Source organism: Marivita sp., assembly GCF_022763305.1.
GTDB lineage: Bacteria > Pseudomonadota > Alphaproteobacteria > Rhodobacterales > Rhodobacteraceae > Marivita.
Genome location: NZ_JALEGT010000034.1, coordinates 1 through 46,000, shown reverse-complemented (window position 1 = coordinate 46,000; position 46,000 = coordinate 1). Strand labels below are relative to the sequence as shown.

Below are 46,000 nucleotides of genomic sequence, written 5' to 3'. Positions count from 1 at the left end.
CAGCCCCGAACAGTTCCTGTCGATCTACGAATTCCGAAGCGCCGTCGAGCCCTTCGCGATCCGCCTCGCACATGAGCGCAAACCGGCGAATGCGGACAAGGTGGCGCAGGCGATGCTGGAGCGGGGCTGGAATGCCGTGCGCTCCAACGATCCGCATCGGCAGATCGCCGTCGATTTCGAGTTTCACGAGATGATCTACACCTGGGCGGGCAATGACACGATTCAGACAACGATGCGCACGAACTGGCACCACATCCGCCGGTCCATGGCCGTGGTCGTGCGTGGCGTCGTGTCGGCAGAGACCTCGTGGACGGAACACAGCCGGGTGATCGAGGCCCTGTTGCAGGGCGACGTGGCGCGGGCCGAAGACGAGATGAAGGCGCATATCGGCCGTGCGATGGACAAGACAGTGGCCCGTCTTTCTGAGGTGGACACGGCACCTTCGGAGAAGTCTTGACGATCATTCTGGCCCTGAGACCTGCGGCTTTGTTCAGGCGCGGAAACCGGCTCACTTTGCGCCCAGTTTTGCAATTTCAGCGCAGACGAGATGATCGCCCTCAACCGATTTGAGCGGCTTAACCGTTTAGGCGCGTGTCGGTGTGGTTTCCATGAAGGCGATGGTGTTCTCGAGCGAGGACACAACCGCCTGAGAGCCAAGCCCCATCGCATTCTGCGCCGAGGATGCCTGTCCGAAGCGGATACAATCCTCGATGGATCGGCCCAGATGCAGACCGGTGGCAAAACCCGCGTTGAAGCAATCCCCACAGCCGCAGGTGCAGACCACGTCGATCTTGTAGGATGGGATGTCGATCTTCTGACCGCGCTGATCGCGGTACATGGCGCCATCCGCGCCAAGCGTCAGGATGACGGCACCGACGCCCTGATCCAGCAGGAACGCGGCGATCTGTTCGTAATCGGTCATGCCGGAGAGGGCCATCGCCTCTTCCTCGGAGGGCATGAAGTAATCGGTATGCGCCAGAAGCGGGCGGATCAGCGGGAAATCCTCGGGGGTTGAGGCGAAGACATCCAGCGTGGTGGTGATGCCGCGCGCCTTGGCTTCGGCCAGAAGTTCGGCATTGCGCCCCTGGTCCATCGCGTCCATGAGGCCGACGCCGCCGATGTGCAGGATTTTGGTGTCCAGAACCCGGTCCACCATGTCGTCGGTGATGTAGAACCCGGCTGTGGCCCCGCGCTTGTGCAATGCGGGACGTGCCCCGTCGGGACGGGTGGTCACAACGCTGGACGAGGTGGTCATATCGGGGATGCGCTGCATCATCTCGGTATCGACGCCGAAATCGCCAAAGCGGCGGAGCACCCAATCGCCCATCAGGTCATCGCCGACACCTCCCACGGCCTGCACCTTGAGCCCATGCTTGGCCGCGACAATGGCCGCTGACCCAGCAGCGCCGGACACGGCCAACGTAAATTCATCGACGAAATATGTGCTTCCGCCGGGCGGGATTTCCGTCACCGGGCGGCACAGCGCGTCAAATGTGTGAAAGCCCATTGAGGTGTAGTCGAAGGTCATGGGTCTTGCTCCATCCTGTCCGGCGTCAGCGCAGGCGCTGTCCGGAGGCCGTATCGAAAAGGTAAATCCGCTTGGGATCAAAGCCCACAGACGCGTCAGAGTTCAAGTCCGCGCGATAGTCGCGATGGGCCTTCACCTCGATCAGCTTGTCCCCTGCCTTGAGCGTGAGATAGGTCATGTCGCCCGTCGGCTCGACCCCGTAGACGCTGCCCGTCAGATGACCGGCCTCGGCCGTCACCGCGCAATCCTCGGGGCGCACGCCCAGAGTGACCTTGCCGTCATGTTTGGCGGGCAGCCCCTCGACGCGGACACCGGGCGCTGTGAAGATGCCCTGCTCCATCACACCCGCAATCAGGTTCATGGGCGGTGCACCGATGAAATTGGCGACAAAGGTGTTTGACGGATCGTTGTAGATCTCGTCAGGCGTGCCGATCTGCTGGATCGCGCCCTTGTCCATGATCACGATCCGGTCCGCGAGAGTCATCGCCTCGATCTGGTCGTGGGTCACGTAAACGGTGGTGATCTTCAGCTCGCGCTGGATGTGCTTGATCTGTACGCGCATATGCTGGCGCAGCTTGGCGTCGAGGTTCGACAGCGGCTCGTCCATCAGGAACGCATGCGGCTGGCGGACGATGGCGCGGGCCAGAGCGGCGCGCTGGCGCTGGCCGCCAGACAGAGCGCTGGGTTTGCGGTCGAGATATTCGGTCAGTTCAACCAGTTCTGCCGCCCGTTTGATCAGCGTGTCATGCTGCTCTTTCGGCACGCCGCGCATCCGCAGCGGAAAACGGATGTTTTCGTAGATCGTCATGTTCGGATAGAGCGCGTAGCCCTGGAACACCATCGCCACGTCCCGGTCGCGGGCGTCAATGTCGTTCATCACCTCGCCGTCCATGACGATCTCGCCTTCGGATGGGTCTTCGAGGCCGGCGATCATGCGCATGGTGGTGGTCTTTCCGCAGCCCGACGGGCCGAGGAAGACAACGAATTCCTCATCCGCGATGTCAAGGTTCACGTCCCGGACACCCCAGACGGCGCCCCAGCGTTTCTGGATGTTTTTGAGTTGGATTCTTGCCATGTCTTATCCTTTGACGGCCCCCATGGTCAGGCCGCGTGAGAGGTGTTTCTGGATCAGGACGACCACGAGGAACACCGGCAGGAACGCCAGGAAGGCGACCAGCGCAATTGCATTGTAGATCACGCCATCCGACCCACCGGTGAAGTTCGCCAAAGCTACCGACATCGTATAGGCGTCAGGTGTCGAGGCGATGAGCAGCGTGAAGAGGAATTCGTTGATCGCGAAGATCATCGCGATCACGGACGCCGTGATGATCCCCGGCAGGATCGCCGGGATGATGATTTCCCAGAGAATGCGCAATTCCCCCGCCCCGTCGGTCTTGGCGGCGTCTTCCAGTTCCTTCGGGATGTCCAGCATGTAGGACCGGATGATCCAGGTCACAAAGCTCAGGTTGATCGCGGCATAGATCAGCATCAATGCCCAGATCGTGTCCAGAAGCCCGAAATTGCGGAAGAGGAAGAAGATCGGCACCGCCACGATGGCCGGGGCCATCATGCGGGTCGACAGGATGTAAAACCCGATGTCGTCCCGCCCTTTGTATTCGAAGCGCGACAGCGAATAGGCGGCGGGGATCGCCAACACGAGGTCGATGATTACCGACCCGATGATGGCCAGCACCGAATTGCGCAGGTATTTGCCCATCGGCCAGTCTTCCCAGATCATGTGCCAGGCATCGAGGCTGAACGTCGGCCAGTAGATCGGCTGCGGGGTGATGATCTCGGTCCGGGGGCGCAGGCCGATGGACAGGAACCACAGAACCGGCACGAGGCAGAACAGCGCCCATGCGCCAAGAATGGCATAGCGCAGGGCAAGGCTTTCGCCGCGGGAGCGTTTGCGTTGAGAGGCCATGGCTCAGTCCCTCGCCGAAACAAAGGCGCGTTTGACGACAAACTGCGCGATGAGGATGGTGATGATCAGCATGATCACCGACGCGGCCGAGGCATAGCCGAAGTTGAAGAACTTGAAGCCCGTCCGGTAGATGAAATAGCTGATCGTCTCGGTGCCAAAGGCCGGTCCGCCCTTGGTGATGATGAAGACGTTTGTGAACATCGTCGTGATGTCGATGGCCCGCAGGATCAGCGCGACGGCGATGATCGGCTTCATCATGGGCAGCGAGATATTCCAGAAGATCGCATACCACGACGCGCCATCGAGCCGCGCGGCCTCTTCCACCTCTTCATCCTGCGCCTGAAGACCGGCGACGAAGATGATGAAAAGAAACGGAGTCCACTGCCAGACATCGGCGATGATCAGGATCATCCGGCTGAGCCATGTGGACGACTGCCACGCGACGTTCCCGTCGAGAACCCCGACCCGTATCAGAAGGTCCGCCACCACGCGCGCGTCGAGGAAAGCCAGCTTGTAGATGAACGCCACCGCCGATGGCATGAAGAGCATCGGAATGAGGAAGATGATCCGCCAGCCCTGCACCCACGGGTCGCGATAGGCGTAGAACGCTAGCGCCAGCGCAATCACACATTGCAGGATCAGCGAGATTGATCCGATCACCAGCGTGTTCCAGAGCGCGCCCCAGAACTGGTAGTCGCCCATGAGCCGCGTGTAATTGTCGAACCCGGCCCACTGCCACGGTCCGAACTTGACGTTATAGAAACTCTGCGTGATCGCGAAAATGCCCGGGTAGAGCGTGATCAGCATCAGGTAAAGAACAGCCGGCGCGACAAGCATGTAAGGCAGCAAAGCCTTCATGCGTTTGCTGCGGCGCTTGAAACTGCGGTGCGTCGGCTGTGCCGGGGCAGCGTTTGCCGCCCCGGTTTCCGACAGTGCAGGATTGCTCATGACAATCTCGATCCTGTCCTGTTTACGGTTGGTCTAAGACCTTTAGAACGGAAGGGCTTTGCCTTCACCGACATAGAGTCCGGGCGCCGCCTGAGCGTACTGTACCGGATCATTGCCCTGATAGAAGCCGTTCGACGACATGATCTGCTTCACGGCCGCGGCCGCGTTGTCGAGCGCTTCCTTCGCGGTGATCTGGCCAACCACGGCGCGGTTGATCTCGTTGCCGATGGCCTGTTCGATCGGGAACGCCCCCGGCAGGCGCGGGCTGCACCAGGCGTGATGCAGGCTGTCGCCCCAGACCTTCGCAGGCTGCGAGACTTCGTGCAGGTTCTCGTTTTCCAGAACCGACTTGTAGCCCGGCGCCACACCGTTCGCGTTGGCTTCGTTCATTGCCATGATCGACGCGGTGGTCAGGAAGCCCAGCATCAGGAACGCCCCTTCCGGGTTCTGCGCCGACGCGGACACGCAGGAGGTCGAGCCTGCAATGTTCGGCGGGGCAAACCGACCGCCCGAGATGCGCGGTTCGTAGATGGTGACGAAATCGTCCACGATCTGCGACTGGTCTGGCCGCATCGCCTGCGTACCGCTGTCCTGCCAGCTGATATTGGTGGCCACCTGCCCGCCCAGCCAGGCGGCACGGTTTTCCGGCCAACCTGCACCGGCGTGCCCTTCGTTGGCGTTCTTGGACAGTGCCAGCAGGATCTCGAGACCCTTCATCCCGGCATCGCCGTTGAAAATCGGCTCCCAGTTTTCGTCAAAGAGCATCATCCCGGCCTGAGCCGCGATATGTTCCCACGTGTAGGTCGACCAGAAGCCCGGTGCTGCCATGATGCCAACACCCGACACGCCCGACTCCACCTGGTTCAGTTCGGCGGAGAGGCGGATCAGCTCGTCATAGGTCGGAACCGAATTCACCTTGTCGATCGGTCCACCCAGAACCTGCTCGACATAGCCCTTGCGCAGGTGAACCATCTGGATGTCGCAGTCGAACGGGATGCCGTACATCTGGCCGTTGAAATAGCCGTAGTTCAGACGGTAGGTGTCATAGAAGTCGTCAAGCGGCAGGTTCCACTTGTCCGCAAAATCCTGCAACGGATACAGGAAGCCGGGCGCCGCGAAATCCCCAAGCCATGGCGAGAAGAACTGCAGCGCGTCGAAGGACGCATTGCCCGAAATGAATTCCGCAAGCGCCTTGTCGTAGAAGCTGTCATCCGGGATCGGGACCAGCTCGACGGTGATGCCCGACAGCGCCTCGAACGGCACCAGCCCTTCGGCGGCGGATTCGGCGTCGGCCGCACCCACGGCAAACCGCACGGTTGTGCCCGCCAGCTCGGAGCGGACCTTTTCCCAATCGACGGTGCGAATCCAGTCCTTGCTGTTGTCCCAGATCGGTTTGTCATCCGACATGCCGTAAAGATCGCGGTAATCCGCCCGCACGTACTGCGAGATCGAAATGCCATCGAGCACGCTCTGCGGATCCGGCAGGTGGCTCGCCGCAAGGAGCTTGCCGCCCCAGGTCGATCCGGTTGCCGCGATTCCCATGGCAGATGCGCTCGCCATGAACGACCGTCTGGATAGTCTTCCTCTGAATTCCATCATTTTTCCTCCCTTGATGGCGTGGTGCACCGACCTTTGCGCGCCCTGAAACTCTCCCCCAGGACCCACAAATTCGCCGGAACACCTAATTCCGCCATTGAACCATTGTTCACGAAACGGGATATCGTCAAGAACTTTTCTGACCAACTTGAACACTATGCTTGACCGACAAACAAAAGTTCAGGATATTGCAGCCAAACTTCTTGGACAGGAAAAGACTCATGGCCTCCAACATCGCACTCACCGGTCTGGCCAAAGACCTCGCTGCACGGGCCGCCTCCGGCAAACCCGTTCGCATCGGCCTGATCGGGTCGGGCGAAATGGGCACGGACATCGTCACACGCGCTGCCATGATGGACGGCGTCGATGTCGCCGCGATTTCCGAACTGAATATCCCGAACGCCCACAAGGCGGTGTCCATCGCCTGCCGCGAAGAGGGTCACAGCCAGGATGCAACCACGACCGACGGGCTGAACGCGATCGTCGAATCGGGCAAGACGGCGATCACCGACAACGCTGACCTGATCCTCGAATCCGGCCTGATCGACGTGGTCATCGACGCAACCGGCATCCCTGCGGTCGGAGCCGAGATCGGCTTGCGCGCGATGGAGCGCGGCAAGCATCTGGTCATGATGAATGTCGAGGCCGACGTCACAATCGGCGCCTACCTGCGCAGCGAAGCGGAAAAGCTGGGGGTGGTCTACACGCTGGGCGCAGGGGACGAGCCGTCGTCCTGCATGGAACTGATCGAATTCGTCACCGCCATGGGCCACAAGGTGGTCTGCGCCGGGAAAGGCAAGAACAACCCGCTCAACGTGGACGCCACTCCCGACGCCTACGAAGCCGAAGCCAAACGGCGGAACATGAACCCGCGCCTTCTGGTGGAATTCGTGGACGGATCGAAGACGGCGGTCGAAATGGCCGCCATCGGCAACGCCACCGGGCTGATCCCCGATGTGGACGGCATGCACGGCCCGGCCGCCGGCCCCAAAGAGCTCGCCAAGGTGCTCATTCCCAAAAAGGACGGCGGACTGCTATCCGGCATCGGTCGGGTGGACTACTCCATCGGCAAGGGCGTGTCTCCGGGCGTCTTCTGCATCGTCGAGGCGGAACATCCGCGCATCCACGAGCGGATGAAGGACCTCAAGATGGGCGATGGCCCCTATTACGAGTTCATCCGCCCTTATCACCTGACCTCGCTCGAGGTGCCGCTGTCCTGTGCACGGGCCGTGCTTTTCGGCAAGGCGGACATGATCCCGCTCGAAAAGCCGGTGGTCGAGGTCTGCGCTCTGGCCAAGGAAGACCTGCGCCCCGGCGACACGCTGGACCAGATCGGCGAATACACCTACCGCGCCTGGGCGATGGAGGTCGGTCGCGCTCAGGACGCCCGCGCCCTGCCCGCCGGCATGCTGACCGGCGCCACGGTGACGGCGCCGATCAGGAAAGGTGAATTGATCACCGCAGCCAACGCCACCCTGCCGCAATCCCGGCTGGTCGAACTGCGCCGCCGCCAGGACATGATGCTCTACGGGAAGGACCTTCTCAATGCGTGACACCGTGACACCCAACAACACGCCCTACGCCATCGCGCGATACAGTGCGGACGAGCTGAAAGAGGCTCTCAGGAAGATGTACCTGATCCGCAAATTCGAGGAAGGTGCGGAAGACAGCTACATGCGCGGCCTGATCCACGGCACGATGCACCTGAGCATCGGCCAGGAGGCGTCCGCCGTCGGGTCCTGCATGTCCCTCACGGACGAGGACAAGATCACCTCGACGCATCGCGGGCACGGCCATTGCGTTGCCAAGGGGGCCGACCTGTCGCGCATGTTCGCCGAGTTCTTCGGCAAGGAAAGCGGCTATTGCAAGGGACGCGGCGGCTCGATGCACATCGCGGACCCGAGCAAGGGCAATCTGGGTGCAAACGGTATCGTGGGGGGCGGGCTGCCCATTGCAGTGGGCGCGGCCCTGTCGGCCAAACGGCTGGGGACCGGCGCGGTCACGATCTGTTTCTTCGGCGATGGTGCCAACAATGAAGGCGCCTTCCACGAAGCGCTGAACATGGCGGCGGTCTGGAAGCTGCCGGTGGTTTTTGTCTGCGAAAACAACAAGTACGGCATGTCCACATCGACCGAGCGCTCGACCTCGGTCAAGCGGATCGCCGAACGCGCGGCCGCCTATTCGATGCCCGGCGTGACGGTGGACGGAAACGATTTCTCTGCAGTCACCGAGGCCGTGGACGCCGCTGTCGAACGGGCCCGGAACGGCGAAGGGCCAAGCCTGGTCGAGAACCTGACCTATCGCTGGCGCGGTCACTCCAAGTCGGATCGCAATCGCTACCGCACCAAGGAAGAGATTGCCGAATGGCAGGCCCGCGATCCAATCGCCGCGATGGCCAAGCTGCTGGTGGATCACAAGATCGCCACACCCGACGAAGTGGAGGGGATTGAAGCCGATGCCGCCCGGATCATCGAAGAGGCCATCGCCTTTGCGACCGAGGGCACCAATCCGAAAATCGAGGAAGTGACGCGCGACGTCTACACGGAAGTGACTGCATCATGAACATGCACAGCAAGACCGATCTGCGCGAGCTGTCCTATGCCGAAGCCATCCGTGAGGCGATGGACCTCGCCATGGCCAGCGATGAACGTGTCATCCTGATGGGCGAGGACATCGGCGTTTACGGCGGAGCTTTTGGCGTTACCGGTGATCTCGTCGAGAAATACGGCACGGACCGCGTCATGGACACGCCGATCTCGGAACTTGGCGGTGCCGGTGTGGCCGTGGGGGCCGCAATGACCGGGCTGCGTCCGATCTTCGAATTCCAGTTCTCGGATTTCGCGACACTCGGGATGGAACAGATCGTCAACCAGGCGGCCAAGATCCGCTACATGCTGGGGGGTGCCGTTTCGGTTCCCGTGGTCATGCGCTTTCCCTCAGGCTCGGGCACCGGGGCGGCCGCCCAGCACAGCCAGAGCCTTGAGGCGTGGACAGCCCACGTGCCGGGTCTCAAGGTGGTACAGCCCGCGACGCCTGAAGACGCCAAGGGCCTGTTGCTGGCCGCGTTGGAAGATCCCGACCCCGTCATGATTTACGAGCACAAGCTGCTCTACAAGATGAAGGCGCATGTGCCCGAGGGCTACTACACGACGCCCATCGGCAAGGCGGCCGTCATGCGCGAGGGCAAGGACCTGACTATCGTCGCCACGTCGATCATGGTGCACAAGGCTCTCGACGCGGCGGCCAAACTGGCGGAGGACGGTATCGACGCCGAGGTGATCGACCTGCGCACCATTCGCCCGATGGACCGCGACACGGTTCTGGCGTCGGTGCGCAAGACCGGTAGGCTGATCTGCGTCTACGAAGCCGTGAAGACGCTGGGCGTGGGCGCCGAAGTGTCGGCCATGGTCGCGGAAAGCGATGCGTTCGATTATCTCGATGCGCCGATCATCCGATTGGGCGGTGCGGAGTGTCCGATCCCCTACAATCCGGAGCTCGAAAAGGCAGTTGTGCCGCAGGTGCCCGACATTCTCGAGGCCGCGCGCAATCTAGCAAAGGGACGCGTCTGATGCCCACCGAAGTCATCATGCCCAAGGTCGACATGGACATGGCCACGGGCAAGATCATGTCGTGGCACGTCGCCGAGGGCGACCGCGTGGCCAAGGGTGATCCGCTGTTCGACATCGAAACCGACAAGGCCGCGATGGAGGTCGAGTCGCCGGGTGATGGCATTCTTCACCACACCGCGCCCGAAGGGATGCAAATCCCCATCGGCACCCCTTGTGCCTGGCTCTATGCGGACGGCGAAGACGTCGGGCCGCAACCCGCCCCGTTCGCGGGCCAGTCCGAGGCTGATGCCAAGCCCGAGCCTGCGCAGGCACCAAGCGCAGAGGCCGAGCCGGAACTGGAGCTGGTCACAGCCGCCGAAGCTGTCGAAACCGACACCGCAACCGACAAGGTGCGTGCCACACCGCGCGCCCGGGCGCTTGCGGCGGAAGCGGGCCTGCGCATTGCCGACCTGATCGGAACCGGCCCGCGCGGACGGGTTCAGGCTTTGGATGTGGAGACCATCCTCAAACAGGGCGAGGCGCGCCCTGCCCCAACCGCTCCCGCGTCGTTCAAGGCGGAAACCGGCGATCTGGCCGTGACCCGTTCCAAGGGCGGCACCGGTACTCCCGTCGTCATGATCCACGGGTTTGCCAACGACGCCACGTCCTGGGCCGCCGTCGAAGCGCATCTCAAGCACAGACCGATCATCCGCATTGACCTGCCCGGACATGGCAAATCGCCCAAGCTGCGCATCGACAGCTTTGCCGATCTGGTCCGCGAGGTGCGCCGAACCTTCGATGGTCTGGGCCTCGAGACAGCACATCTGGTCGGTCACAGCCTTGGCGGTGCGATCAGCCTTGCATTGGCCGACACCCGCGCCAAGCGTCTGTCTTCGCTCACCCTGATTGCGCCAGCCGGTCTGGGGCCCGACATCAACGGGGCGGCGCTGTCCGGCATTTGCCGCGCGACGCGCGCCGAAAGTCTGGGCCCATGGCTGCGAAGTCTCGTGGCGGAGGAAGACCTGATCACCGACAGCTACGTGCGGCTGGCGATGGCGGGGCGCGCCGACCCGAACCTGCGCGCGGCTCAGACGCGGCTGGCTGACGTGCTCTTTCCAGACGGGGTACAGGCCTTCGACCTGCGCGCGGCGCTGGACCGGATCGACACGCCCACCCGGATCATCTGGGGCAAACAGGACGCGATCCTGCCCTGGAAACACGCCCTGCGCGCGCCGGGCACCATGGCGCTGCACCTCTTCGACGGGATCGGGCACATGCCGCAGATCGAATGCAGCGACGCTGTCGGGCGGATCATCGCGTCAAGTGTTTGATCAGATGTTCATTGTCACCCGGCAAAAACTTCGGCTATCCCTAAAAGACACGCGGCGCAGGCCGGATCAGCAGGAGGCGAACCGATGGCTAAATCGCAGGACCAGCTTCGGGTGCGCGCGGCCTGGCTCTACTACATCGAGGGGATGACCCAATCCGATGTCGGCAAAAAACTCGGCATCAACCGCATCACGGTCACGCGTCTTCTGTCGGAAGCCAAGAAACGCGGCGAGGTGGTCATTCGGATCAAATCCGAACTGACCGTACTGGTGGAACTCCAGCAAAGGCTCCAGGAATGCTTCGGCCTCGAACAGGCCATCGTCGCTCCGCTCGAAGCGATGGAAGACGATCCCACGCGTGTCATTGCGTCGGCCGCGGGCACCTATGTGTCCGAGCTCATGCGGAACGGAATGACCATCGGCGTGGGCTGGGGCAAGACGCTGCATGCGATGCTCCCCTATATCGAGGAACGCCCCCTGTCGGACGTCCGCGTCGTGTCGCTGCTGGGCGGCATTGCCCAGGCCCGACGGTTCAACCCGGCGGAATTCGCCTGGCAATTCGCGGAGTTGTTCGAGGCAGAGGGATACCTGATCTCGGCCCCGGCGGTTGTCGACTCGCCGCAGACCCGCCACGCCCTGCTCGAGAATTGCGGCCTTGATCAGATCCTGCAATTGGCCGAAGCCTGCGACGCCGCGCTTTTGTCCTGCGGCGGGATCACGTCGCTCACCACATCCTACCGGTCCGGCCACATCACGGAATCGGACCGCCAGTCGCTGATCGCGGCTGGGGCCGTTGGCGACTTCCTGTACCACTTCCTTGACCGCGACGGGAACGTCATCGACCACCCGGTGAACCAGCGCTCGATCTCCATGTCGCTGGACCGGCTCAAGCGCATCCCCAAGAAGATCCTGATGTCCGGCGGCCGCGAGAAGATCGAGATCCTGCGTGCAACGATCACGTCGCTTGTCCCGACCGTTCTCATCACGGACGAGATCACGGCACGCACGCTGCTGGAGACCGCCGAAAAACAGCCCGACCGCACGGTGGAACGGGCGGAGAGCCATTCCTGAACCGGGACATATCGCGGCGGACGGTGTGCGACACGGCGCTCCGCTTCGGCAGGCAGATGGCCTGCACCACGCCTAGATCAGCCGCCCCGCAAGTGCTAGCATGACGAACCACAGGTGGACATCATGATTGCCAATCAACGGAAATTCAGCCTTCTGCCCGACCTCAACATGCCGATCCGCGATGCGTTGCGGGGGGTGGCCTCGCTGGCGGATGCAACCGAAGACATGCTCGAACCCGCCGCCAAACTGTTGCCCGAGCCCCTGCGCAGCCGGTTTCAGCACGCCATGCAGGCGCTTGAGCAGGCGGGCAAGCGCCTGATCCATGCACCCATCGACATGGACCAGATCCGCGCGGCCGCAGAGTTTGCAACCGGCAGCACGGCGGATCCCTCCGGGGTTCCAGCCGCCGCGCGGGTGATCGTCTATGCCTGGGAGCATCTCAACGAGACCAGCGTGGAACACCGCCATCTGATCAGCGAGACCATCGTCGCCGACCGCCTGTCGCGTCTGGGACGGGACAGCGCCCTGACGGGATGTCAGAACACCGCCGCCATCGTGTTGGACCTGCGCCAGTCCTCGGCCATCGGCCTCATGCCCGGTCTTGCGCGCGGCATCACCGACGCCGAAGAGACCGAGGTCGATCTTGCCCTCGTCGCCATCGCGGTCTGGCTGGCCTCGAAACGTGCCGAGAACCTTGTGGAGGAGGAGAAATTGCTCGATCTGTCCATGGCTCTGGTCCGGGCCCTGCAGACCGAGGCCGCGAGCGCCCTTGGCAATCCCGGTGCGTTTGCCGATTTCCTTTCTGACACGTCATCGCATTTGTAGGACCCCGATCCATGCCGGTTCCCGAAACACAGAGCCCAGACCAGCCGCTGCGCAAATCCGCCCAGCGGCTGCGCTGGTTCGTGGACGCGTTCGACCAGCAGGTGCGCAACACCGAGGCCCAGACCGGCAATGCGTTCTCGGTGGATCGCGGGGCTCTGGCGCAGGTCTTTGCCGAATGGCTCAAGGCGTTCGAAGCGCAAAAACCGACACGGGATGACGACAAGCCCGCCTATGTCGGCTTCGCCGCCGGGCTGATGCTGCGGACGCTGATCAAGCACAAGCCTGTCGCGCTGATCAGCCGGCCCGACTCGGCGGACGACTCGAACCCCGCTTATTTCTGGCCTGAAGGCTATCTCTATGTCGCGTTCTGCCTGAATGTGCGGGGCCTTGTGCTCGAAACAGATTTCCACTCCGAACAGCATCCCAGCGACCGCCTGAATGAAAGCCGCACCTGGTGGAGCTTCCGCGAGAATGTGGAAAAGGACCCGTCGCTGGCGATTGCGTTTCTTGACCTCTTTGCCGGGGACGAACCGGAATGGAGCATGCCGGAACTCTTCCGCACCGGCCGCGCGGTCCGGATCGCCGAACGGTTCTACGCGCGGGAATCGCTGGAACCGGAAACGTCGTGACCCACGCATGAACCCCCGGCCACCGGCCGGAGCGGGAAGTTTTACAAACACTTCATCAAAGCTTTGAACGATTGCCACAGCCTGCGGTGATTCATTCGGATGAATGACCAACGGAGGCTGTCATGAAATTCAAATCACTCGTACTCGGACTGGGCCTTGCTGCGGCAACCGCCTTCGGTGCCACCGCAGAGACCTGGAAGCTCGCCGTGACAGATGTCGAAGGCATGGAGCGCCTGCAGCTCGAATGGGGTCCGTTCAAGACCGCGCTGGAAGACGCGACCGGGGATACATTCGAGTTCTTCCCGGTCAACTCTCGCACGGCAGCGGCAGAAGCCCTGCGCGGTGAAACCGTGGATTTCGTGGTCTCCGGCCCGGCCGAATACGTCGTCATCAACAAACTGACCAACGCAACACCCCTGATTGGCCTCGGCCGTCCGGATTACCACTGCACCATCGTCGTGCGCGCCGACAGCGGCCTCAATGTGCCGACCGATCTGAAGGGCAAGAAGGTTGCATTCGGCGACATCGGCTCGACGTCGAACATGCTCTGCCCCATGCAGCTGCTGGCCGATTACGGCGTCGATCCGGTGAACGACATCGAAAAGACCCACACCTCGCGCAACATCGCGTTCGAGGCGCTCAAGAACGGCGATATCGACGCGCTTGGCATGAACGCGGGCACCTTTGTCGGTGTGCGGAACGGTCAGGACGAACTGCCCTACGGGTTCTTCAAGATGATCGCGCGCTCGGGCGACCTGCCCAATGACATGATCATGGTCGGCGCGCATGTGCCGCAGGACGCGGCGATGAAGGTGCGCGACGCCATCCTCGACAACAAGGCGCAGATCATCGCAGGCATCACCGCACATGAAGAAAACGACAAATATGTCGGCATGGACCTCGTCGCGATCGAGGACAGCGCCTATGACTACGTGCGCTCGATGTATGCCAATGCGGGCTACCCGCAATTCGACAATTTCATCGGTGAGTGATCTTGGTCTCAAGGACCCGGCTGCACCTCGCGTGCAGCCGGTGGTACCTGGGGCGCGCAGCGTCCTGGTGTCGCCTGTCGACATCGAAGCGCGCCATGTGGCCAAGCGCTTTGGCGAGACGGCGATCTTCGAGGATGTGAGCTTCCGTCTTGCCCGCGGCGAGGCCGTCGCGCTGGTGGGGGCCAATGGCGCGGGCAAATCGACCCTGTTGCGCTGTCTCATGGGGCTGATCCCGGTCAGTTCGGGCAGCGTTCACCTTCTGGGCGAGGAAACCTCAGGTGCCAAGGGCGCCGCGTTGCGCGGACTGCGCGCACAGGTCGGCCTCGTGTCGCAGAAACACAACCTCGTGCCTCGCCTGTCGGTTCTTTCCAACGTGATCCACGGGCTTCTGGGCCAATCGCCGGGCGTGCGGCACTGGTCGCACATGCTCGCCCCCGAGGCCTCGCGCCTGGCCGCGATGCAGGCTCTGGGCAAGGTCGGGCTGGCCGACTTCGCCACCCGCCGCGCGGACCGGCTGTCGGGCGGGCAATCGCAGCGTGTCGCCATCGCCCGCGCAATTGTCAGCCGCCCCAAGGTTCTGTTCGCCGACGAGCCCTGCGCCTCGCTCGACCCGTCTGCGGGGGAAGACGTCATGGCGCTGTTCTTCCGTCTGGTGAAGGACGAAGGCGTCACGGTTGTCTTCACATCACACAATATCGAACATGCGCTGCGGTTCGGCGACCGCGTTCTGGGCTTGTCCAACGGGCAGCTGAAACTCGACGCGACCGCCGCATCACTGGCACCTTCGGATTTGCGAGGGCTCTATGACTGAACTCGCTCCGGCCCGCATCGAACGCCCTTCGGCGCTGTCGTTTCTGGGCTATGTCCTTGGCCTTGTCATCCTGTTCTGGTGTCTCGCAGGCGCTGGCTTTTCGCTCGACAAGGTGATGACGGCACCACCACGCTTTGCCGATTTCGCCACCCGGGCCTTTCCGCCCAATCTCGAACCTCAGGTCCTGGCCCGACTGGACTGGAAGATGGTCGAGACTCTTCAGATCGCAGTGGCCGGTGCGGTGATCGGCGTGATCCTGTCGGTGCCCATCGCCCTTCTGGCCGCGCGCGGGCTGATCGCGGGTCCGGCCGTCAACCAGATCGTGCGCACCATCCTCGGGTTCATTCGCGCGGTGCCCGACATTGCCTGGGCACTGGTTTTTGTCGTGGCAGTGGGTCTTGGTCCCTTTGCGGGCATGCTGGCCATCGCGGTGGACACGATCGGCTTTTGCGGCCGCTTCTTTGCCGATGACATGGAAGCGACCGACAAAGGGCCTGCGGAAAGCCTGACCGCAACCGGCGCGCGCAAGATCGACGTGGTCGCCTGCGCGACCATTCCCGCAGCCATGCCGGCCTTTGTCTCGACCGGGCTCTACGCGTTTGAAAAGGCGGTGCGGTCGTCGACCATCCTGGGCCTCGTCGGCGCGGGCGGCATCGGGATCGAGCTGAAGGTCGGGTTTGATCTCTTCGACTACCCGACCGCGATGACCGTGATCCTGATGATCGCGGTCGTGGTCATCGCCATCGAACACCTCTCGGGCTGGGCCCGCACACGCATTATCGGAGAACAAAAGTGAAGACAGACACGGCGGATCAGCACTGGAACGACCAGTGGGCCGGGATCCAAGCGGGCAGCAAATGGCTGACCCCGGAAGAGGATGTGAAAAGCTGGGCCGCAGGGCTCGCCCCCGGTGCGCGCATCCTCGATCTGGGCGCGGGCGTCGGGCGGCATGCGCTCTGGCTGGCGGCGCAGGGGTTCGACGTGGTGGCCTTGGACGCCGCGGCGGAAGGACTGGCCGAGATCGACCGTATCGGGGGTGTCGAAACCGTCAAGGCGCGCATGCACGCGCTGCCCTTCGCGGATCACAGCTTCGATCACGTCCTGAGCTGGAACGTGATCTATCATGGCGATGAAGACATCCTGCTGCGCACCATCGGCGACATCCGCCGCGTGCTGAAGCCCGGCGGCACCTATCTTGGCACCATGCTGTCAAAACGCAGGCTGCCCTGCGAAACCGCGAAATACCCCGGACGCGAGATCAGTCGAAACGCCTGGGTGTTCGACGCGCCGGGGACGGACAAGATGCATCCGCATTACTTCTGCACAGCGGCAGAACTGCTGGCGCTGTTTTCCGGCTTCGAATGCCGCTGGCTCGAAGACCGCGAACATGAGACACCCGGCTCATGGCATTGGCACCTTGTGATGGAGCGGTTGTGATACAGAGTTTCGAAGGCGCGCAGGTCTATCTGCCCGACGGCATCCAGGACACGACCGTCACCATCGCGGAGGGCAACATCGCCGAAATCGGCGGCCCCGGGCAGGGCGAGGTGATCGACGCGCGCGGTCTCATTCTGGCCCCTGCCCTGATCGACGTGCATGGCGATGCGTTCGAACGGCAGTTGATGCCCCGACCCGGCGTGTTCTTCCCGACCGAAGCCGCCGTCCTCGACACCGACCGCCAGCTCGCCACAAACGGGATCGCAACGGCCTATCACGCCCTGACGCTGGGCTGGGAACCGGGCCTGCGCGATGTGGCACGAGGACGTGAGGTCATGCAGGCGATCCGCGATCTCGCCCCCAGGCTGTTGGTCGAGAACCGCGTGCAACTGCGATGGGAAACCTTCGCGTTCGAGGCGCTCGAAACAATCGAATGGGCGCTGGACGCACCGCTGCTGCCGTCGGTTGCCTTCAACGATCACACGTCCATGACCATGCGGGCCTATGACGTGCCGATCCAGGATCGCGCGTTCGAATTCAGCCCGGATTTCACGGTGGCCGAACTCGATGATGACCGCATGCGCAAACGCACGGCGTCCAAGGCCCATCGCTCGGGCATCAGCGAGGACGATTACATTGCCCTGCTGGGGGAGATCTGGGACCGGCGCAGTGACGTGCCGAATGCCATCGAAACCGTCGCGGCGATGGCCCGTGCAAAAGGCGCGCCGATGCTCAGCCATGACGACACGCGCGCCGAAACCCGCGCCTGGTTCCGCGACCGGGGTGCCTGCGTGGCCGAATTCCCGATGGTGCTGGAAGCTGCCGAGGCTGCGCGCGCCCATGGCGACACGATCATCTTCGGCGCGCCGAATGCCGCGCGCGGGGGCAGCCATATCGGCTCTCTGGCGGCGGGCGACATGGTCGAGGCCGGGCTCTGCGATGCACTGGCCTCGGATTACTTCTACCCCGCGATGCTCGCGGCCGTGTCCCGTCTGGACGCCGACCGCCGCGCCGACCGTCTGCGCCTCTGGTCGTTGGTGTCGTCCGGGCCAGCGCGGGCCATGAACCTGACGGATCGCGGCGTGATCGCCGTCGGCAACCGCGCCGATCTCGTGCTGGTGGATTGGCCCGACGGTCATCCGCCAGCCATTCGCGGCACATGGGTGGCGGGACGCCCGGCCTATCGCGGCCAGCCCGCAGGATAGACCCTCTGTCATGGCGCGGTTGCAGTGCCGTGCCATGACGACCTGACTGCAGACCATGCTTCAAGGAGACGCCCGCATGACCCCGCTCAAGATCGGAGCCTGCCTCAAAGCCGCCGAGATCGCGGATCACCGCGATTGGCTGTTCGACGCAGACCGCGACATCGAAATTCAGGATTTCATGTCCCATGCCGCCCTCACAACCGAATACGAGGACCGCATCGCAGCCGTAAGGGCGGCTCTGGACGGGCATACAGGCCGCGTCGGCATCCACGGCCCGTTCGAAGGGCTGGACATCGACAACAAGGATCCGGTTCTGCAACCGCTGATCACGGCCCGTCTGCTCAAGGCGCTCGAAGCCGCGGACCGGATCGGGGCACGCCAGATGGTGCTGCATTCCCCCTACACGCTCTGGTTCCAGAACAATGTCTTCAGCTGGAAAGGCTATGCCGAGGCCAAGCTGGACCGGATCCATGCCACCCTGCGCCCGGTTGTGGAGGCAGCCGAAGCGGCCGGTCAGACCCTTGTGATCGAGAACATCCAGGATGTGCGCCCCGAAACACGCCGCGCCATGGTGGACAGCTTCAACTCCAACGCCATCGCGCTGTCCATCGACACGGGCCATGCGCAGCTTGCACGCCGCATGTCCGGCGCCCCGCCGGTCGAGGATTTCGTCCGCGACGCGGGCGACCAACTGGCCCATGTGCATCTGCAGGACGTCGACGGCCATGCAGACCGGCATTGGGCGCCCGGCGAAGGCGAGATCGAATGGACCGCCGTTTTCCGGGCTTTGGGCGCGTGCAGCACTGCGCCTCACCTTGTTCTGGAACTCCGCGACAAGATGGACATTCCCAAGGGATTCAAGGCCTTGCAGGACCTGGGGTTGGCCGTGTGACCAAAGTCGCGGCTGCGCGCGCTTGCCGAATCGTGACCGGCTGCCTAGCGTCCTGCGGGTGCGACACGATCATGGTTGACGAATGACCTACTACATCGCGGAACTTGATGAAGCGCAGCAAGTTGTTGCCGTCTGGATCAAGGAAGACACCGCCCGTTCCCCACGTGTTTTCGACCCCCGGAAGCATATCTTCGACACCAATGGCACAGCCGAATTCTCGGGAGCGCCAAAAGAGAAAATCCAGAACTGGATTGCGCGCGCGCAGGCTGATGCCCGTGCAAACCGGCTGTCTTCGCACCACTGAAGGACGTCAGAGCGTCAGGCGGTAGGTCACGGCGTCCGGCATCCAACCGGGCGCAACAGCGCTCTCATCCAGCGTCGCTCCCAACCGACGGGCAAGACTGTGCGACCGGATGTTGCCCTCGGCGATCCGGATGATCACCTCGGAAAGACCGAGCCGCGCTTTGGCACCCGCAAGATACGCCGCAGCCGCCTCGTGCGCGATCCCCTTGCCTTCGGCGGTGTCGGTCCACAGGCTCCAGGTCATCTCGGGCGGATCCGCAGCGTCGATCTGCAACGCCCCGACATGGCCGATTGCCCGTCCGCCATCCCGAAGCGTGACGACATACCGACCGAACCCCCGCAGCGTCCAATGCCCGGCCATGGCACAGAATTTCTCGAACGCCTTGGTGGCATCGAACGGCCCACCAACAAACCGCGCCCGCGCACTGGCACAGTATGAGACATAGGCGTCAAGATGCTCCGGCGCCGGACGGATAAGGATCAGACGGTCGGTGTCAATCTGACTGTCGGGCATGCAGACAGGCTCCTGTCAGAGGTCAATTCGATACAGCACGCTTGTAGCACCACCCAATGCATCGACGCGCGTGAAGGTCTTCACGAACCGCGCACCGGCCTTTTCCATGACGCGGATCGACGCGAGGTTGTCCGGGTCAGTGGTCAGGTCCACATGGGTCAGGCCATAGGACTGCGCAAGCGGCAGACACTCGATCATAGCCCGCGTGGCAAGCCCCTCGCCCCGCCGCCACGGAACCACCGCGTAGCCGATATGACCAAGGCAATGGGGCGGCAGGTCAGTGCTGCCCGGCTGCCAGCGCAAGCCGATGCTTCCGCAGAACCCGTCCTGCCAGATCCAGCGCCGCAGACCTGGCAAGCGCGGCACTTCGGACCCATCGGGCAGCCGTACCGGTGGCCCCTTGGCCTCGGGGTCGTGCATTCGGTCAAGGAATGCCTTGGGGTCAGCTGCGAGTGCAGCAAGCTGTTCTTCGGCGGCCTTGGGGCGCAGATTGTCCGGCGACCACCCTGTCTTCAAAGCGGACCGGTAGGACTCGAGATGCCTCTGGGTCGGCCGCACGAGCAGCGGCTCAATCCCGGCCCGATCAGAAGACATGCGCCGCACCGGCAATCACGAAGGGCACCGGCAGACACAGGATCAACCGACGCAAGGCCAACTGTCGGCCCATCAGGGGCAGTTCATAGGCCAGAAACCGCGACGCGGAATAGAGCGACCACGCGGTGACATAGGTGACGACAAGGCTCGATGTGGCCCCCGCCTTGAGTGCCGCCGCCCCCACCGCAAAAGCCACAAAAGCGCCACCCGGCGTGATGGGACCCAAGGCAATTGCCAGAAGAACACCCGACACCCCGGCCCCTTCTCCGAAAAGTGCGCGCACCTGCTCGGGGGGCAGCAGCTCGGCAAAAAACCCGGCCCCCAGAAGGGCCACGATGATCCGGGGGGCGGTGAACTGCGCCATGCGCCACGCATTCGCCATCCCGGCAGCGCGCCATTCGGCATTGGGCAGGCGCCAGTAAAGCCACAGCGCCACGGCACCCAGCAGGACTGTTCCAATGAGAATGTTCACTCGGAACTCCGACCGAAAACCGCCCGCGCCGCCATCCCGACCAGGATCGGCACCGGCAGGCACAAAAGAATGCGCCACCAGACCAGATCGACCGGCAGGAAGGAAAACTCCCAGATCAGCGTGCGGTTCAGGCTGAGCAGTGCCCAGCTGCTGACGAAGGTCATGATCGCACCGACATCCGCGCCGACAAGACCGAAACTCGCCGCCAGCGGAAAGGTCATTGCCGGACCGCCGGGGATCGCTGCTCCCGCGAAAGCGGCCAGAAGCAGCCCTCGAAGGCCACTTTCCCGGCCAATCCAGATCGCCACCTTGTCGCGCGGAAGAAGCAGCGGCAGCGTGGCCGCGATGAACATGCCGGCCGCGATCTTGGGGGCGAGAACGGTCATGAACCACAGCTCGGACAGCGCGATTTCAGCCGCTCGGTCCCACCCCTTGAGCACGACAACCAGCACGCCAGCCAGAAGCGCGGAAAGCGCAAGGAACAGGAACCCGGTATCGAAAATGCGGCGCGCAGGTTGCTCGGGCGGCGGGTCAGCGGCGATATTTTTCAATGAAGGCATCGATGTCGAGCGCCCGTATGTCCGGCAATGCCGCTTTGTATTTCTCTCTTGGCCAATCCCAGACCGCGATCTCCTGCAGCGCCTCGGCCTGAGCCTCGGTGAAGCGGCGTTTGATCGGGCGTGCGGGAACGCCTCCCACAACCGTATAGGGCGCGACATCGCGCGTCACAACTGCCCCCGCACCAATCACGGCCCCTGTCCCGATGGTCACACCTGCCGTCACGGTCACACCGTGGCCGATCCACACGTCATGACCGATCGTCACCCAATCCGACTTGCGCCAGTCAAAGAAGTCGTGGTCGTCCTCGCCAAGCCCATAGGCCTCGGCCCGGTAGACGCTGTGATGCTGGACTGCGCGCCATGTCGGATGGTTGCCGGGATTGATGCGCGTGGAATTCGCGATCGAGCACATCTTGCCGATGCTGGTCCATACGACATGACAATCCTGGGTAATGTAGGACCAATCCCCCATGGTCGACGCCCGCATCGACGTGCCTTTGCCCACCTCGGTCCAAGCCCCCAGTTCGCAGTCCACAACGCTGGCTTCGGGATGGATGTTCGGGGCTTCGGTGAGGTGTTTCTTCGATCCAGCGCCACTCATGTCAGGGTCTCCAGGAAGGTGTCCGTCGCGCGAAGTCCGGTCAGCCGGATCTTGCAGAGCGCAGACCTGTTGAAAAAGTCCGATTGCTTGCGATGACCCTCGCTTGCAGTCGACAGGATGAACCACAGAAACCCCGGCAGCATCCGCAGCCGTTCGGGACAGCCCTCGGCCATGTCCGGGCGGGCCTCACTCCGGTGGCTCAGGGATCGGCGCAGCACCCGAAGAGCCCGCCTCCAGAGCGCGACATCCAGCCAGATCAGCATGTCGGCCCGCGCTTCACGCAAGTGGAAGGTGCGGGAATTGTTGCCTTCGAACACCCAGGCGTCGAGTGCGACAATCCGTTCGACCTGCCGCAACTGATCATCCTTGCTCCGTTCCACCCAGTTCGGCAGCCAGAATACTTCGCGGTCCATATGATAGACGGGCAGCTTCCGTGCCTCCCCGATCTGCCGCGCAAGCGTGCTCTTGCCAGACCCCGCGCTGCCAATGATCATGATCCGCCGCGGATGGCTCACTTCGCCAGGTCCGTCTTTCCGATCAGCCGTTGCCGGATCAGGCCGGACAGCCAGTCGATCACGTAGACCATGGCGATGATCAGGAAGATGATCGACCACGCCTCGCCCCAGCGATAGGCCGCGATGCGGTCGGACAGCAGAAACCCGATCCCGCCAGCCCCGACGATGCCAAGGATCGTGCCCGACCGCACGTTGGACTCGAAGTTGTAGAGCAGGATCGACAGGATCACCGGGTTGACCTGCGGGGCGATGCCGAAACGGATTTGCTGCAACCGCGATCCGCCCGAGGCTTTGACGCCTTCAACGGGTTTGTTCGACGTGTTCTCGATAGCTTCGGAGAACAGCTTGGCAAAGGTGCCGATCTCGCTCACCGCGATGGCAAGGATGCCCGCAAGCGGCCCCAGCCCGAAGGCGCGGATGAAGATCAGCGCAAGGATCAGCGTCTCGAAGGCGCGGATCACGTCATAGCCACGCCGCGTCGACAGGCGCAGCCAGTTCAGGCGATTGATGTTCTTGGCCCCGAGAAAGGACAGCGGAAAGGCAAAGACCGCGCCCAGCACCGTGCCCAGAAAGGCGATCGCGAGGGTCTCGCCCAGACCATTGAGGATTTCCGAGAACTCGGCCCAAGAGGTCCAGATATAGGGCGGGAACATGAAGCTTGCGACAGTGCCGAAGCGCCCAAGCCCCTCCCAGATGCGGGCGGGCGAAAAGTTGAAATCGTAAAGGCACCAGCAGAACAGCCCCACGAAAAACGCCCAGAGCGCATAGCGGCGCAGGCGCACCGGCAACGGGGCCTGAAAGGCCAGCGGAACGTTTGCGCGTGCCTCGGCGATCTGCTCCGGGGTGACGGTCATGGCTGGGTCTCCTCAAGGTGAATGATCCGGTGGCGCAGCTTTTCCGACCCGTAGTCAATGATCATCACGGTCACGAAGATGATGACGAAGAGCGCCGAAAGGTCGGTGTATTCCTGAAAACTCATGGCGGTGCGGAATTCCTGCCCCAGACCACCCGCACCCACATAGCCGATGATCGACGAGGCGCGCACGTTGATCTCGAACCGCAGCAGCGTGTAACTGATGATGTTGGGCATCACCTGCGGCACCGCCCCGTAGCGGATCTGGTCGAACCACGTGCCACCGGCGGCTTTCACACCTTCGAGCGGGCGCATGTCGATGTTCTCGTTGACCTCGGAATACAGCTTGCCCAGAGCGCCCGCCGCATGCAGCCCGATGGCCAGAACCCCGGCCATCGGCCCGACGGAGAAACAGAAGACGAAGATCAGCGCCCAGACCAGCTCCGGCACGGTCCGCGCGATCTCGAGATAGCGGCGGGTGATCCAAAGGACCCATGTGTTGGGCGCAAGGTTCCGCGAGGCCGGGAAGGACAGAAGAAACCCGCCGATCACTCCGAACACCGTCGCCATGAAGGCGATCAGGACGGTTTCGAACAACAGCTCCATCCAGATCTTCCAGCGCCAGAACCAGTTGGCGAAATCCGCGCCAAGGGTCTCCCAGCGCAGGGTCGGGATGGTCTTTTCGATATATTCGCCAAGACGCGGAATGCCCGCCGGGATGATCCAGCGCCAGTCGCGCGATCCGTCCGGCATGGTCACCTGCGTGACCTTGAAGAAATCGCCGATCCACGCCGTCAGCAGGAAAACGATCAGGAACAGACCGGCGCCGATGGCCCAGGCACGGCGCGCATACCGGCGCTGCGCTGCGAACTCCGCCTCGAAGGCCGACAGGGCCGCCGCGCGGTCGGTTCGGGCAAGATCGGGGAAATCGGCTGTTGCGGACATGCTGTACTCCGGTCGTGGCGCGAATGGCCCGGGCGGGACCCGTGCCATGCAAACGTCACCCATGGCGCCCGAAAGGCACCATGGGCGTGGAGAAGCGCGGCTTCCCCATCAGGTCAATGGATCACGACCCCGAACGACGCTGGTCCTTGATCCACGCGCGCATGTCGATGATCCACTGGTAACGCTCGGCGTTGACGCGCTGGAAACCGGCTTCCGGGTTGGGATCGTCCGCGGTCCAGGACGAATAGAGCTTCCAGCCCTCCGGATCGGCGTCCGGGAAGCTCTCTATCGCGGCTGTCACGTCTTCGATCAGCGCTTCGGGCAGGTTCTTGCGGAATGTCCACGGGCCGGAGGTGATTTCCGGGCTTTCCCAGATCTTGCAGACCTGACCGGGTTCGATCATGCCCTTTTCTTCCATACGCTGATAGATGCCGTCGACATCATTGTTCTGATAGGTCGCGGCTGTGTCGAAGGTTCCGTTGACCACCCCGCTCACACCGGCTTCGTGGCTGCCCGAGAAGGTGACGGTGCCGAAGAACTCTTCCGGCTTGAACCCGTCACGCGTGATCATGTTGTAATACGGCACCGCATAGCCCGAGGTACTGTCTGGGTCCGCAAAGGCATGGACCTTGCCCTTGGCGTCTTCCAAAGACGTGATTCCGCTGTCACAGCGTGTGACGACAATCGAGAAATAGCCGGTGGACCCATCGGTTTTGCGCGACGTCAGCGTCGGCACGACGCCACCCTCTGTTGCCGTATAGGCGGCAGCGTAGGACGAAGAGCCAAGACGCGCGATCTCGATCTGGTTGGCGGCGAGCGCCTGGATCACGCCGTCATAATTGCCCGCGGTGAAGATTTCGACCTGAACACCCAGCGTATCTTCGAGGTAGACGCGCAGCGGCTCGTTGCGCATCAGGCGGTCTTTTTCGTTCTCGCCGGACAGGATGCCGAACTTCAGAACCTGGTAATCGTCTTTCCAGCCTTCTGCTGTGGCTGCGGTTGCCATGATGGCGACAAGCGCCGATGTGGTGAGCAGTTTCATGGGTCATCTCCCCGTTGGTTGATTTTGGCAGTCGAGTTGGATGTTTCAGGTCAGGCAGTCACCGCGATCCGTTGCGTCGAGGTCACGGCTTCGTTGAAGTCACGCAGGCCTTCGGTCCCGTAGATGTCGCGGACAACGTCATCGGTGAGCTGCGTGGCAGTTCCGTCAAAGAACACGCGCCCCGCGCGCATCGCGACGATGCGGTCGCAATAGGCGCGTGCGGTGTCCAGCGTGTGCAGGTTGACCAGAACGGTCAGCCCGTCTTCGGTGTTGATCTGCTTGAGCCCGTCCATGACAAGCGTGGCATTGGCAGGATCAAGCGAGGCGATGGGTTCGTCCGCGAGCATGATTTTCGGCCGTTGCACCAGGGCCTTGGCAATGGCCACACGCTGCTGCTGCCCCCCCGAAAGCGTGCCAGCGCGCTGCAGCGCCTGTGGGACAAGATCCAACCGGTCGAGCGCCTGCAGCGCCATCGTGCGCTCTTCATCCGTGAACCGCATCGCCATGGAGCTGAAGAATCCATGCTCGGCCAGCCGTCCGATCAGGACATTGGTCAGCACGTCCAGACGGTCGACAAGGTTGAACTGCTGGAAGATCATCGCGCAGTCGCGCCGCCATGCCCGCAGCGCCTTGCCCTTGAGAGCCGTGATCTCCGTGCCATCGAACGAGATCGACCCTTCGCTTGGGTCGATCAACCGGTTCACCAGCCGCAGCATGGTCGACTTGCCCGCCCCAGAGCGACCGATCACCCCGACGAACTGGCCCGGCGCGATGTCGAGCGAAACGCGGTCAACCGCGCGGGTGTCTCCGAAAATCCGGGATACGTTCGAGAGCGAGAGGGTTCCGGCCATGGCGATTCATCCGAATGAATTTCCTTGGCCTGACCCTAGGTCTCGAACGTAACAGTCAGTGCACCGTCGAATGAAGTTTCGTTGAACTTCTCACCCCATCGCCTCGGCAAATGCCGGAGATTTGGCCGCCGCGAGGTCGAGCGTCCCGTTGTGATGCACGACCTGCCCGCCACACAGCGTCAGTGCGACCCGGCCACGCGCATCGGCGACGAACAGATCCGCACGTTTTCCGATGGCCAGCGTCCCCCGATCCGACAGTCCGAGCGACCGCGCCGGATTGACCGATACAAGCCGCACCGCCCCGGCCAACCCGTCGGGATCGCTTGGGGCAAGAGCGTGGACGGCAGCCAGCATGGCACCGGGATGGTAATCGGACGCAAGGATGTGCAAGAGCCCCGCCGCATGCAGATCCCGCGCGGACAGGTTGCCCGAATAGCTTTGCCCCCGCATCGCATTGGGCGCACCCATCGCGGTCATCATGCCCTTGTCCACCGCGGCCTTGGCAGCCTCCATCGTCACGGGAAATTCGGCGATCCTCGCCCCCATGTCGGCCATCAGATGCGCCTTGGGCACGGTATCATCATCGTGGCTGGCAAGGCTCACTCCGTGATCGGCGCACATTTTCGACACCGCGCGGATATTGCCCATCAGGATCTCCTGCGGGCGCGACCGCAACGCAATGGTATTGGCCACCATCTGCCGCGCTTCGGTTTCCGAAATCCCGTGATGCGCCGCTTTGTTCTTCACGTGCACTTCGAGATTGCGGTACTGCCCCTGCCCCGGCGTGTGATCCATCAGCGACACCAGATCGACCTGCTCATCGTCCAGCAATTGCTCCAGCACACCGACCGCATTGTCGAAGGTGATGTCGAACCGCGCGTGGATCCGGTGATCGACCCGGCAGGTGTCGCGCATCGCGTGAAGCTGACGGATGACCTGGCTGGTATGCGCATAGGACCGACGTTCCCCGTCACGCGCCCCGCGCGAGAAGGACACCGCGGCATAGGCCGTTGTCACACCCGCCGCCGCAAGCCGCGCATCCAGCGAGGCCAGCGCCACTTCCATCGGGAAATCCACCCGCGCGCGCGGCTCGAGTTCCAGCTCGATCATGTCGCCATGCATGTCGATGAAGCCCGGATAGACCGTCAGGTCCGGGCCGGTGATGCCGCCGGGCACGGGACGTTCGACAAGCTCGGCAATCTTGCCTTCCGCAATCCGCAACGACGCGCGGCTGACCACGCGGTCGGGAAGCACCAGCGTCACATCAGAGATCCACATCGGTCCGGTCCTCGCTCTTGATGAAATCGGGTGTGAGATCGACCACGCGGTCGATCAGCTGTTCGACGTCGCCGGGATGGTGAAACACCCCGATCATCGCGGTGCCAGCCGCCTTCAGTTCGGCCAGTCGGGCCACCAGCGCCGCGCGTGCATGCGCGTCCAGCGATGCAGTGGGTTCGTCCAGAAGCAATAGTTTCTGCGGCAGGATCAACGCCCGTGCGAGGTTCACCTTCTGCTGCTCCCCACCGGAAAAGGTTGTGGGATAGGCCTTCCACAGGTCCGGCTTTACCCCGAAGGTTTCCAAGGCGTCCCGCGCCTGCGCCAGCGCCTCTTCCACCGCCACACCGTGCAACCGCAGCGGTTCGGCCACGATGGCCTCGGCACTGACGCGGGGCCGCGCCTGCAGGAACTGGGTGACAAACCCGATCTCGGTCCGCCGCAGATGCGCCACGTCAATATCTGCCGCGCGGGCAAGGTCGATAGGGCCATGATCGGAATGGAACCGGATCACCCCCGCGCGCGGCAGATAGGACCGGTAGAGCGTCCGCAAAAGGGTCGACTTGCCTGCCCCGTTCGCCCCCTTGAGCAGCACGAACTCACCTGCGCCAACGGTGAACGAGATGTCGTCGAACGCCTCGATCCGGTTGCCCAGATGATGCAGGGTAAAGCCTTTGCTCAGGCCTTCGATGTCCAGAACCGGGGTCATAGCTTTGCATGCACCAATTGTTGTGTGTAGGCGTGTTGCGGGTCCTGGAATATCTGGTCGACCAGCCCCGCCTCGACGACCGCGCCTCCGCGCATGACCATCACGCGATCCGCCAGGGTGCGGATCACACCCAGATCGTGACTGACGATCACCATGGTGATCCGCCGTTCCTGTTGCAGACGCTTGAGGGTATCGAGCACCAGCGCCTGCACGCTGACATCCAACCCGGTGGTCGGTTCATCCAGCAAAAGAAGCGCAGGTTCCAGCGCGATGGCCTTGGCCAGTTGCACCCGCTGTTGCATCCCCCCCGACAGTTCGATGGGCGGCGCATCCAGCCGGTCGAGCGGAAACTCCGACGCCTCCAGCGCGGCGGTGGCTTTGGCGCGCAGCGTCGCGAAACTGCGTTCGCCCGCCACCAAGAGCCGCTCGGCCACGTTGCCCGAAGAGGAATGTTTCATCAGCAGACCCAGATGCGGGTTCTGGTAGACGATCCCGATCCGCGTGGCGCAGAGCATCCGGCGTGCGAACCGGTCGAGGTCGAAAAGATTGCCCTCTACATCCGGCAGGTCGAGCGTGTAGCTGCCCGAGTCCGGCGTTTCCTCGAGGTTCATCATGCGCAGAAGGGTGGATTTGCCCGATCCGCTTTCCCCTACGATGCCCAGAACCTCGCCGGGATAGGCAATTGCGGACACATCGCGCAGCGCCTTGACCGATCCATAGGATTTCGACACGTGATGCACCTGCAAGAGCGGATGCGTGGTGACGATACGCGGTGCGTCGAGTGTAAGCGTCATGACGGCATCTTCCCGTTCTTGTACCAGGTCTCGCCCAGCGCGACCTCTTCCCCGTCGCGGCGGCGGATCGCCTTGACGCCCCATGCGCTGTCCGACACTTCGAAGACCAAAGTACCGTCATCCTGCGGGATCTCGTTCATGAAAAACCCGCGCGTTCCCGAGCGATGACAGGTCAGGTCGGCATGATCCTCGACCTTGTAGGGCACGTCCGAGAACACCAGCGGTTCGACCCGCGTATAGGGCGGCACCGCGAAGATGCGCTTTTCCCGGCCTGCCGACAGAATGGTCAGATGTTTCGCCATATGCAGCTTGGGCACGTCCCAGCGCGGGATCGGTGATGGGGTCATGACGTGCCGCCCATGCACGAGGCTGGGATAGCTGGCCCCCTGCATGACGCGCCCGGACCGGACGATCTGTTCGTAAAGCTGCAGCCACATCCGCCCGTAATCCGCATCCGCATGCATCTGCCGGGCAATCGACATGTTCGGCTGTACCGGCCGCAAAGGTTCCGGGTTCGGCACCTGCAAGACCAGCACCTGATCTTCGCGCAGCACTTCTTCGGGGATGCGGTGGCGCGACTGGATCAGATCGGCCTCCAGCGTGTCCATCGTCGTCGGCGTGCCCGCCACCCGCGCGATGAACCGCCGGATCGACGCGGCATTGACGCTGTCATCGGCCCCTTGGTCGATCACCTTGACCCGCATCGCCGGGTTCACCAGCGTCAGCGACACCTGCAGACCACCCGTGCCCCACCCCCGCGCCATCGGCACCTCGCGACTGGCATAGGGCATCTGGCAGCCCGGCACCGCGATGGCCTTGATCATCTTGCGCCGGATCTCGCGCTTGGCCGATCCGTCCAGAAAGCCATACGACATCGGCTCCCAAGGTTTGGTGAGGGTCTGAAGGGTCATTCCGCAGGCTCCGGGCTTTTTTCGGTGGCGGCCTTTTGGGCCTTGGCATCGCGCATGGCGTCGAGGCTCGACTGGAAGGTCACATAGTGTGGCAGCTTGAAGTGGATGCAGAAGCCTGAACTTTCGACGCCTTCGGTGTGATAGAGGAAGAACTCCTCTTCGGTCGGCGCCCCCTTCGGCGCACCCTCGGCATTAAGGTCCAGCGTCGCCGCCGCGATCACCTTGACCTCGTTCCAGCCCAATGTCGCAGCAAAGCCCAGCCGCAGACCGTCACCCTTCTTGTCTACCACCTCGGCCTGGCTGACCTTGACCCGCCCGGCGCTGAACTGCGTTCCCCGCGGATGGGTGACAACGATCTCGGCCTCAGCCAGACGCAACTCATTCACCGTCGGATGCGCCTGCCCGTAGCCGCGCTGTGCGGCATAGCCCAGCGCCAGCACGCCCCCCGTTTCCGCCCGTGCAAGGCTTTGCAAGGTGTGCGCGCGCTTCGCCGGAAACAGCAGCGGTTCGCGCGTCACGTCGGGGATGTCGTTGCCGACCGTCGTGTCTGGGACAGCCGCAGTAAGTAGACCGTTCTCCGCCTGCCACTCTGCAACCGACGGCTGCCGCGCGGGCGACGGCCTTGCCGCAGGCTCTACCGGATCGGGGCGGTGCACCTCACCGTCCAGCACCTCGGTCGCGAGGATGCGATGCGCATAATCCATCGTCGGCCCAAGCACCTGCCCACCGGGAATGTCCTTGAACGTCGCCGAAATGCGCCGATGAGTGAACAACCCCTCCTGCGTCACCGGTTCCGCCACAGCGATGCGCGGCTGCGTCGTCCGCCAAGCCCGCAGCAAGAGCACCGCCTCGTAAAGCTCGCCGCCTGTCTGCGCCAAAGCCAAAGCGGCAAGGTCTTCGTCATAAAGAGACGCTTCGCCCATCACCCGGTCGATGAGATAGGGCATCGCCGCGCGGATCTCGGCCACACGCTCGGGGGTGATCTCGCCCATCTCGGCCTTGAACAGCCGCTGAGACTGTTCGATCGCGCGTTCGCCGCCGCGGGTCGCCACATAGGCCATCAGAGCACCTCCACCACCGTGGATCGCGGCACGCCGATCAGACGCGCGCCATCGACCAGCAACATCTCGAACCCCATCGGATAGCGCATCGCCCCCGCGCGCCGCTGCCAGAAGTCACCGGGCAGACCGCCAATGGTCACGATCACCTCGACGTCCACACCCGGCCCGGTGAGACGCAGGCGCTGCCCGGTTCCGAACACGGCACCGGCCACAAGCGTCGCCCCGTCCTCAGGATGCAGATCGGAACCGCAGGCCAGACGGTCCGGCATCTCGGGCGTGACCGTTTCGGCAAAGACGTGATCCGCCGCCTCCGGCCCCACAAGCTCCGCCCCGGTGCGCCGCGCCAGCATGGCCAGCGCCTCGTCCGGGCAATGGACCGCACATTCCCGGTCGATCAGCGCGTCGACGACTTGCGCAAGGCCCGCCTGAGGCAGGTCGCGCATCACTCCCGGACGCGCCAGCGCCCACATCACCGCGTCGAAGGTCGCATTGCAGCGCGCCTCGAAATCCGACGGAACAGGGTGCAGGCTCATCAGAAAGTCTCCATGTCGACGCGGGTCGCTTCGACCCTGCGCAGGGTTTCGGTGTCGGCCTCCGACTGCACCCGCAGCTCGGTCGACAGGAACGCGGCGCAGGCATCGGGCGCATGGCCCAGCGCAATCGCCAGATCGACCACCGCCATCGCCATCGCCGCTTCAAGATCGCGCCCCCGCCGCATCCCGTAGCCCTCCTGCCCTCCGGCGGACACATGCGCTTCGCTCACCAGCACTTCGCCCAGATGGAAATGCGTGCCCTGCGCGGTGTCCCGCATCGGCAGCATGACAAGCCCGGTCCGGTTCTCGATCACCGTGATCTCGGGCAGATCGGCGATCAGCGGTTCGGCAAAGGCCTTGATCCGCGCGGCATCCGCCCGGGCCAGCACATCAAGTTGCTGCGCGTGGGTCCATCCGGACAGGGTCTGTAGCAGTGCTGTCATGTGTCTGCATCTCCGCGTGTGTCGATGGTGAACCGGACCCGTGCTGCCGACCAGATGACCTCGCTCACCGCCAGCGGCGTGCCGTCAAGCTCGGCATCGACAGCGGTGATGACGATCACCGGCATGTCCGGATGCTGGCGCAACTGCCGCGCCTTGTCTGCGCTGGCGGGACGGGCGAGCATCTCGGTGCTGGCGCGCAGGTAGTCGGCAATCCCGTAAGAGGCATAGACCTGCGAGGTGGACCCAAGCGCCTCGCGCCGTTCTGCGAAGGCGGCGAACCGTCGGGCCTCGTGATGGATCGTGCCAAAGGACACCGGCACACCATCCGCCAGCGTCAGCCGCCGTGTGGCAATCACCTCGGTGCCGGGCGCGACGCCCAGCCGTTCGGCAATCCGATCCGACGCCGGTATCCGCTCAACCCCCAGCATGCGGCCCGACACATCGACGCCCTGTGACGCCATATTGCGCCGCAGCCGCGTCCGCGACCCGATCGTGTATTCCAGCTTGGGACGCGGCTGCACGAAGGTGCCCCGGCCCTGTTCGATGCTCAGATGTCCGGTCTTGGCCAAATCCGCGATGGCCCGCCGGACACTGTGCCGACCGGCCTTGTGGATCTGCGCCAGCTCCGGCTCCGTCGGGAGTTGCGAACCGGGTTCCAGAATGCCGTCCATGATGTCTTTTTCCAGGGATGCGCGAATGTCGCGCCATCGATCTCGTGTCATGCTGATATTCATCCGAATGAATCATGTCCTACCGGCACCGTGTGACACGGATGTGTCAACTGCAACAAAGATCGGTGACGATCCGGCGGGTTCGCCCTTACCTGCACCGGCCCCCTTCCCTCCACCGATGTTGCAGGAGCCGAAGCGCTGGGGTTAGGGTAGCGCAATGGAGGACCCATGACAGCCCTGACCCCGGACGAGCCTCTGCACGCTTTGGACGACCAGACCTGGCGCGACGTGGTTGCCGCCATGGACCGGACCTATTCCGAACTGGTGGACTATCAGGAACGGCTCGAGGCGCAGAACCGCGAACTCGACGAGATGCGCCAATTCATGGCCTCGGTGCTGTCCTCGATTTCGGAACTGCTGATCGTGGTGGATCGCACGCTGGGCATCGAACGCACCGGCGGCGCGTTTTCGACCATCCTTGGCCGCACCTCCGATCCGGCGTCCGGCACGCCACTCACCGACCTGCTGGACGCGCCATCCGGTCAGGTCCTGACCAATGTCATCACCGAAGCGATGCGGGACCGCCGCCCTCGGGTGGTCGAGGCGGGATTTCTCACCCCGGACGGCGCGACACCGCTCGAAGTCAGCGTCAGCCCGCGCCTTGACCCGCGCGGGCGCAGCGAAGGCGTCGTGCTTGTCGGGCGTCCCTTGGGCGAATTGCGCAACGCCTACCGCGAACTCGAAGCCAGCCACATCGCGCTGCAGAATGCGCAGGCGCAACTGGTCCAGCACGAAAAGCTGGCCTCACTCGGACGGCTGGTCGCGGGTGTGGCGCATGAACTCAACAACCCGATCAGTTTCGTCTACGCAAACACCCATGCGCTGGAAAAATACACCCGACGGTTCGAGACCTATTTCGAGGCGGTCCAGGCGGGCAAAAGCCGCCCGGAGCTGGTCGCCCTGCGCGACGAGCTGAAACTTGACCGAACGGTAAAAAATCTGCGCGGCGCCATAGACGGGGCCAAGGACGGGGCCGAACGGGTGCGCGACATCGTCGAAGACCTGCGCCGCCTGAGTGCCGACGGATCGGGCGAGAAGGTGCGTTTTGACATGGTCCAGACCGCCCGCACCGCCGCAGATTGGGTGGTGCGCGGCACCAAGACCCCTGTCCGTATCGCCGTGTACGGCCAGGCACAGGCCTTTGCCTTGGGCAATCCCGGCCATGTGCAGCAGATCGTGATGAACCTCGTGCAGAACGCCATCGACGCGCTGGCCGACACCACCGACCCGCTGGTCACGCTGACCGCCGAAGAGCGCGAGGGCAAAACCGTACTTCAGGTGACGGATAACGGGCCGGGGATTTCCGAAGCCCATGCCATTGCCATCTTCGACCCCTTTTTCACCACCAAGCCAGTCGGCAAAGGCACCGGGCTGGGCCTGTCGATCTCGCAGAAGATCGCACAGGAAAACGGCGGCACGCTCACCCTTGCCCGGACCGGGCCAGACGGCAGTTGTTTCGAGCTGTGCCTGCCCGCAGGAGACCCTGAATGAACATCCTCTGGCTGCAATCGGCAGGCTGCGGCGGCTGCACGATGTCTTTGCTGAATGCGGAATCCCCGGGCGTGTTCGACCTTCTCGACAATGCCGGTCTGCGATTTCTCTGGCACCCGGCCCTGTCGCAGGAAACCGGCGGCGAGGTGCGGCGCATTCTGGACGATGTGGAGACCGGGCGCGTGCCGCTTGACATCCTCTGTATTGAAGGCTCGATCCTGACCGGACCCAAAGGCACCGGACGGTTCCAGATGCTGTCGGGCACCGGGCGTTCGATGCTTGATTGGGTGCAAAGCCTTGCCCCGCGCGCCGCCCATGTGGTGGCGGTGGGCACCTGCGCGACCTATGGCGGTGTGACGTCGGCGGGCGGCAACCCGGCGGGGGCCATCGGCGTGCAGTATGACGGCCGCAATCCCGGTGGGGCCCTGCCCGAGAGCTTTCGCAGTGGATCGGGCCTTCCGGTGATCAACGTGGCAGGCTGCCCGACGCATCCCGATTGGGTCACGGAAACCCTGATGCTGATCGCGGCCGGAGAGATGCGGGCGGACGCGCTCGACGCGCTTCAACGCCCGCTCTTCTATGCCGAGAACCTTGTCCACCATGCCTGTCCGAAAAACGAGTTCTACGAATACAAGGCCAGTGCCGAAAAGCCCGGCCAGATGGGCTGCATGATGGAGCATCTGGGCTGTGTGGGCACGCAGGCGGTGGGCGATTGCAACATTCGCGGCTGGAACGGCGGCAGTTCCTGCACCCGCGCGGGCTATGCCTGCATCAACTGCACCGCACCCGAATTCGAGGAACCCAGCCACCCGTTCAGCGAAACGCCCAAATTCGCAGGCATCCCGGTGGGCCTGCCGTCGGACATGCCGAAAGCGTGGTTCATGGCGCTGGCGTCTTTGTCCAAGGCGGCGACACCAAAGCGGCTGTCGGACAACGCCGTGGCGGACCGGATCAAGGTGACGCCGACACTCAGGGTCAAGCAGAAATGACCACACGATCCCTGCTTGTCGGCCCGTTCAACCGTGTTGAGGGCGATCTTGAAATCCGGCTGGAAGTAGCGGACGGTCATGTGACGGCGGCCTATGCCAACTCTCCGATGTTCCGGGGCTTCGAGGTGATGATGCTGGGCAAGGATCCGATGGATGCGCTTACCATCACCCCGCGCATCTGTGGCATCTGTTCGATCAGCCAATCTGCGGCGGCATCGGCAGCCTTGGGCGATCTGGCAGGTCGGGCGCAACTGCCGCAAGGGGCGCTGGCGACCGCGATCATGCACGGGATCGAGAACCTGTGCGATCACCTGACCCATTTCAACCTATTCTTCTGCGCCGATTTTGCCCGCCCGGCCTATGCTGGGCGTTCATGGCACGACCGGGCCGTCGCGCGGTTCACGGCGATGGAAGGCTCTGCTGCACGAGCCTGTGTAGCGGCACGGGCGGAGATCCTGCACATTGTCGGGCTTCTGGGCGGCAAGTGGCCCCACACGCTGGCCATCCAGCCCGGCGGCGTGACCCGCGCGCCGACCTTGCGCGACCGTATCCGCATGGGCAGCACGCTGGCGTCCTTCCGCCGTTATCTGGAAACCACGCTTTTCGGTGCGTCGGTCGAAGCCTTTGCCGAGGTCGAGACCGCCGAGGCGCTGATCGGCTGGGGCAAAGGCGATGCCGGTCTTTTCATGGAGATCGCCGCCGATCTGGGTCTGGGTGAGATGGGCTTTGGTCCCGGTCGCTACCTGTCCTTTGGGGCTTATCCCCTGCCAGAGGGCCGTGGCTTTGCGCAGGGTGTCTGGCAGGATGGCGCGCTGTCCCCGGTGGACACGGGCGCGATCCGCGAAGACCTGAGCCACGCATGGATGCATGGCGACACCGCGCACCCGTCCAAGGGCGAAACGCACCCGGACGAAGACATGCAGGCCCCCGCCTATAGCTGGTGCAAGGCTCCACGCCTTGGTGGGCAGAGCATGGAGACCGGGGCCTTTGCGCGGCAGGTGGTGGACGGGCACCCGGCGGCGCGTGCGCTGGCAGCGCAGGGATCGAATGTGCGCGCCCGTGTGGCGGGTCGGCTGCTCGAAATCGCACGCACGCAGGTCCTGCTGGAACGCTGGCTGGCCGCGCTCACCCCCGAGGCGCGGTTCATCGAAGATGTCTCTCTGCCCCCCCATGGCTCTGGCGAAGGACTGGTCGAGGCAGCGCGGGGGGCGTTGGGCCATTGGATCAGCGTCGAGAACGGACGGATCAGCGGCTACCAGATCATCGCGCCGACGACGTGGAATTTCAGCCCGCGCGACGCCGCAGGCCTGCCCGGCCCGGTCGAGGCCGCATTGGTCGGCGCTGAGGTGGGTAAGGCCGAAGACACGCCGCTCAGCGTGCAGCATATCGTGCGCAGCTTTGACCCCTGCATGGTGTGCACGGTGCACTGATGGGCGGTCTGCGCATCCGCGTGCGCGGGCAGGTTCAGGGCGTCGGGTTCCGCCCTTTCATCTGGCAATTGGCGCGGCGGTTCGGGATCACGGGTGAGGTTCTGAATGACCCCGAGGGCGTGTTGATCCACGCGTGTGGGGCTGATCTGGGTGGCTTCGTTTCGGCCATCACCAGCGATGCGCCGCCTTTGGCGCGGGTGGATGCGGTGGAAACCGCGCCGCATTTGTTTGACGACGCACCCACCACGTTCGAGATCACCGCCAGCCAGGGCAGTGGTGCGGAAACGCGGGTGACGCCCGATGCCGCAACGTGTCCCGATTGCCTCGCCGATATTCGCGGTTCTGATCCCCGTCGCGCGGGATATGCGTTCACCAATTGCACCCATTGCGGGCCGCGGTTCACCATCCTGCACGGCCTGCCTTATGACCGCGCCAAGACGACGATGGGCGTGTTCGAGATGTGCGCCGATTGCGCGGCGGAATATACCGACCCGGCAGATCGTCGTTTCCATGCGCAGCCCGTCGCCTGCGCGGTTTGCGGCCCGCAGCTTTGGCTGGACCACGGCGAGGACGTGATCGCCCGTGCGGCCGAGCGGCTTCTGGCAGGCGAGATCCTCGCCATCAAGGGGCTGGGTGGGTTTCACCTGTGTTGCGACGCGACCAATGCCGAGGCGATTGCAACGCTCCGCACCCGCAAGCACCGGCCAACCAAGCCGCTGGCGCTGATGGGACGTTGGGAGGAGATCGCGGCACACGCGACCCCGTCGCCGGAGGAACATGCGGCTTTATCCTCAAGCGCAGCCCCCATTGTGCTTCTGGCGCACCAGCGCTCCCTGCCCGACGCGCTGGCGCCCGGACAGGACCGGCTGGGCTGGATGTTGCCGTACACGCCGTTACACCACCTGCTGCTGGATGCCGTGCAGCGCCCGTTGGTGATGACCTCAGGCAACCTGTCGGGAGAACCACAGGTGATCGGCAATGACGAGGCGATGGAAAAGCTGGGCGGGTTTGCCGATGGCATCCTGTCCCACAATCGCGACATCGCGCGGCGGCTGGATGACAGCGTGATGCAGGTGACGAAACACGGCCCGATGATCCTGCGCCGCGCGCGGGGGATGGTGCCGGACACGCTGCCCCTGCCTCCGGGGTTCGAAGATACCCCTCAGGTCGTGGCCTTCGGCGCGCATCTGAAATCCGCGATCTGCCTTGTGAAGAACGGTCAGGCGCTGCTGTCGCATCATCTGGGCGATCTGGACGATCCGCTGACATGGGACGAGTTCGTGAAGGCGGATGCGGATTATGCGGCGCTGTTCGATCATCACCCCGAGGTCTTCGCCTGTGACCTGCACCCCGGCTACCGGTCGTCGCAGCATGCGGCGGCACGGGCGGGCGCTGCCTTGGTCGAGGTGCAGCACCATCACGCGCATCTGGCCGCCTGTCTGGCCGAAAATGGCTGGCCATTGGAGGGCGGTGCCGTGGCGGGGATCATTCTGGACGGTCTGGGCCTTGGGTCCGATGGCACGATCTGGGGGGGCGAGGTCTTGCTGGGAGATTATGCCGGCTTCACCCGTGCCGCGCATCTGATGCCCGCCCCTCTGCCGGGCGGCGACATGGCCAGCCGAGAGCCGTGGCGCAATCTGTTGGCGCGGCTGGATCAGGCGGCGCTGTCCGATGTCGCCGACACCATGCTGGCGGACGCACCGCGCGACGTGTTGCGGCAGGCGATGGCGAAGGGGGTGAACGCGCCGATATCATCCTCCGCCGGGCGGTTGTTCGATGCGTTTGCAGCCCTTATGGGGTTTGCGGGCGCGCAGAGTTTCGAAGGCGAGGCCGCGATGCAGTTGGAGGCGATGGCCTGGCGCTCGGTGGCTGCTGCAGGCGACCCCTACCCGTTTTCCGAAACCGATGGCGTGATCGACCTCGCACCGATGTGGGAGGCGGCGGTGGCCGACCTGCGCCAAGGTACGGACAAAAGCCATATGGCGCTGCGCTTCCACTGCGGGCTGGCCCACGCTTGCGCAGCCATAGCACGGCGCTTGGTGATCGCCGGTGACGCCAAGGCGGTCGCCCTGTCCGGCGGGTGTTTCCAGAATGCATTGCTGCTCGACCTGACCGTTTCGGCCTTGGGGGACGTGCCGGTGCTGCTGCACACCAAGGTGCCGGCAAATGATGGCGGGCTGGCTTTGGGACAGGCATTGATCGCCGCCACCACGGATCCACGCGACCGGTAAGACCGCGACCACCGCCCTGACCAACCGGTTACCATCCAGCCGTCGCAAGAGCCCGAACAAGCCACAAATCATTCAGCAACATATTGGATTTGAAAGACAATCCGCAATCAAACCACGACTGTCGTTTTTTGAACCCTTCGCCTGCGACCCGCGCGATGAAAAGAATGGAGACTTTTCACGGGCGACCTTTCCGCCCGGCAGATGGCGGAGGAGACCGGTTTGCCTGATATCGAAACCTTCTACGACGTGATGCGCAGGCAGGGGATCACCCGCCGCAGCTTCATGAAATACTGCTCGCTCACGGCGAGCGCGCTGGGTCTGGGCCCGGCCTTCGTGCCCAAGATCGCCCATGCGATGGAAACCAAGCCGCGCACCCCGGTGATCTGGGTGCATGGGCTGGAGTGCACCTGCTGTTCGGAATCGTTCATTCGCTCGGCGCACCCGCTCGCCAAGGACGTGGTCCTGTCGATGATCAGCCTCGATTACGACGACACGCTGATGGCCGCTGCAGGCCATGCAGCTGAAGCCGCGATGATGGACACGATCGAAAAGTACAAAGGCCAGTACATTCTGGCCGTCGAGGGCAACCCGCCGCTCAATGAAGACGGGATGTTCTGTATCTCGGGCGGCAAACCCTTTGTCGAAAAGCTCAAGATGGCCGCCAAGGATGCCAAGGCGGTCATCAGTTGGGGCGCCTGCGCGTCCTATGGCTGTGTGCAGGCGGCAAAGCCGAACCCGACACAGGCCACCCCCGTGCACAAGGTCATCACCGACAAGCCGATCATCAAGGTGCCGGGCTGCCCGCCCATCGCCGAAGTGATGACCGGGGTGATCACCTACATGCTGACGTTTGACCGCCTGCCGGAACTCGACCGGCAGGGCCGGCCGGCGATGTTTTACGGTCAACGTATCCATGACAAGTGCTATCGCCGGCCACATTTCGATGCGGGCCAGTTCGTCGAAGCCTGGGACGACGACGGCGCGCGCAAGGGCTATTGCCTCTACAAGATGGGCTGCAAGGGTCCGACCACCTACAATGCCTGTTCCACCGTGCGCTGGAACGAGGGCGTCAGCTTTCCGATCCAGTCGGGGCATGGCTGTATCGGCTGTTCCGAAGACGGGTTCTGGGATCAGGGCACGTTCTATGACCGCGTGACCGACCTCACGCAGTTCGGCGTGGAGAAAAACGCCGACCAGATCGGCATGGCCGCGGCCGGTGTCGTTGGCGGCGGTGTCGCGCTTCATGCGGCGGTTTCGGCGCTGAAATCGGCGCAGAACAAAGCCCAGAAAACCCCAACCCCGAAGACTGAGGAGGCCTGAGCATGGTTGTCCAAACGCCGAACGGCTTCAATCTCGACAACAGCGGCAAACGCATCGTGGTCGATCCCGTCACCCGGATCGAAGGCCATATGCGCTGCGAAGTGAACGTGGACGAGGAGGGCTATATCCGCAACGCGGTCTCGACCGGAACGATGTGGCGGGGCCTCGAGGTGATCCTCAAGGGGCGCGATCCGCGCGATGCCTGGGCCTTTACCGAACGGATTTGCGGTGTCTGCACCGGCACGCACGCGCTGACATCGGTGCGCGCGGTCGAGGACGCGCTGGGAATCGAGATCCCCGACAACGCCAACTCGATCCGCAACATCATGCAGCTCAACCTGCAGATCCACGATCACGTCGTGCATTTCTACCACCTGCATGCGCTGGATTGGGTCAATCCTGTCAATGCCTTGCGCGCCGATCCGAAAGCAACGAGCGAACTGCAGCAGACGGTCAGCCCAAGCCATCCGATGTCGTCCCCCGGCTATTTCCGCGACGTGCAGAACCGGCTCAAGCAGTTTGTCGAAAGCGGACAGTTGGGGCTGTTCAAGAACGGTTACTGGGACAACCCGGCCTACAAACTGCCGCCCGAAGCCGATCTGATGGCGACGACGCACTACCTCGAGGCGCTTGATCTGCAAAAGGAGATTGTCAAGGTCCACACCATCTTCGGCGGCAAGAACCCGCATCCAAACTGGCTTGTGGGCGGCGTGCCCTGCCCGATCAACGTGCATTCCACGGGGGCTGTCGGCGCGATCAACATGGAGCGGCTGAACATGGTCAGCTCCATCATCGAGAAGTGCATCGAGTTCAACAAGAACGTCTATCTGCCCGACGTGATCGCCATTGGCGGGTTCTACAAGAACTGGCTTTATGGCGGCGGTCTGTCCTCGCAGGCGTGCCTTGCCTATGGCGACATTCCCGAGCATCCCAATGATTTCTCGCCCGAGCAGCTTCACCTGCCACGCGGCGCGATCATCAATGGCGATCTCAGCACCGTGCACGACGTGGATGTGCGCGACCCCGAGCAGGTTCAGGAATTCGTCGACCATTCGTGGTACGAATACGGCGAGCCGGGCAAAGGCCTGCATCCGTGGGACGGCGTCACCGAGGCCAAGTTCGAGCTGGGGCCGAACCTCAAGGGCACCCGGACCAACATCAAGCAGATCGACGAAGGTGCGAAATATTCGTGGATCAAGGCCCCCCGCTGGCGCGGTCACGCGATGGAGGTAGGCCCGCTGGCGCGCTACATCGTCGGATACGCCAAAGGGCATGAGGACATCACCGAGCAGGTCAATGGCCTGTTGCGGACGATGGATCTTCCGACCGAGGCACTGTTCTCGACGCTGGGCCGCACGGCGGCTCGGGCGCTCGAAAGCGAATATTGCGGGCGTCTGCAGAAGTACTTCTTCGACAAGCTTGTGACCAACATCAAGAACGGTGACGAAAGCACGGCAAACGTGGCGAAATGGGACCCCAGCACATGGCCGAAAGAGGCCAAGGGCGTGGGCATGACCGAAGCGCCGCGCGGCGCCCTGGGCCACTGGGTCAAGGTCAAGGACGGGCGCATCGAGAATTACCAATGCGTCGTGCCGACCACCTGGAACGGGTCGCCGCGCGACAGCCAGGGCAATATCGGCGCGTTCGAGGCCAGCCTCATGAACACCAAGATGGAACGCCCCGAAGAGCCGGTCGAAATCCTGCGCACGCTGCACAGTTTCGATCCGTGCCTTGCCTGTTCCACCCATGTCATGTCGCCCGATGGGGACGAACTGACCACCGTCAAAGTCCGTTAAGGGAGGACCGAACCATGAAAACGCTACTCACACTCGCCGTCCTTCTGCCCGGAGCCGCCTTTGCGCATGGGGGCCATGCCCCCCTGCCCGAGGCCGCCCACGGGATGACGCATGCAGCGCCGCTTCTGGGGGTCGCGCTGATCGCGGTGGCCGCTGTCCTTGCGCTGCGGGGCCGGTGGCTCCCATGAAAACCGACGTGACAGACATCCCCGCCGAGATGGAGCGCAAGATGGAGTTCTACTCCATCGCGCCCCTGACCGGCGACGCCACCGAGGCTGACAGGGCGACGATCACCCGCAACACATCGGTCTATGTCTACGAGGCGCCTGTGCGGCTCTGGCACTGGATCAACGCGGCGGCGATCCTTGTTCTCTGCGTCAGTGGCTACCTGATCGGGTCGCCCCCGCCGTCGATCGAGATGGCGGAGGCCACGGACCAGTTCCTGTTCGGCTACATCCGCTTTGCCCATTTCGCCGCCGCCATGATCATGACGGTCGGCTTCTTCGGGCGCATCTATTGGGCTTTCGTGGGCAACCACCACGCCAAGCAGATGTTCAAGCTGCCGCTCTGGAGCGGTAAGTGGTGGTCCGAAGTGCTGGACGAGATCAAGTGGTACGCCTTTCTCAAGAAGAACCCGCGCAAATATGTCGGCCACAACCCGCTGGCGCAGATCGCGATGTTCTTCTTCATGACCGTGGGCATGACCTTCATGATCGTGACGGGTTTTGCGCTTTATTCGGAGGGCGTGGGGCGCGATGGCATCCTTGATACGATGTTCGGGCCGCTGCTCGACCTTGTGGGCGGGTCGCACATGATGCACCAGATCCATCATCTGGGCATGTGGGCCATCGTGATCTTCGTGATGATCCACATCTATGCCGCCGTGCGCGAAGACATCATGTCCCGCCAGTCGATGGTGTCGACGATGATCTCGGGGACACGGACGTTCAAGGACGACGATCCGAACTGAGGCACTACCATTGCACATCTTGGAAAGGCGGGCGCGAGTCGTCCGCCTTTTCTTATGGTTACTTTGTCTCCATTTTTCCATAATACCGGACACAAAATGCCCATTATGTCGTTTGGCGAAAATCGGCATACCAAAGAATACCATTGCTAATCAGATACTTAAATAAATCAGATCAGAGTTACATTTTTTCGATCCAGCGACACAACCGGTAAGCTAGTCTCGCTTTCAGCCAAGGATGGAAAGACACTTTCCTGTCCGAAAAAGGGAGGGACAAATGGCAGACCGGGTTCTGATCATGGGCATCGGCAACGTGCTTTGGGCGGATGAAGGCTTTGGCGTGCGTTGCGTCGAATACCTCTCCGAGCATTGGCACCTGCCAGCCAGCGTGACACTGCTCGACGGTGGCACACAGGGGCTTTACCTGCTGCCGTTTCTCGAAGAGGCCGACACGCTGATCGTGTTCGATGCGGTGGATTACGGGCTGGAACCCGGCACTCTGAAGGTTGTGGAGGATGACGAGGTGCCCCGCTTCATGGGTGCCAAGAAGATGTCCCTGCATCAGACCGGCTTTCAGGACGTGATCGCGACGGCGCAGCTGATGGGCTACTGCCCGACCCGCCTTCTGCTGATCGGCTGCCAGCCGGAAGAGCTCGAGGATTACGGTGGTGGGCTGCGCGATGTCGTGGCCGCCAAGATCGCACCGGCCGTGCGTGTGGCGCTGTCCTACCTTGCACAGATGGGACATGTGGCCAAACCGGGCCGCACCGAAAGCGACCTGCTGGCCGATCCATCCATCATGCAAGGCGCCTACGAGGCCGGCCGACCGTCGGAAGACGAGGCCTGCCGCGTCGGGGATGCGCGTTTCTTTCCGGCGGCGGACTGACCCATGTGCATTGGCCTGCCCCTGCAGATCACAGCCATCACCGGCATCGCAGGCACCGTCAGGGACAGCGGCGATCTGATCGACCTGTCGCTGACCCCCGAGGCGCAGGTCGGCGACTGGGTGCTGACCTTTCTCGGGGCCGCGCGCGAGGTGATCTCGGAAAACGAGGCCGAAAAGATCAGCGCCGCGCTCGAGGGGCTGCGGTCGGTGATGCAAGGCAACGCCTTGGGCGATGCCTTTGCCGATCTCGATGCCGCCACACCACAATTGCCACCGCATCTGCAAGCCGCGTTCGACGCCGGCAAGACCTATGGCTGACCAACAAGGACCGGATATGACCCACCCTCTTGTCACCCGATTGACCACCGATTTCGGATATCCCGCGCTTCAAACCATAGCGGATGTCGCCCGCTTCACCGAGGCACCCGGCACGCATGCGATCTTCGTGCCCGGCGATGCGCGGCGGAACCTGGAAACGCCTGACGTGGCTGTCATTCTCCCTGAGCTGCGTCAGGCGTTCCAGGGCCAATTCGACTGTGCGGTCGCCACGGATGCCATCGAGACAGAGCTGCGTGAAAGCACCGGTGTCCTCAAGACACCCAGCCTGATCTTCTTCCGCAACGGGGCGTGCCTCGGCGGCATTCCCAAAGTGCGTGACTGGTCCGACTACGTGGAGCGGATCACGCATTTCCTCTCCCTGCCCGTTGCTGCCGAATAAGAGGACAAGACCATGACAAATCCCTTCATGCTGCCCCCCACAGGTTTCGGCCCTGGCTCGCAACCGCTCGACCATCAGGACGAGGCGCTGGAATACATGCCGCTGCCGCAGGACATGCGCACCTATTCGCCGCGTATCCCCGAAATCGAGGATTTGGGCGATGCCGATCTGACCGCCGCCTTCGCCCTGCTGGAGCAGGTCGCAAAGGCCGCTGAAGAGGTCAGCGTCCACGGTGGCACCCGCCAGTTCGATCTGGTCGGTCTGGATGCCGCAAACCGCGCGCTGATCGCGGAAACCATGGGCAGTGGCGAAGTGTCCGCCAAAGTGCGCGCCATTCCCGCCATCGCCGTACAGGAAAGCGTGTTTGCGGGCATCTGGACGTTGAAATCCGCAAAATCGGACGTGATCGAAGTTGCTGCTATTCCGGCCTGCGTGACCGAGGCGCCGTTTACCCCTGTGCGCAAGGCGCTTGGCAAGGACACCCCCCTTGCCCCTGGGGTGGACAACGCCCCGCCCTTGCAGATCGAGCTTGCCGACAAATCCGCAGCCTATACGCCCGAGGTCGAGCTGCACGTCATCAACCTTTCGCTGCTGCCCCATACCGAGGAAGACCTTGTCTGGCTCGATCAGGCGGTGGGCGAAGGCGCGGTGACGATCCTGTCGCGCGGCTATGGCAACTGCCGGGTGACGGCAACGGCGGTGCCCCATGTCTGGCGCGTTCAGTTCTTCAATTCCCAGGAGACGCTGATCCTCGACACGTTCGAAGTGACCAAGGTGCCCGAAGTCGCCTGCGCCGCGCCGGAAGATCTGAGCGACAGCGCCAAGCGTCTGGTCAACGTGCTGGAGGCGATCCGATGAGCCGCTTTGAAGGCAGTTTCCTTGGCGCTGAGGACAAGATCAGCGCGCAGGCGGTCATGGAATGCAAGATCTGCTGGACGCCCTACGATCCGGCAGAAGGTGATGATTACCGTCAGGTCGAGGCAGGAACACCGTTTCTGGCGCTGCCCGACGATTGGTCCTGCCCCAATTGCGGTGCACCGAAAGAGCAGTTCATGGTGCTGGAAGACCCCGGCTCTGAACATATCGCCGCAACCGCCCGTCTGGATGCGTTGACCGCGAGGCTGGTGGCTGAATTCCGCGAGATCTGGCACGCCAAGATGCGCGACCTGCCGATGGTGAACAAGCTGCTTTCGGTCGAGGCTGTGGGCTTTCGCATGGTCGATGGACGGCCTTTGGGTGTGCTGATTTCGCCGTGGTTCATGAACCTGATCCAGCTTCCCGCCGAAGACGAGGATTGGTCGGGTCTGGTGCCCGGCGCGAAAGAGCTGATCGCCTTTCCGTCCGGTGAGTATGAGTTCATCCACAACACCCGCGACATGATCGGCGGCTACAAGGCCTGTTCGCTGTTTTCACCGATGGGCGATTTCTCGACCCAGATGCAGGCGCAGGAGGTGGCGCGCGCGGTCATGGTGGCGCTCTTCGACGAAGGCAACCGCGCCGAGACCGACCGTGCCGCCGACATCCGCGCCGAGCGAGAGGCGGCCCTTGCGCCCGCCGAGGACGACGTGCCGGTCCTGACCGATGTGCCGACGCGCCGTGCGGTGATCTCGGGCGGTTTGGCGGAGACACGCTAGTACTACAGTTGCGGATGTTACATTTCTCTGATTCACTCTCGCTGAGTGACTTGGGGGAGGGATCATGGCAGTATCGGATTGGGCAGGGTCCCCACAT

51 protein-coding genes are annotated in these 46,000 nt (G+C 63.3%); 28 read left to right on the top strand and 23 right to left on the bottom strand.

Going from position 1 to position 46,000, the window contains the following annotated elements:
- Positions 1-457: GntR family transcriptional regulator (locus MRY75_RS05970; RefSeq protein WP_292306229.1), on the top strand; the 457-nt coding region annotated here is incomplete at its 5' end.
- Positions 458-583: 126 nt separating this feature from the next.
- On the opposite strand, the gene MRY75_RS05965 is transcribed toward MRY75_RS05970, so the two are convergent.
- From MRY75_RS05965 to MRY75_RS05945, 5 genes are read right to left on the bottom strand one after another with little or no spacing between them, the layout of a single operon-like run.
- Positions 584-1,528 carry a carbohydrate kinase family protein gene (locus MRY75_RS05965; RefSeq protein WP_292306228.1) on the bottom strand — a complete coding sequence of 315 codons (945 nt, stop codon included), beginning with the start codon at positions 1,526-1,528 and terminating at the stop codon, positions 584-586.
- Between the two features lie 25 nt (positions 1,529-1,553).
- Entirely contained in the window at positions 1,554-2,603 is a 1,050-nt protein-coding gene (locus MRY75_RS05960; protein ID WP_292306227.1) for an ABC transporter ATP-binding protein, read from the bottom strand.
- Between the two features lie 3 nt (positions 2,604-2,606).
- On the bottom strand, positions 2,607-3,452 hold the full coding sequence (locus MRY75_RS05955) for a carbohydrate ABC transporter permease (protein WP_292306226.1): 846 nt from the start codon (positions 3,450-3,452) through the stop codon (positions 2,607-2,609).
- 3 nt (positions 3,453-3,455) lie between these two features.
- Complete coding sequence (locus MRY75_RS05950; protein ID WP_292306225.1) at positions 3,456-4,400, bottom strand: carbohydrate ABC transporter permease; 945 nt, start codon at positions 4,398-4,400, stop codon at positions 3,456-3,458.
- A gap of 42 nt (positions 4,401-4,442) precedes the next feature.
- Complete coding sequence (locus tag MRY75_RS05945; protein ID WP_292306224.1) at positions 4,443-5,960, bottom strand: extracellular solute-binding protein; 1,518 nt, start codon at positions 5,958-5,960, stop codon at positions 4,443-4,445.
- Between the two features lie 257 nt (positions 5,961-6,217).
- On the opposite strand from MRY75_RS05945, the gene MRY75_RS05940 reads away from it, so the two are divergent.
- The 14 genes from MRY75_RS05940 (at position 6,218) to MRY75_RS05875 (ending at position 19,038) form a co-directional block, all read left to right on the top strand.
- A complete protein-coding gene (locus tag MRY75_RS05940; RefSeq protein ID WP_292306223.1) occupies positions 6,218-7,549 on the top strand; it encodes a homoserine dehydrogenase in 1,332 nt (443 codons plus the stop codon).
- Positions 7,542-8,558, top strand: coding sequence for a thiamine pyrophosphate-dependent dehydrogenase E1 component subunit alpha (locus tag MRY75_RS05935; protein WP_292306222.1), 1,017 nt, complete (start codon positions 7,542-7,544; stop codon positions 8,556-8,558). The genes MRY75_RS05940 and MRY75_RS05935 overlap by 8 nt, the downstream gene beginning before the upstream one ends.
- Positions 8,555-9,565, top strand: coding sequence for an alpha-ketoacid dehydrogenase subunit beta (locus tag MRY75_RS05930; protein ID WP_292306221.1), 1,011 nt, complete (start codon positions 8,555-8,557; stop codon positions 9,563-9,565). Before MRY75_RS05935 ends, MRY75_RS05930 begins: the two co-directional genes overlap by 4 nt.
- Positions 9,565-10,875, top strand: coding sequence for an acetoin dehydrogenase dihydrolipoyllysine-residue acetyltransferase subunit (locus tag MRY75_RS05925; RefSeq protein ID WP_292306220.1), 1,311 nt, complete (start codon positions 9,565-9,567; stop codon positions 10,873-10,875). The genes MRY75_RS05930 and MRY75_RS05925 overlap by 1 nt, the downstream gene beginning before the upstream one ends.
- Before the next feature lie 84 nt (positions 10,876-10,959).
- Positions 10,960-11,943, top strand: coding sequence for a sugar-binding transcriptional regulator (locus MRY75_RS05920; RefSeq protein WP_292306219.1), 984 nt, complete (start codon positions 10,960-10,962; stop codon positions 11,941-11,943).
- Between the two features lie 123 nt (positions 11,944-12,066).
- Positions 12,067-12,768, top strand: a complete 702-nt coding sequence (locus MRY75_RS05915) for a hypothetical protein (protein WP_292306218.1) — start codon at positions 12,067-12,069, stop codon at positions 12,766-12,768.
- 11 nt (positions 12,769-12,779) lie between these two features.
- Positions 12,780-13,397, top strand: a complete 618-nt coding sequence (locus MRY75_RS05910) for a hypothetical protein (protein ID WP_292306217.1) — start codon at positions 12,780-12,782, stop codon at positions 13,395-13,397.
- A gap of 122 nt (positions 13,398-13,519) precedes the next feature.
- The gene (locus tag MRY75_RS05905) at positions 13,520-14,389 is read left to right on the top strand and encodes a PhnD/SsuA/transferrin family substrate-binding protein (RefSeq protein ID WP_292306216.1); all 870 of its coding nucleotides are present in this window, start codon (positions 13,520-13,522) and stop codon (positions 14,387-14,389) included.
- Complete coding sequence (locus tag MRY75_RS05900; RefSeq protein WP_292306215.1) at positions 14,382-15,200, top strand: ATP-binding cassette domain-containing protein; 819 nt, start codon at positions 14,382-14,384, stop codon at positions 15,198-15,200. Before MRY75_RS05905 ends, MRY75_RS05900 begins: the two co-directional genes overlap by 8 nt.
- A complete protein-coding gene (phnE, locus tag MRY75_RS05895; RefSeq protein WP_292306214.1) occupies positions 15,193-15,996 on the top strand; it encodes a phosphonate ABC transporter, permease protein PhnE in 804 nt (267 codons plus the stop codon). The genes MRY75_RS05900 and phnE (MRY75_RS05895) overlap by 8 nt, the downstream gene beginning before the upstream one ends.
- Positions 15,993-16,637 (top strand): class I SAM-dependent methyltransferase, encoded by a 645-nt coding sequence (locus MRY75_RS05890; protein ID WP_292306213.1) that lies wholly within the window; start codon positions 15,993-15,995, stop codon positions 16,635-16,637. The genes phnE (MRY75_RS05895) and MRY75_RS05890 overlap by 4 nt, the downstream gene beginning before the upstream one ends.
- Complete coding sequence (locus MRY75_RS05885; RefSeq protein ID WP_292306212.1) at positions 16,604-17,842, top strand: alpha-D-ribose 1-methylphosphonate 5-triphosphate diphosphatase; 1,239 nt, start codon at positions 16,604-16,606, stop codon at positions 17,840-17,842. Before MRY75_RS05890 ends, MRY75_RS05885 begins: the two co-directional genes overlap by 34 nt.
- A gap of 76 nt (positions 17,843-17,918) precedes the next feature.
- Positions 17,919-18,734, top strand: coding sequence for a sugar phosphate isomerase/epimerase (locus MRY75_RS05880; RefSeq protein WP_292306211.1), 816 nt, complete (start codon positions 17,919-17,921; stop codon positions 18,732-18,734).
- 82 nt (positions 18,735-18,816) lie between these two features.
- On the top strand, positions 18,817-19,038 hold the full coding sequence (locus tag MRY75_RS05875) for a hypothetical protein (RefSeq protein ID WP_292306210.1): 222 nt from the start codon (positions 18,817-18,819) through the stop codon (positions 19,036-19,038).
- Between the two features lie 6 nt (positions 19,039-19,044).
- On the opposite strand, the gene MRY75_RS05870 is transcribed toward MRY75_RS05875, so the two are convergent.
- The 18 genes from MRY75_RS05870 to phnF form a co-directional block, all read right to left on the bottom strand.
- A complete protein-coding gene (locus MRY75_RS05870) occupies positions 19,045-19,551 on the bottom strand; it encodes a GNAT family N-acetyltransferase (RefSeq protein WP_292306209.1) in 507 nt (168 codons plus the stop codon).
- Positions 19,552-19,566: 15 nt separating this feature from the next.
- Complete coding sequence (locus MRY75_RS05865) at positions 19,567-20,145, bottom strand: GNAT family N-acetyltransferase (RefSeq protein WP_292306208.1); 579 nt, start codon at positions 20,143-20,145, stop codon at positions 19,567-19,569.
- On the bottom strand, positions 20,135-20,617 hold the full coding sequence (locus MRY75_RS05860) for a hypothetical protein (RefSeq protein ID WP_292306207.1): 483 nt from the start codon (positions 20,615-20,617) through the stop codon (positions 20,135-20,137). The genes MRY75_RS05865 and MRY75_RS05860 overlap by 11 nt, the downstream gene beginning before the upstream one ends.
- Positions 20,614-21,177: a hypothetical protein gene (locus MRY75_RS05855; protein WP_292306206.1), complete on the bottom strand. Its 564-nt coding sequence runs from the start codon at positions 21,175-21,177 to the stop codon at positions 20,614-20,616. Before MRY75_RS05855 ends, MRY75_RS05860 begins: the two co-directional genes overlap by 4 nt.
- Positions 21,149-21,778 (bottom strand): DapH/DapD/GlmU-related protein, encoded by a 630-nt coding sequence (locus MRY75_RS05850; RefSeq protein WP_292306205.1) that lies wholly within the window; start codon positions 21,776-21,778, stop codon positions 21,149-21,151. The genes MRY75_RS05855 and MRY75_RS05850 overlap by 29 nt, the downstream gene beginning before the upstream one ends.
- Positions 21,775-22,272 (bottom strand): AAA family ATPase, encoded by a 498-nt coding sequence (locus tag MRY75_RS05845; protein ID WP_292306204.1) that lies wholly within the window; start codon positions 22,270-22,272, stop codon positions 21,775-21,777. The genes MRY75_RS05850 and MRY75_RS05845 overlap by 4 nt, the downstream gene beginning before the upstream one ends.
- 17 nt (positions 22,273-22,289) lie before the next feature.
- Entirely contained in the window at positions 22,290-23,147 is an 858-nt protein-coding gene (phnE, locus tag MRY75_RS05840; protein WP_292306203.1) for a phosphonate ABC transporter, permease protein PhnE, read from the bottom strand.
- Positions 23,144-24,091 carry a phosphonate ABC transporter, permease protein PhnE gene (gene phnE / locus MRY75_RS05835; protein ID WP_292306202.1) on the bottom strand — a complete coding sequence of 316 codons (948 nt, stop codon included), beginning with the start codon at positions 24,089-24,091 and terminating at the stop codon, positions 23,144-23,146. The genes phnE (MRY75_RS05840) and phnE (MRY75_RS05835) overlap by 4 nt, the downstream gene beginning before the upstream one ends.
- A 121-nt stretch (positions 24,092-24,212) precedes the next feature.
- Positions 24,213-25,133, bottom strand: coding sequence for a phosphonate ABC transporter substrate-binding protein (gene phnD / locus MRY75_RS05830; protein WP_292306201.1), 921 nt, complete (start codon positions 25,131-25,133; stop codon positions 24,213-24,215).
- Between the two features lie 50 nt (positions 25,134-25,183).
- Positions 25,184-25,984 carry a phosphonate ABC transporter ATP-binding protein gene (phnC, locus tag MRY75_RS05825; protein WP_292306200.1) on the bottom strand — a complete coding sequence of 267 codons (801 nt, stop codon included), beginning with the start codon at positions 25,982-25,984 and terminating at the stop codon, positions 25,184-25,186.
- 90 nt (positions 25,985-26,074) lie between these two features.
- Positions 26,075-27,262, bottom strand: a complete 1,188-nt coding sequence (locus MRY75_RS05820) for an alpha-D-ribose 1-methylphosphonate 5-triphosphate diphosphatase (RefSeq protein ID WP_292306199.1) — start codon at positions 27,260-27,262, stop codon at positions 26,075-26,077.
- Positions 27,249-27,968, bottom strand: a complete 720-nt coding sequence (locus MRY75_RS05815) for an ATP-binding cassette domain-containing protein (protein WP_292306198.1) — start codon at positions 27,966-27,968, stop codon at positions 27,249-27,251. The genes MRY75_RS05820 and MRY75_RS05815 overlap by 14 nt, the downstream gene beginning before the upstream one ends.
- On the bottom strand, positions 27,965-28,762 hold the full coding sequence (locus MRY75_RS05810) for an ATP-binding cassette domain-containing protein (RefSeq protein WP_292306197.1): 798 nt from the start codon (positions 28,760-28,762) through the stop codon (positions 27,965-27,967). Before MRY75_RS05810 ends, MRY75_RS05815 begins: the two co-directional genes overlap by 4 nt.
- Positions 28,759-29,673: an alpha-D-ribose 1-methylphosphonate 5-phosphate C-P-lyase PhnJ gene (locus MRY75_RS05805; protein ID WP_292306196.1), complete on the bottom strand. Its 915-nt coding sequence runs from the start codon at positions 29,671-29,673 to the stop codon at positions 28,759-28,761. The genes MRY75_RS05810 and MRY75_RS05805 overlap by 4 nt, the downstream gene beginning before the upstream one ends.
- Complete coding sequence (locus MRY75_RS05800) at positions 29,670-30,734, bottom strand: carbon-phosphorus lyase complex subunit PhnI (protein ID WP_292306195.1); 1,065 nt, start codon at positions 30,732-30,734, stop codon at positions 29,670-29,672. Before MRY75_RS05800 ends, MRY75_RS05805 begins: the two co-directional genes overlap by 4 nt.
- Positions 30,734-31,267, bottom strand: a complete 534-nt coding sequence (gene phnH / locus MRY75_RS05795) for a phosphonate C-P lyase system protein PhnH (RefSeq protein WP_292306194.1) — start codon at positions 31,265-31,267, stop codon at positions 30,734-30,736. The genes MRY75_RS05800 and phnH overlap by 1 nt, the downstream gene beginning before the upstream one ends.
- Positions 31,267-31,710, bottom strand: coding sequence for a phosphonate C-P lyase system protein PhnG (locus tag MRY75_RS05790; RefSeq protein ID WP_292306193.1), 444 nt, complete (start codon positions 31,708-31,710; stop codon positions 31,267-31,269). The genes phnH and MRY75_RS05790 overlap by 1 nt, the downstream gene beginning before the upstream one ends.
- A complete protein-coding gene (phnF, locus tag MRY75_RS05785) occupies positions 31,707-32,432 on the bottom strand; it encodes a phosphonate metabolism transcriptional regulator PhnF (RefSeq protein ID WP_292306192.1) in 726 nt (241 codons plus the stop codon). Before phnF ends, MRY75_RS05790 begins: the two co-directional genes overlap by 4 nt.
- A 177-nt stretch (positions 32,433-32,609) precedes the next feature.
- On the opposite strand from phnF, the gene MRY75_RS05780 reads away from it, so the two are divergent.
- From MRY75_RS05780 to hybE, 13 genes are all read left to right on the top strand, one after another.
- Positions 32,610-33,932 (top strand): ATP-binding protein, encoded by a 1,323-nt coding sequence (locus MRY75_RS05780; RefSeq protein ID WP_292306191.1) that lies wholly within the window; start codon positions 32,610-32,612, stop codon positions 33,930-33,932.
- Positions 33,929-34,921 (top strand): HupU protein, encoded by a 993-nt coding sequence (locus MRY75_RS05775; RefSeq protein ID WP_292306190.1) that lies wholly within the window; start codon positions 33,929-33,931, stop codon positions 34,919-34,921. Before MRY75_RS05780 ends, MRY75_RS05775 begins: the two co-directional genes overlap by 4 nt.
- Positions 34,918-36,351 (top strand): nickel-dependent hydrogenase large subunit, encoded by a 1,434-nt coding sequence (locus MRY75_RS05770; RefSeq protein WP_292306189.1) that lies wholly within the window; start codon positions 34,918-34,920, stop codon positions 36,349-36,351. Before MRY75_RS05775 ends, MRY75_RS05770 begins: the two co-directional genes overlap by 4 nt.
- On the top strand, positions 36,351-38,582 hold the full coding sequence (hypF, locus tag MRY75_RS05765; protein ID WP_292306230.1) for a carbamoyltransferase HypF: 2,232 nt from the start codon (positions 36,351-36,353) through the stop codon (positions 38,580-38,582). The genes MRY75_RS05770 and hypF overlap by 1 nt, the downstream gene beginning before the upstream one ends.
- A 219-nt stretch (positions 38,583-38,801) precedes the next feature.
- Positions 38,802-39,902 (top strand): hydrogenase small subunit, encoded by a 1,101-nt coding sequence (locus tag MRY75_RS05760; RefSeq protein ID WP_292306188.1) that lies wholly within the window; start codon positions 38,802-38,804, stop codon positions 39,900-39,902.
- 2 nt (positions 39,903-39,904) lie between these two features.
- The gene (locus tag MRY75_RS05755; RefSeq protein WP_292306187.1) at positions 39,905-41,698 is read left to right on the top strand and encodes a nickel-dependent hydrogenase large subunit; all 1,794 of its coding nucleotides are present in this window, start codon (positions 39,905-39,907) and stop codon (positions 41,696-41,698) included.
- A 14-nt stretch (positions 41,699-41,712) separates the two neighbouring features.
- Positions 41,713-41,886 carry a hypothetical protein gene (locus MRY75_RS05750; RefSeq protein ID WP_292306186.1) on the top strand — a complete coding sequence of 58 codons (174 nt, stop codon included), beginning with the start codon at positions 41,713-41,715 and terminating at the stop codon, positions 41,884-41,886.
- A complete protein-coding gene (cybH, locus tag MRY75_RS05745) occupies positions 41,883-42,668 on the top strand; it encodes a Ni/Fe-hydrogenase, b-type cytochrome subunit (protein ID WP_292306185.1) in 786 nt (261 codons plus the stop codon). The genes MRY75_RS05750 and cybH overlap by 4 nt, the downstream gene beginning before the upstream one ends.
- A gap of 274 nt (positions 42,669-42,942) precedes the next feature.
- Positions 42,943-43,551, top strand: a complete 609-nt coding sequence (locus MRY75_RS05740; protein ID WP_292306184.1) for a HyaD/HybD family hydrogenase maturation endopeptidase — start codon at positions 42,943-42,945, stop codon at positions 43,549-43,551.
- A 3-nt stretch (positions 43,552-43,554) separates the two neighbouring features.
- Complete coding sequence (locus MRY75_RS05735) at positions 43,555-43,869, top strand: HypC/HybG/HupF family hydrogenase formation chaperone (RefSeq protein WP_292306183.1); 315 nt, start codon at positions 43,555-43,557, stop codon at positions 43,867-43,869.
- A 16-nt stretch (positions 43,870-43,885) separates the two neighbouring features.
- Positions 43,886-44,269: a hydrogenase accessory protein gene (locus MRY75_RS05730; protein ID WP_292306182.1), complete on the top strand. Its 384-nt coding sequence runs from the start codon at positions 43,886-43,888 to the stop codon at positions 44,267-44,269.
- A gap of 12 nt (positions 44,270-44,281) precedes the next feature.
- Positions 44,282-45,127, top strand: coding sequence for a hydrogenase expression/formation protein (locus MRY75_RS05725; RefSeq protein WP_292306181.1), 846 nt, complete (start codon positions 44,282-44,284; stop codon positions 45,125-45,127).
- On the top strand, positions 45,124-45,903 hold the full coding sequence (gene hybE / locus MRY75_RS05720; RefSeq protein WP_292306180.1) for a [NiFe]-hydrogenase assembly chaperone HybE: 780 nt from the start codon (positions 45,124-45,126) through the stop codon (positions 45,901-45,903). Before MRY75_RS05725 ends, hybE begins: the two co-directional genes overlap by 4 nt.
- The last annotated feature ends 97 nt before the right edge of the window (positions 45,904-46,000 follow it).

Excerpts from the sequence above, each read along its gene's own strand:
- MRY75_RS05910 (WP_292306217.1), top strand. The coding sequence starts at position 12,780 with ATGCCGGTTCCCGAAACACAGAGCCCAGACCAGCCGCTGCGCAAATCC.
- MRY75_RS05930 (WP_292306221.1), top strand. The coding sequence starts at position 8,555 with ATGAACATGCACAGCAAGACCGATCTGCGCGAGCTGTCCTATGCCGAA.
- MRY75_RS05920 (WP_292306219.1), top strand. The coding sequence starts at position 10,960 with ATGGCTAAATCGCAGGACCAGCTTCGGGTGCGCGCGGCCTGGCTCTAC.
- MRY75_RS05965 (WP_292306228.1), bottom strand. The coding sequence starts at position 1,528 with ATGACCTTCGACTACACCTCAATGGGCTTTCACACATTTGACGCGCTG.
- MRY75_RS05925 (WP_292306220.1), top strand. The coding sequence starts at position 9,565 with ATGCCCACCGAAGTCATCATGCCCAAGGTCGACATGGACATGGCCACG.
- MRY75_RS05880 (WP_292306211.1), top strand. The coding sequence starts at position 17,919 with ATGACCCCGCTCAAGATCGGAGCCTGCCTCAAAGCCGCCGAGATCGCG.
- MRY75_RS05855 (WP_292306206.1), bottom strand. The coding sequence starts at position 21,177 with ATGCCTTCATTGAAAAATATCGCCGCTGACCCGCCGCCCGAGCAACCT.
- MRY75_RS05805 (WP_292306196.1), bottom strand. The coding sequence starts at position 29,673 with ATGACCCTTCAGACCCTCACCAAACCTTGGGAGCCGATGTCGTATGGC.
- MRY75_RS05780 (WP_292306191.1), top strand. The coding sequence starts at position 32,610 with ATGACAGCCCTGACCCCGGACGAGCCTCTGCACGCTTTGGACGACCAG.
- phnD (WP_292306201.1), bottom strand. The coding sequence starts at position 25,133 with ATGAAACTGCTCACCACATCGGCGCTTGTCGCCATCATGGCAACCGCA.
- MRY75_RS05905 (WP_292306216.1), top strand. The coding sequence starts at position 13,520 with ATGAAATTCAAATCACTCGTACTCGGACTGGGCCTTGCTGCGGCAACC.
- MRY75_RS05850 (WP_292306205.1), bottom strand. The coding sequence starts at position 21,778 with ATGAGTGGCGCTGGATCGAAGAAACACCTCACCGAAGCCCCGAACATC.
- MRY75_RS05815 (WP_292306198.1), bottom strand. The coding sequence starts at position 27,968 with ATGACCCCGGTTCTGGACATCGAAGGCCTGAGCAAAGGCTTTACCCTG.
- MRY75_RS05870 (WP_292306209.1), bottom strand. The coding sequence starts at position 19,551 with ATGCCCGACAGTCAGATTGACACCGACCGTCTGATCCTTATCCGTCCG.
- MRY75_RS05875 (WP_292306210.1), top strand. The coding sequence starts at position 18,817 with ATGACCTACTACATCGCGGAACTTGATGAAGCGCAGCAAGTTGTTGCC.
- MRY75_RS05775 (WP_292306190.1), top strand. The coding sequence starts at position 33,929 with ATGAACATCCTCTGGCTGCAATCGGCAGGCTGCGGCGGCTGCACGATG.
- MRY75_RS05915 (WP_292306218.1), top strand. The coding sequence starts at position 12,067 with ATGATTGCCAATCAACGGAAATTCAGCCTTCTGCCCGACCTCAACATG.
- MRY75_RS05730 (WP_292306182.1), top strand. The coding sequence starts at position 43,886 with ATGACCCACCCTCTTGTCACCCGATTGACCACCGATTTCGGATATCCC.
- MRY75_RS05725 (WP_292306181.1), top strand. The coding sequence starts at position 44,282 with ATGACAAATCCCTTCATGCTGCCCCCCACAGGTTTCGGCCCTGGCTCG.
- MRY75_RS05950 (WP_292306225.1), bottom strand. The coding sequence starts at position 4,400 with ATGAGCAATCCTGCACTGTCGGAAACCGGGGCGGCAAACGCTGCCCCG.
- cybH (WP_292306185.1), top strand. The coding sequence starts at position 41,883 with ATGAAAACCGACGTGACAGACATCCCCGCCGAGATGGAGCGCAAGATG.
- phnE (WP_292306203.1), bottom strand. The coding sequence starts at position 23,147 with ATGACCGTCACCCCGGAGCAGATCGCCGAGGCACGCGCAAACGTTCCG.
- phnF (WP_292306192.1), bottom strand. The coding sequence starts at position 32,432 with ATGACACGAGATCGATGGCGCGACATTCGCGCATCCCTGGAAAAAGAC.
- MRY75_RS05740 (WP_292306184.1), top strand. The coding sequence starts at position 42,943 with ATGGCAGACCGGGTTCTGATCATGGGCATCGGCAACGTGCTTTGGGCG.
- MRY75_RS05750 (WP_292306186.1), top strand. The coding sequence starts at position 41,713 with ATGAAAACGCTACTCACACTCGCCGTCCTTCTGCCCGGAGCCGCCTTT.
- MRY75_RS05960 (WP_292306227.1), bottom strand. The coding sequence starts at position 2,603 with ATGGCAAGAATCCAACTCAAAAACATCCAGAAACGCTGGGGCGCCGTC.
- MRY75_RS05800 (WP_292306195.1), bottom strand. The coding sequence starts at position 30,734 with ATGGCCTATGTGGCGACCCGCGGCGGCGAACGCGCGATCGAACAGTCT.
- hybE (WP_292306180.1), top strand. The coding sequence starts at position 45,124 with ATGAGCCGCTTTGAAGGCAGTTTCCTTGGCGCTGAGGACAAGATCAGC.
- hypF (WP_292306230.1), top strand. The coding sequence starts at position 36,351 with ATGGGCGGTCTGCGCATCCGCGTGCGCGGGCAGGTTCAGGGCGTCGGG.
- MRY75_RS05820 (WP_292306199.1), bottom strand. The coding sequence starts at position 27,262 with ATGTGGATCTCTGATGTGACGCTGGTGCTTCCCGACCGCGTGGTCAGC.
- MRY75_RS05770 (WP_292306189.1), top strand. The coding sequence starts at position 34,918 with ATGACCACACGATCCCTGCTTGTCGGCCCGTTCAACCGTGTTGAGGGC.
- MRY75_RS05940 (WP_292306223.1), top strand. The coding sequence starts at position 6,218 with ATGGCCTCCAACATCGCACTCACCGGTCTGGCCAAAGACCTCGCTGCA.
- phnC (WP_292306200.1), bottom strand. The coding sequence starts at position 25,984 with ATGGCCGGAACCCTCTCGCTCTCGAACGTATCCCGGATTTTCGGAGAC.
- MRY75_RS05735 (WP_292306183.1), top strand. The coding sequence starts at position 43,555 with ATGTGCATTGGCCTGCCCCTGCAGATCACAGCCATCACCGGCATCGCA.
- MRY75_RS05845 (WP_292306204.1), bottom strand. The coding sequence starts at position 22,272 with ATGATCATTGGCAGCGCGGGGTCTGGCAAGAGCACGCTTGCGCGGCAG.
- MRY75_RS05810 (WP_292306197.1), bottom strand. The coding sequence starts at position 28,762 with ATGACGCTTACACTCGACGCACCGCGTATCGTCACCACGCATCCGCTC.
- MRY75_RS05955 (WP_292306226.1), bottom strand. The coding sequence starts at position 3,452 with ATGGCCTCTCAACGCAAACGCTCCCGCGGCGAAAGCCTTGCCCTGCGC.
- MRY75_RS05755 (WP_292306187.1), top strand. The coding sequence starts at position 39,905 with ATGGTTGTCCAAACGCCGAACGGCTTCAATCTCGACAACAGCGGCAAA.
- MRY75_RS05865 (WP_292306208.1), bottom strand. The coding sequence starts at position 20,145 with ATGTCTTCTGATCGGGCCGGGATTGAGCCGCTGCTCGTGCGGCCGACC.
- MRY75_RS05790 (WP_292306193.1), bottom strand. The coding sequence starts at position 31,710 with ATGACAGCACTGCTACAGACCCTGTCCGGATGGACCCACGCGCAGCAA.
- phnE (WP_292306202.1), bottom strand. The coding sequence starts at position 24,091 with ATGTCCGCAACAGCCGATTTCCCCGATCTTGCCCGAACCGACCGCGCG.
- MRY75_RS05935 (WP_292306222.1), top strand. The coding sequence starts at position 7,542 with ATGCGTGACACCGTGACACCCAACAACACGCCCTACGCCATCGCGCGA.
- MRY75_RS05945 (WP_292306224.1), bottom strand. The coding sequence starts at position 5,960 with ATGGCGAGCGCATCTGCCATGGGAATCGCGGCAACCGGATCGACCTGG.
- MRY75_RS05885 (WP_292306212.1), top strand. The coding sequence starts at position 16,604 with ATGGCATTGGCACCTTGTGATGGAGCGGTTGTGATACAGAGTTTCGAA.
- phnE (WP_292306214.1), top strand. The coding sequence starts at position 15,193 with ATGACTGAACTCGCTCCGGCCCGCATCGAACGCCCTTCGGCGCTGTCG.
- phnH (WP_292306194.1), bottom strand. The coding sequence starts at position 31,267 with ATGAGCCTGCACCCTGTTCCGTCGGATTTCGAGGCGCGCTGCAATGCG.